The following is a 53385-nucleotide window of genomic DNA, read 5'->3' as shown; positions in this document are numbered from 1 at the left end:
TGGAAATCAGCAAGGGAACAACGGTAGAGATCCTCAACAAGGAAATAATGGAAATCAGCAAGGGAACAACGGTAGAGATCCTCAACAAGGAAATAATGGAAATCAGCAAGGGAACAACGGTAGAGGATCTCAACAAGGGAATAATGGAAATCAGCAAGGGGACAATGGAAGAGGATCCCAAAAAGAAAATGTTGGAAATCAACAAGGGAACAATGGTAGGGGGTCTCAACAAGAAAATAGAGGTCACCAGCAAGGGAATGAAAAGAATAATCAATAGAATATTGAGAGATTCATTTCAAAGCTAAAAGGATTTATCTCGCTATTGCGGGCAGTAAAACTCCCATCTCAAAATTTGGCTGGGGCAAAGAAGTTAGGTGGGAGTTGGGCTGCTTAAAGTTGCACTTTATTATTCTATAGTTCTATTAAGAAGGAGTATGTGAAAAATATAATGGAGAAAAACATTCAACAAGGGAAAGATAAAGCAAAACCTGTTTTTTATGATCCGAAAGGAAGGAGAAACATAGCTTTTATTTGGTTTCTATGTATCTCAATAGTTAGCGTAAGTATTGTATTTTATTTTTTCTTTCAAAGTATTTTTTCAACACCAGAAATTCCAAATATGAATACCGCTGTACAACAAGATAATAAACTTGTACCAATTAATCAAAAACTTAGTGATCAGCAGTTAAAGAAGGAAGAATTTAAACCAAATACCGAAATGAAGAATAACAAAAATTTGGTGAATTCGAAGAACGATAGTAAACAACCTAAAGAAGTGTATGGTTTTTATGTAAACTGGGATGAAAATAGTACCGCTTCTTTAAAAGAAAATATCGATTCATTAACCACGCTAGTACCAGAGTGGTATCATTTAAAAGCAGATTTAACGATTAGAAGTGAGATAAAACCTGAGATAGTAAAGTTAGCAGAAAAAAATCAAGTGGAAATTATGCCGTTACTTACTAACTATACAGAGGAAGCTTCTGGTCCTGATAGTGGGCTGATTCATAAGTTACTGAATTCCCCAAATGATGTAAAGACAAAGTTTATAAATGATTTAGTAAAGCAAGTTGAAAAGAATCGATTTGCGGGTATTAATATTGACTTTGAGGCGATACCTGAAAGTGATAGAGAAAACTTAACAAATTTTATGAAAGAACTTACTACGGTCTTTCATAAACATGATTTGCTCGTTACACAAGATGTTCCAGCTAACGATAAAGCTTTTGATTATAGTGCGTTAGCGAAGGTAATAGATCGAATGATTGTAATGATGTACGATGAGCACTATGGAGCGGGGGAACCAGGACCAATTGCTTCGAATAAATGGTTCCAACATACATTGAAAGAACTGAATATTCCGTCTAATAAGCTTATAGTTGCTTTTGGTAACTATGGATATGATTGGAAAGTGAACAGTAAAGAACCTGCGAAGTCTTTAACTTTTTCAGAAGTTATGGCAATGGCTCATAATTCAAATATGAAAATTCAATGGGATAAGAGTAGTGGAAATCCTTATTTTAGATATAAAACAGGAGAGAAAGAACATACTGCCTGGTTCTTAGACGGTGTTACCCTCTATAATCAAGTGAAAATCGCAATGGACAACAATGCAAAGGGGTTTGCGTTATGGAGATTAGGAGCAGAAGATCCTACAATATGGAAAGTTTTAAAAAATCCTATTGAGGCACAAGAAAATCCTGATGTATTACATAAAATCACTAGTTTAGATGAAGTGAATTATTCTGGACAAGGTGAAATTTTACAGATTGAGAATGAAAAGCAAAATGGATTGAGAGATTTTAAAGTAGGCAAAGATGGTTATCTTACAGATGAAGTATATCAATCCTTACCATCTGCATACGAATTGCAACGATATGGAAAACCAAAGGGGAAACAAGTAGTATTAACATTTGATGATGGACCAGACCCGAAATATACGCCAGAAATTTTAGATATATTAAAAGAGAATAAAATAAAAGCTGCTTTTTTTGTACTTGGTGAAAACGCGCAACTAAATCCTAGTATTGTAAAAAGAATATACGATGAGGGGCATGAAATTGGTAATCATACTTTCAAGCATCCTAACATAGCTGATACGTCTTTACTACGAACAAAAGTAGAACTTAATACGACGCAACGTTTAATTCAGGAAGTAACTGGACATTCTACGGTTTTATTTAGACCACCATATGAAGCCGATGCTAATCCAGATTCGTCAAATGAAATATTGCCTATTTTACGTGCGCAAAATATGAACTATACAATGGTAGCGGAAAAAGTTGATCCTGAAGACTGGGCAACACCATCAACAAATGAATTAGTAAAGCGTACTCTTAATCCCGTTTATAAGGGAGAGGGAAATATTATTCTTCTCCATGATGCGGGAGGGAATCGTACCCATACAGTAGAGGCGCTGCCAATCATTATCAAAGACCTTAAAAAGCATGGATATAGTTTTGTAACAATTTCAGATTTAATGAATAAAGAACGAGATGAAATTATGCCTCCTGTTTCTTCTGAGGGTGAGCAATATTTACTTTACAATAAAGCTGTCTTTTCAGGGGCGGGATATTTTAAACATATATTAACAACTATTTTTTATGTTGCTATTGGATTAGGTATTTTTCGATTCTTATTCTTAATTTATTTTGCATGGAAGCAGAAAAGAAAAACGCTATCTCGCTATATTAATTCGTCCTATCAACCTTTTGTTAGTGTTGTCATAGCAGCATATAATGAAGAAAAGGTGATAGCTCAGACGATTCGCTCAATTTTGGATAGTAATTATAGAGAATTTGAAGTTATTGTTGTGGATGACGGATCGACAGATGGTACGTCAAAAGTAATACAAGAAACATTTTATAAACACCCTAAAGTTCGTTTCATTCAGAAAGAAAACGGCGGGAAATCATCGGCAATGAACCTAGGATTTCAACAATCGCGAGGAGAGATCATTGTCACTTTAGATGCGGATACTATTATTGCGCAAGACGCCATTTCTCTAATGGTTAGACACTTTGAAGATCAGAATGTAGCAGCAGTTTCAGGTAATGTCAAAGTGGGGAATAGACGAAACTTGTTAACTACTTGGCAACATGTTGAGTATATTACAGGGTTTAATTTAGAACGTAGAGCTTTTGATGAGTTAAATTGTATTACAGTAGTTCCAGGAGCTATTGGGGCGTGGCGTAAGAAGAATGTAGTTGAATCTGGATATTTAAGCGAAGATACGTTAGCAGAAGATACGGATCTTACTATTACATTTTTACGTCAGGGACATAGAATTGTATATGAAGAAAAGGCTTATGCTTTTACGGAGTCACCTGAAGATGTGAAAAGTCTCATTAAACAGCGATATCGTTGGTCATATGGTACACTACAATGTCTTTGGAAACATCGAAAAGCGTTATGTAATTCAAAGCATAAAACATTAGGATTTATTGCATTGCCAAATATGTGGTTATTCCAATATGTTCTGCAATTCATTGCTCCTTTTGCAGATATATTAATGATTGTGGGACTATTTAGTAGTGATCCGCTAAAAGTTTTAGGATTTTATTTTGTATTCTTTTTAATGGACCTTCTCGCATCTCTGTTTGCATTTAAATTAGAGGAAGAGAATCCGAAACCATTAGTATGGTTAATTTTACAACGCTTTATTTATCGTCAATTTATGACTTATGTTGTCGTTAAGTCTATATTCTCATCGATTCGAGGAGTAGCGGTAGGATGGAATAAGCTAAAGAGAATGGGAAGTGTTAAACATTCCACGGAACATAAGGAGGCATCTTAAGAGAGCAGGTTATCTGCTCTCTTTTTTATTGATTTTAGTGTAGAGTAGATACGTCTGTATCTATAGGGGTACTGATAGTGAGCCATTATGTTAAGTTACTCCTTTAGTTTCGGGAAAAAGTTTTTTATATTTTTTTTAAATGACGGACATAAAATCGTATATACCTTCGAATTATATATATGGATAACATAAATGTGTATATAAAAGGGGAGAAATAAGATGAAAGAACAAAAAGAAATGTTTGAAGAAATCGCTGAAGTACTAAAGGTATTGGCGCATCCTGTTCGTTTATCCTTAGTGAAAATAATGCTTTCAAAAGGTCCTACTAATGTAACAACAATGTATGGGGAATTGGAAATGCCTCAAAGTACAATTAGTCAACATTTATCTAAACTAAAAGCTGCTAAAATGGTTACAGGTACTCGGAAAGGATTAGAAATTTATTATGAGGTAACTGACAATCGCACAAAATCAATATTAGCATGTTTAGTTTAAATGCTGACTGTCTAGACATTAAGAAGAGAATGCTAAAGCAATTCTGTGACTACAATTTTTAAGATGTTATACAAAAGTAATTTGTGTAAGTGTATGTGATTTTCTTACTAACATAAGTTGTATTTAGCCTGATTATTAATTTGTTATACTTCTTAATTAGATTATTTTATTTAATAATATTGTATGATCTTCACCTTTTTAAATTTAATATTATTTTATTAAAAATTAGTAAGATGAAGGTTCATTTATGTACACATGAAATATTTTATAAAGAGTACGACTTTACTCCAAAGTTACATTTTTAGTTTTTTCATCTATAGATCTAATACTAAAGGGAAAATAACTGAAATATAAATGTAATTGAAAGGAGTGGAATAATAATGGAAGTAAGCCTTTTTTTAGGTTTTTTTTGGGGATGGGTAACGGTTATCATCACAGGAATACTTTTTGTGCGACCATCTGTACTACGTGAACTGAAAAAATTAGTGGTAGAAGACAGGGGATTTGGAATTATGTATGGCTTTCTATCAATTTTCCTAGGATTAGGTACTGTTATCCTGCATAATGTTTGGACACTTAATTGGCAGGGACTCATTACACTTATTGCATGGCTCGCACTACTAAAAGGGATTTATGTAATTGCATATCCTGAACCATCCAAGAAAACCAATTTTGAAGTAAGGGTACTATCTACTCGAATAGTGCTTGCTATACTTGGTGTTTTATCTTTTTGGATGCTTATATTACTTTATATGAAATAGAGACAAATATTGTTGAACATGGGAGTATATAGGTGGGATTTTTTTGTAGTCCTTCGGAACGAAATTTTATAGTTAACTGTAAATTTAGTGTTTCTTACCTTGTAGACATGTTTTTATAAATAGTGAGATGGGCAAAACGAAAAGAATCTTAAATAAATAGGATTCTTTTCGTTTTATAAAAATGAATTTATTTTGTATCACTAATAAATACAATGGATAATTATTTTTCCGGACTATTCGCAGTTATCTATCTTGGTATATTCAATGGTGGCTATGTGACCATCCGGTCGAATCAAAACGGTATCTATATTTTGCAACTTGGAATCTTGTATTTCTCCTACTATCACCTTTATGTGCGAATCAATATTCATTTTATTTATCTTATCTATATAAGAAGGGTGTATTAATAAAATAAATTTACCATCCTGCATTAATTCAAAGAGTTTATAACTTTTCTTATTTTGAGAAGAAATAGTGAGATTTGTACATCTTTTTCCTATCAATGGATGCCTTTCTATATCGTGCATCGCCGAATACCTAACCCCTAAACCACTTACTCTTTCAGATAAATCGTTATTTATCTCGGGGTATGTAAGTAAGTGCGAAAATAACTCTCTTAATTCCATTCCTGCGTTTGAAAAGTTTATCATTAATTGTTCTTGCGCTTGTACTTCTTTGAAAAATTGTTTTCCCACAGCATGTCGTTCAATATGATAACTTTTTAATAGACTTTCATATTTTTTGTGTTTTATTGCGAGTCCTAATTTCCATCCTATATTAAAAGCATCTTGTAGACCTACATTCAAGCCTTGTCCTCCAGCAGGGAAATGAATATGTGCTGCATCGCCTGCTAAAAATACACGCTTATGTTGATAAGTATTTGCTAGTTTGGTTGCATTGCCAAAACGAGAAAGCCATAATGTGCTCTTAATTTGAATATGTTCACCTGTAATACTATAAATACTATCTATAAACTCCTTTTCTGTAACAGCAACATGAACGGGTATTGCCTGATTCTTAGGATCAACAATTGCAAAACGAAATATATTAGGTGTAATAGGTACCATCATTAATATCCCATTTATATTAGAAGTAGATAAAAATGGAGTATCTGGTATATCTTCTAAAATAACATCACCTAATATAGCAGTAGTTGTTGTGTTTGTTCCATTAAACGGAATATTTGATAATTCACGAACTACACTTCTTGCTCCGTCAGCTCCTATTACATATGGAACTTCTATTTTATATATTGTTTCTCTTTGTTCTATTTCTAGTTGTACGGATGTTTCATATTGTTTTAAGTCTTTCAGAGTATGCCCACGTTTAATGACTACACCTAATTCTAATGCACGTTCTTCTAATATTTCTTCTGTAATAGATTGGGGAATAAAAAGTGTATACGGAAAATCAGTATTTAAATTTTTAAAGTTTAATCTTGTATCTAAGGCAGCAAAATGACTTGTATCTAATTTCTTTCCTCTAGATAAAAATCGATTTTCAATGCCTCGCATGGCCATCAATTCCAGTGAGCGGGGGTGTAGTGTTAGTGCTCTAGAATTTCGTATGCGATCCACTCTTCTCTCCAAAACGACAACGTTTATACCTTGAATAGCTAATTCACATGCTGTCATAAGTCCAACTGGACCACCACCAACTACCGCTACATCATAATAATTTTCCATATCATGCCCTCCATTTATTTAAGTGATTAAGAGCTAATGCAAAAAAATGTAAATATATTTATAAATGCTATCTATTGTACGTATATAATTATACTCCATTTTAGTTTCCTTGGAAACTAAAATGGAGTTCCTTAGAAGAGTTTACATAGTAAGTGTGTAGTTAATGCGATATAGCGTGTCTGCAGCAGTTCCTTGTGGGAGTTGTAAAGGCCTTTCCACTATTCGTAGTTTTAATGACGTAGTAGGGGTTTTAACTCGATTTCAAATAATTCGCTTTCAATTTCATTAAGTGCATACATTGATACAGGGGAGGGAGAGGTATTAGATAAGACTTTTGATGAAAGAAGTTCTCCTGATGATGAGTAAAATGTAACAAACACTTGTGAAAATGGAGGGACCATAATGATTACACGGTCAGTTTTTTGCAACGTATTAACCAACTCCAAAATAATATAGTTTTATAAAAAATCGAAAAACATTAGATAAGTATAAAGATATTATTATGGGTGCTTTTCCAATAGTGAATTAATAAATTCTTTATTTCATTGTAAACAGTCTAAGAGCACACATATATGCGTGCTCTTAGATTAGAAAGGTAGTTTTCTATGAGTAGGGATTCCCTATATAATAAAATATGCTTGTCCAATTTAAATGTGAGAAGTTTTTTAATAAAAACGCCATTTGGTAAAAATATGTAAAAAAACGCCTTGTACAGGCACTCTTTGCAAAGTGTTCTGTCTACTGTAGTAATTTTAAAAAAGCGATGGAAGTTGTTATCCGACTTATAAAACTAGGCAGTAAGCCCCAAAAAAAAGAAACTCCATCGCCCAGTTACTAGGGTCACAGTAAGACAAAGAGTAGTATTAAAATAATCATTATTAAAGATGTTACTTTATATGAAGTGAATCCCGAAAACAGGACACATATCAACAAACCTAAACCATCTATTCCCTAAATTCTTTAGGGGATAGATGGTTTAGGTTTTCTTGAATTCGCACACGAGTGGAGTCCCTTTATCGCTTATGATTACGGCTAATTATATGGAGCATGTAGAACTAGGATTGAAGAAAGTCCCGATATTTGTGCACATTCCCCTTCAGATTATTATACCGGTAATTTTTATTTGTTGTTTCTATAATTCGCAAAAGGATACATCCATAGGGGGATATTTAAAAAGATTAGCGATGATCAATAAAAGTGTCTGAATTAAATATCAGGTGAAAAGTATAGGATACTTTTGTTATAAAGAGTATCTATAGATGAATGTTATTGATTTTTACTTCTGAAAGATTTGGGATTCTAAATTACGAGCTGTTGGAGTATCTCTATTTTAAAATTTCAGTAGAAATATTAAAATACTAATATGAATGTAGAAGATTTAATAAAGACGATAATATTTTGTTAGTCATGTAATCTTTTGATTTGATGACCTTTTCCCCATTCAAATAGTTCATCCATAATTTTCATTAAAGATTTTCCGTGCTCACTTAGTGTGTACTCAACCTTTGGTGGTACTTCTTGATATACGGTACGATGGATAATCCCATCAGCTTCAAGTTGCCGAAGTTGTTGTGTAAGAACTTTTTGTGTAAGGTTTGGAATTTCTCGTTTAATTTCATTTGTTCGCATTTTTCCATCCATCAAAACACATAAAATATAAACTTTCCATTTTCCGCCGATTACATCGAGTGTCGTTGCAATTGGGCAGTCATCATTTTGATTCATATAACACCTCCAAAGGTACCTCAAGGTTCCTATAGTACCTGAAAGTACGTACTTTTCAATTATATGTAACTCATTCATACTAATACGTAAGGATTGATTAATTTATAAAGGGGATGGAAAATGATGAGAACACTTGTAATTGTAGCACACCCTGATATTGAAAAATCACAAATTAATAAAAGATGGATAGAAGAACTTGAGAAACATTCGGATGAAATTACGGTGCATGAATTATATAAAGTGGCACCGAATTGGGAGTTTAATATTGAAGAAGAGCAAAAGTTATTAGTAGAACATGACAGATATATATTCCAATTTCCGCTTTACTGGTACAGTTCCCCACCATTATTAAAAAAATGGTTTGACGATGTATTAACATATGGATTTGCGTACGGATCAAAAGGGGATAAAGTGAAAGGGAAAGAATTTGGTGTGGCTATCTCTATAGGTGGATTAGAAAAAGATTATGAAAATAGCGGAATTACGATGGATGAGTTGACGAAACCATTCCAAGCTACATGCCTATATACAGGTATGGAATTTATACCTTCATTTTATTTATATGGTGCGGAATATAAACTAAGTGATGAAGAGATTGATAAAAGTGCGCCTGAGTATGTGCAATATGTGATGAACAAGAAGTATTCTAATATATAAGGAGAAACAGCCATTTACTTGTTAAGTAGATGGCTGTTTTTTTTGTTTGTTTTATATTCACTAAGTGTAATCTTTAGTAAATTAATAGTTAATCTGGTAAAATAAAAAACCTAACATATATAAAGGGGAGTTTTACTTGAGAACGATGCGACAATTATTACAAAAAAGAGCAATGCAATCACCAAATTTAGAAGCGCTTGTAGGGGGAGAGAAAAGGTATTCGTTTCAGCAGTATAATGAACGAGTAAATCAGCTTGCACAGTATTTGTTACAAAACGGTGTGCAAAGAGGCGATCGTATAGGAATACTTTGCAAAAATAATCACCCATTTCCAAGTATTATGATGGCAAGCTTAAAAATTGGAGCGGTATTTATTCCGCTAAATCATCAGCTTACTGTTTATGAACTAGAAACAATTGTAAAAGAAGCGAAATTAAAAGTATTAGTTATTGATGAAGAATTTAGTGAAGTTTTATTAAAAATTGATGCCGTTAAAGAAATTCCTTATGTAATTAAAACGACAAAAGAAGGCTTTGGTTCATTTGAATTAGAATTGCAAGAACAGCCAATTACAGAACCGAACGTAGAAGTGGATGAAGAGGATGATGCAATTTACTTATTTACTTCCGGAACAACTGGACAGGCAAAAGCATGCGTAATCGGACATAAAAACTTACATCATTATTTTGCTGAGATTGCGGGGCAAAGGGAAATTCCAGCAGGTGAACGCTTTTTATCCGTGCATCCATTGTTTCATATGAGTGGCGTGCTTTCTATTTTAAATTGTATTTATCATGGTGTTACGATGATTTTCTTAGCTGATTCGAATCCTACTCTTATTTGGGATAAGATTGAAGAAGAGAAAATTACTACGATGCTTGCATTCCCGGCTGTTTATAGCTACATGCTTGATGAACTAAATAAAAAAGAACGTAACATTTCAACCTTTACAGTAGCACAAAGCGGTGGAACAAAAGTGCCAGAAACGCTTATCCAAAAATATATGGAAAAAGGAATCTATATGGTGCAAGGCTATGGTAGTACAGAAGGTTGGGTTGTAACTTCATGGCATCCAATGATGGGAAAAGAAAAGATGTCTTCTGTAGGGAAAACCTTGAAAAATGTAGAGGTGAAAATTGTTCATCCAGAAACAGGACATGAACTAACAACTAATGAAGTTGGGGAGATTCACGTAAGAAGTCCATACATGTTTAAAGGATATTGGAATAATGAAAAGGCGACAAAGAAGGTAGTAAAAGATAATTGGTTTAACATGGGCGATGCTGGCATGTTAGATGACGATGGATTCTTGCATATTATGGGAAGATATAAAGACGTTATTATACGCGGTGGTGACAACGTATATCCAGATCAAGTAGAAGATGTTATTCATGAAATACATGGTGTTTTAGAAGTTGCAGTAGTTGGAGTTCCAGATGACTTTTGGGGAGAGGTTCCAAGAGCTTACATTGTGAAGGATAGCGAAAGAACATTAACAGAAGAAACTATTATTCAGTATTGTAAGGAGAAATTAGCAAGTTATAAAATACCAGAAGTGGTATTCGTAGAAGAGTTACCGAAAAACGCTTTAGGGAAAGTGCTGAAGAGAGAATTAAGGGATGTAGTTCTTGTGAAATAAAAATGTTATTAAACGATGAAGAACCCAGTTATGTATAAAGCATGGCTGGGTTTTTGTCTATCAAAAACATAATGATTTACTAGATTTTGTATTTTGTGTAAGATGATAAAGAATATTCAATTAATAATCGAGGGATGAGATGTAAATGAAGCTACCGTTATTAGAAGTAGAGACAGAGAGACTCATGATCCGTCCGTTCCAAAAAAATGATTATGAAAGTTGGTTAGATGGATTTAATAAAAGACTGCCATCGCAGTATAAATATGACGATGGCTATCAAGTTATGGCATCATCAACAAAAGAATGGTTCACGGAATGGATTAGAGGATTTGATGAAGCAGCACATCGGGATGAAATGTATGTATTAGGCATTTTCCGTAAAGAAGACGGAGCTAATATTGGAAAGATAGAGCTTATAAAAATTTTACGTATGGACTATCAATGGGCGATGATGGGGTATTCCATACATAATCAATACTGGAAAAATGGATATGGCATTGAAAGTGTAAAAGCTGCGTTACCGTTATTTTTTAATAGTCTTCATTTTCATAGAATAGAATTACATATACGTGTTGATAATGAGCCATCCGTTCGTCTTGCTGAAAGAGCAGGATTTTCTTTTGAATGCAAGAGAGAGGCGTTTTCTTTAGAGAATGATAGGTGGATGGATTTTCTTATTTATTTTAAAAATAAGGAGATGGACAGATGAGGGTGGTTATTACAGGTGGAAATCGCGGATTAGGGTTACAGCTAGTAAAAGTATTTCATGAAAAGGGGCATATTGTTTATCCGTTAGTTAGAACTGAGTTTGCGGTAACGCAATTGAAGCAAATGTTTAGTTGTAGATGTTTTCCTATATTGGCAGACTTATCGGCTGATGAGAGTACGGAGCAAATTAAGAAACAGCTTGAGGAATATACAGAGTATATTGATCTAGTTATAAATAACGCTGGAATTACTGGAAAGGAGACTGAGATTTTACATACGAATTCAGAAGAGTTAACGAACTTATTTAATATTCATTGCATAGGTGTAATTCGAGCTATAAAAGGTACATATGTGGCTTTAGCTAAATCGGATCATCCGAGAATCATAAATGTGTCCTCGCGATTGGGCTCATTGCATAAAATGGCGAACAAAGAGTTTCCGAAAGGGCAGTTTTCGTATTCTTATCGAATTGCTAAAGCTGCACAAAATATGTTAACACTCTGCTTACAACAAGAGTTTGAGGATAAAGGAATTCGTGTAACTGCCATTCACCCTGGAAAATTAAAGACTGACATTGGTGCTTTTGATGCGAATATGACTCCGGCTGAAGGAGCAAAAAATATATATGATTGGGTAATAGATTCAAATGAGGATGTTTCAGGGAAGTTTATTGAGCCAGGTGTGGGTGAATTAAAGTGGTGATATACGATCTTACAATCATTCAGAATCTATTTGGTCCCTCTAAAAAGGTATTAAATGACTTACCAAATGCAGTGGCAATTGAAGAAATAGAAGAAGATGTTCTTTATGATGTACAAACTTATAAAGAAAAGATAAGTAGATTTGAAGAAGTTTGCTTTAACTGGGAGTTAAAAAGAGCGAGTATTGTATTAAACAAGAGGTTTAGTAGTTATAACACAAGTGCAAAAGTGTTACTTGATGCGGGTTTTTCTTTGCATGCCGCAAAGATTGAAGTATGTAGAGAATTGAACAATACTGAAGAGCTTGAAAGACAATATACATATCGATCAATAGCAGAAGGAACGTTATCGGAAAAAGAATTTAAATATATTTGGGAACAATGTATGTTGGATTCAGGGAATCAAACTTCAACTTTAACTATCGATGAGCATTTTTATTCAGTGCAAACAGAGTTAGGTAAGGGCTGGGAAAAGTCATGTATTGTTTTTTATGATGAAGATGAGTCGATTGGTATGTCCATACCGCATATAGAAATTGGAACAGAAAGTGAAGGACGGTTATTTTATTTTGGGGTAATACCTTATTGTCGCGGGAAAGGAATTGCTTCCCAACTTCACCTTCAATCTTTACATATGTTAAAGGAAATGAATGCTACTTATTATATTGGGAGCACACATACGTCGAATGAAAAGATGCAGGGGATATTTTGGAGAAATAATTGTTCGTTGAAAACGGAGTTAGAGCTTTATTATAAAATTTTTAAAAAAGGTTAGGAGAAAAAATGAAGACTATAAACATATTTCATTATGACGCATTTACGAATAAACCGAATATGGGTAATCCAGCAGGTATTGTATTAGATGCAGATGGATTAACGGAAGAGGAAATGCAACGTATTGCTGAAAAAGTTGGATTTAACGAAACGTCTTTCGTTCTTTCTTCAGAAGTAGCAGATATAAGAATGCGCTATTTTACACCTGGTTATGAAATGGATTTATGTGGACACGGAACAGTTGGGACTATGTATGCCTTGCGTGAAAGAGGTTTATTAGAAGAGAAAACAAATCTTACGATTGAAACGAAGGCCGGGATTTTACCGATACAAATAGTTGTAAATGAAAATGAAGAAACCTTTATTAAAATGGGGCAGGCAGCACCTCAGTTTAAAGATTTTGCAGGTTCAACAGAAGCATTAGCTCATAGTATTGGTTTAGAAGAAAATGATTTAGATGTCAGTTTACCAATTGTATATGGAAGTACGGGGAACTGGACTGTAATTGTACCGATTAAAAATCTAGATGCATGTGAGAGAATGAGACCTCATAATGATGCATTCCCATCCGTATTAAAAGAAATACCTAATGCTTCTATTCATCCAGTTTGTTTAGAAACTTATGATGAACAGGTGCAAATGCATGGGCGTCATTTCTCATCAGCTTATGCTGGAACGATTGAAGATCCAGTGACAGGAACAGCTTCAGGTGTAATGGGAGCGTATTATGCGACGTATTTGGAGAAAGATTTTAATCATGAAATGGAGTTAATCGTTGAACAAGGACAGGAAATGAATAAAGATGGTCGTGTAACGGTATATGTAACGAAAGATGTAGAAAATGAGAATTTACGAATTGATATTGCGGGAACAGCGGTGTATGTGAAAGAGTTTGAAGTTTCAATATAAAAAGAAAGCCCGGAATACGTCCGGACTTTCATTATCTGTTCAATACTTCAATATACGAAGCATCTCCAGTTGTTCTTAAAGCAGAGCGGAAATTGTTGTTTTCTAATGTTTCAGCGACTTGTTTTAACTGCTGTGCATCATCATGATGGATAAGTAAGCTGTCGGCACCACTTTCCTCTATATGAATGTGTTCGACATTTCCGATGGCATCATGTACAGCTTTTAAAAATTCAGGTTTCATAGTGTCCTCCTATATGTATGTAACGTTGTTGTTAGTATTTCCTTATTTTTGAAATGTAAAAGTGAATGAATTTTTGTTATATTATGATTTTGGAAGGGGTTTCCTATTCGTTTGTCAAATAATAGTAAAGTTGTCTTTTGAATTGAAGGAATCTTCGGAATTAAAGGGTGAGGGAATGGACATTTCAGTAATCGCTACACAACTAGTTAAGGAGGAAGTTATTTCACGTTATCCAAATAGCATAAAAGTGTTGAACGGAGGAACGACAAGTACTGTATATTTGTTGGATGGAAAATACGTTGTAAAGCTGAATAAAGCGGAAGTAATACGTGAAGAAGCTAATTTTCTTTCTTTTTATGAGGGAAACGCTATATTTTCAAATCTTTTGTATAAGGAACCTTTACATACATATATTGTGTATTCTTTCCTTAAAGGTAGTACTTCGTGCAAACAGGGACATAAACGAATTACGCTTAGTACTCTTGTAAATGAAGTTATTAATCAGTATGAAATAGTTTCAGATATAGATGGTTGGGGATGGAAAGAAAGTCCGGTTCAATCTTGGAATGAATTTTTAACGAAAAATGTGATGGAAGCTTATGAAAATGTAAGACGTTACATAAGTAAAGAAGAGTATAGAATTGTTCTTAAATTAGCAAAGAGGGACGCTGAAATAAATCAGCCATTTTTATTGCATGGTGATCTTGGATTCCATAATTGTATATTTCAAGGAAATAAGCTGCACGGTGTAATTGATCCTTTACCAGTGTTAGGAGATCCTATATACGATTTAATTTATGCGTTCTGTTCAACTCCGGAAGATTTAACGAAAGAAGCAATTAATTATGTGATGAAACAATGTGTATTTCATAAAAAAGACAGTGAGTTATATGAAGAAATAGTTATTTGCTTATATTTGCGTATAGATACGTGTTTAAGGCACCACCCGAAAGATTTAGAAGATTATTTAGTAGCTTGGCGGTATTGGATGGGCGAGGTTGAGGTGACTTTATAATACAAATATTTTGGGGGAGATAGTGAAATGAATGTTTCAGAAGCGAAAAAGGATTTAGCGATAAAAACGAAGAGAGGATTACCAATTATATTAGCTGGCGTTTTATTTTGGGTCGTTATGAGTATAACGGGCTTTGTTCTTTCTGAAAAACAAGTGGTATGGGTATATTTAATCGGTATGGGATGTGTGTTTCCTTTCGGCTTAATGATAGCTGCTATATTGAAAATTGATATGTTTGCGAAAGGAAATCCGTTAGGGGTTTTGGCAGGATTAATTGGTGGGATAAATGTATTGAATATTCCGCTTGTATTACTTGCCTATTTTCAATTTCCAGAATGGTTACCTTTTGTAGTAGCAATGTTAATAGGTGTTCATTTTATCCCGTACGTATGGATTTATGAAAGTAAAAGTTATGGTTTATTGTCAGTAGGGAGTGTATTCGTAACGTCAGTTTGCGGGATTCTTTTTGCAGAAAAAGGATTTACTGTAATTCCATTATCGGTTACAGTTGTCTATTTCCTTACTTTTATAAGTTTGTTAATTGAAAATAAAAAAGCAGATCATTACCAACAAAAATCAGCTTAATAAAAATATAGGGATAGGGGGAATTATGATGAAAAATTTCGTTTGTACAACGTGTGGTGTGCAGTATGCAGCAAGTGTAGAGGAACCGGTGAGTTGTCATATTTGTGATGAAGAGAGGCAATATGTTAATCCGAAAGGGCAGTCTTGGACGACTTTAGAAAACTTGCAAACAGATGATACATACAAAAATGAAATAATTGAAGAAGAAAATGGGCTTTATAGTATTACGACAAAACCAGGATTTGCGATCGGGCAAACGGCATTTGTAGTGAAAACAGAGTCATATCGTTTACTATGGGACTGCATTACTTATTTAGATGAAACGACAATTGAGAAGATAAAAGAGCTTGGCGGATTAGATGCGATTGCATTGTCTCATCCTCATTATTATTCAACACAAGTAGAATGGGCGGAGACGTTCGATGTACCAATTTATATACACGAAGATGATAAAGAATGGGTAATGCGCCCGAGTAGTCGTATTATTTATTGGTCTGGTGAGTCTTTGAAATTAGCTGATGGATTGGTCATCCATCGTTTAGGAGGCCATTTCAAAGGAGGATCTGTCTTGCATTTGGAAGAAGGTAATGCTGGAAAAGGAATTTTGTTAACAGGGGATATTATTCAAGTTGTAGCAGATGAGCGATGGGTAAGCTTCATGTACAGCTATCCAAACTTAATTCCATTACCAGCGAGAAAAGTGGAAGAAATGGTGAATCGAGTGAAGCCGTTACAGTTTAATCGCTTATACAACGCTTTTCATCGAGTAGTAAAAGAAAATGCAAATGAGGCAGTTGAACGTTCTGCTGAAAGATATATTAAGGCGGTAGAAGGAAAGTTGTTTCATACGTAAAAAGTAATTTGATAAGCGGCAAAGCACTGGATGCTTTGCTGTTTTTATAGTGCTGAAACGTCGTTATTTGTCGGTAAGTCGATATCCTTTGTCGAAACGTCGATATATTGAAAAAATCGTTGATATATTTCAAGTTGTGATCGATATAATTGAAAAATCGTCGATATAATTTCATATACCTAAAAACAACGAAAAGCAAAGCGATATCGCTCTGCTTTTCGTTGTTTCTAGTAGATCAATCTAAAAATGCTTGTTGCAATGCCTTCAGTCCATCGCTGTAGATGCTATGAAACAGATTAATTGCCTCTTCATCACTAACCTCTACAGGAGTGAAAGTACCAGACCATTCTACTAACGATGTGTTACTTTCGGTACCTTCTTTAACTTTGATTGTAGATAGATAATTAGTGACTGGGAATGGTGCATTCATGATTGAATACGTGTAGTAGCGTTCCTTATCATTGAATACTTCTAAGCGTTCTATAATTGTATCGCCATCTGGATTAGCTAGATGACGTACACGACCGCCTTCAGTTAATTTACTGCTAGGTATATAAGGTAACCAGTCTGGAAGGGAATTGAAACCTCCGATTAATTGCCATACTTGTTCAGGTGAACCGAAAATTTCCATAGATGTAGTAGTATGTGCCATGTTCATTACGCTCCTTTTTATCTCGATATTTGCGAGCAAATAATCAGTGGGGAATGATCCCACTGATTAAGGTTTCAAATTATTTTACGTTGATTGGTAGTGGTGCATTAGGTGCTACTAGTTTTTGTTCGCGCATTTCTTCCCAGAATGCTGCTGGAATTACTGTGTTTAATGCAGTTTGGTCTTCTGCAATTCGTTCCGGTTTACTTGCACCAGGAACAACGGCAGCAACTGCTGGATTTGCTAATGAAAATTGTAATGCAGCAGCCTTGATGCTGATTTCGTGACGATCTGCAAGAGCTTTGATTTTCTCAACTTTTGCAATAATTTCTGGTGATGCTTTTTGGTATTCAAAGTGAGCACCTCCAGCAAGAATACCTGAGCTATATGGGCCACCAACGACAATATCCATATTATGCTTTACAGCTGCCGGCATTACTCGTTGCAATGCACGCTCGTGGTCTAGTAATGAATAACGACCAGCTAGTAAGGAGATATTTGGCTTCGCTTCTTCTAAATCAAGCATAAGTTCAATCGATTCTACTTTGTTTACTCCAAGTCCCCAGCCTTTAATGACGCCTTCTTCACGTAAGCGTGTTAGCGCACGGAATGCTCCTGTTCGAGCAATTTCAAATTGTGAAATCCACTCATCACCATAAAAGTCTTGTGCTAAATCATGAATGAAAACAAAGTCTAGTCGATCTGTTTTTAAACGTTTCAAACTTTGCTCGATAGAGCGAAGTGTTGCATCTGCGCTGTAGTCATTGATCATTTTATTTTTACGACCAAATTCGAACAGTCCGCCTTTTTCACCTAAATCACGTGCATATGGATCTTCTAGTTCATCTGAAATCGTTCGACCTACTTTTGTACTTAAAAAGTAATCATCACGATTTCTTTTTGATAGTGCTTCGCCAAGACGAATTTCTGCTAAGCCAGATCCATAAAGTGGAGCTGTATCAAAGTAACGAACGCCATTCTCCCAAGCAGCATCCACTGTAGCGATTGCTTCTTCTTCTGGGATATTACGGTACATATTTCCCAGTGGTGCTGTACCAAAACCAATTTTTTCTTTTAGTAATTTACTCATTATAGATATCCTCCTAAAAAGTATTTAAAAATTAATAAATCATTGTGAATGGATGTGAAAATGAAAACATGTCATTTCATCGTCTGACAAAATGCATGATAAAAGTATTGAAACAGCTAAAAAAGTACGCACTTTAAAGTACGGTACTAAAATGTAATTTCTAATACTGCATGACTCACTCAACTCTTACAAATGCTATTATGAAATGTATTTTACATAATGAAAAGTACGTACTTTAAAGTGATATAGATACTAAAAAGTAATACAGGTACTTTTTAGTGCCGTACTACTCAGTTACTGTTTACGTATGCTATTATGAAACATGTTTAACACAATAAAAAGTACGTACTTTAAGGTGCTATAGATACTTAAAAGTAATATTTAAATCTTTAGCTTACTTGCCTTATAACATTATTAAAGGAGATTTTTATATGAAAACATACAATATTCCTGTAGAGGCGACTTTAGAGGTTATCGGTGGGAAGTGGAAAGTAGTTATCCTTTGTCATTTGAAGAAAGACAAAAAGAGAACGTGCGAATTAAAACAATTAATGTCTGGTATTACACAAAAGATGTTAACACAACAATTACGTGAATTAGAAGAAGATGGTGTAATCGAGAGAAAAGTGTATAATCAAGTGCCGCCAAAAGTAGAGTATTCTTTAACTGATTACGGTCATTCTTTAGATGCTATACTCGATTCTCTTTGTCACTGGGGAGAAAATCATCTCGACAAGAATGGGAACACATCTATGCTCATAACAGCAGCTGAATAAACAAGGAAAAAACGAACGAAAATATGTTCGTTTTTTTCTTTTTGTTTTGTCATGTATATATAGGGAGATTTTTTAAGTAGCATAATTACTTTTTGGTAATATAGGTACTTTTTTGTGCTGTAGGAACTAAAATGTGCCGTATAGAAAATTATTTGTTTTTACGCAACAATAGAGAAGAAATTTAGAAAAAAGGAGAGGAGCACGCGTGAAACAATATAATATACCGATAGAAGCAACTTTAGAAATTATCGGAGGAAAGTGGAAGGTCGTTATTTTATGTCACTTAACGAAAGGGACAAAGAGAACGAGTGAGTTACAACGTTTGATTCCTGAAATTTCTGTTAGAATGTTGACTCAGCAATTACGTGAGTTAGAAGAAGATGGTGTGATTATACGTAAAATCTATACAGAAATTCCACCTCGAGTAGAATACTCCTTAACGGATTATGGTTGGTCTTTACAAAATGTATTAAACCAATTAACTGCATGGGGAGAAAGATGCATAGATAGAAAAAATAGTGAAGTTAAATGAAATCTATATATGTAATATTGAAAACACCACCCCATGACGAGGTGGTGTTTTTTCAGTATAAAACGTTAGAAAGTTACTATGGTGAAAAGTAAGGGGCTATACCATATCGGCAGCTGTTTTAGTAGGGTGAATGTTTAATTTATCATTCATCATAGGTACTTAAAAGTGCCTTCATCACTTTAAAGTACGTACTATGCTTCATAATATAACCGTTTTATAATGACACTCGTAGCAAGAAGCCATAACGGTTTTAAGCTATGTTCAAAAAGACTTATTAACTAGAATAGTTTTTTGTTCAATTTTTTTAGTAGGAGATGTTTATATGATTGAAGAACTTTTTTATAAAAAAATACTCAAAAATCTTTTTTCAGATCCAGTTCAAATTACACTTTGGAATGGAGAAACAATCCAATATGGAGAAGGGGAACCTCAATTTCATGTAACATTCCATAAGCCGCTTTCAAAAAAAGAGCTTGCAAAGGATCCTTCTATTGCATTCGGTGAAGCATATATGAATGGGGACCTTGAAATAAAGGGTAACCTTGAAAAAGCAATTCAATCTATTTATAAAAGGCAGGATAGCTTTTTAGGTGATAGTAAGTTGCAATATTTCAAAAGTAAATGGAATTTCTCAAAACAAAAAAATAAAGATGATATTGCTCATCATTATGATATTGGGAACGATTTCTATAAATTATGGCTTGATGAAACGATGACGTATTCTTGTGCATATTTCCAAAATGAGCAAGATTCTTTAACGACAGCTCAGCATAATAAAGTGAATCATATTTTGAAAAAGTTGAACCTTCAAAAAGGTGATACACTATTAGACATTGGTTGCGGATGGGGTGAGCTTATTACAGCTGCCGCTAAACAGTACGGTGTAAAAGCGATGGGAGTAACGTTAAGTGAGGAACAATATGCAAAAACTTCCGAGCGAATTAAACAAGAGGGACTTACAGATTTAGTTGAAGTATCCTTACTTGATTACCGCGATATTAAGAATCGTAAATTTGATAAAATTGTTAGTGTAGGTATGATTGAACATGTAGGAAAAGACAACATTATGCAATACTTTGAGACAGTGAATGAACTGCTAAACGATGGCGGAATTTCTCTTCTTCATTGTATTACTTCTCCGGCTAATGGTGGTGCTACGAATGGTTGGATTGAAAAGTATATATTCCCTGGCGGATATGTTCCTGCTGTTAATGAATTAATCACGAACATGACAAATGAACAATTTTTCATTGTTGATGTGGAAAGCTTACGTAGACATTACGGGAAAACATTACAACATTGGGCTCGAAATTTTGAAAACGTACTGGAGGAAGTTCGCAAAACGAAAGATGAGCGATTTATTCGTATGTGGCGTTTATATTTAAATGCATGTGCAGCTTCGTTCTTTACAGGTAATATTGATTTACATCAATTTGTATTTACAAAAGGTATTAACGATACAATTCCGATGACACGTTCTTATATGTATGAATAAGAGTGTGATCTAATAGCTCTTAAGCAATGTTTAAATTTATAGGTTCATAACTTAAAGTAAAAAAGTCGGGATGAAAATCGAAATGATTTGTATCCGACTTTTTTTATTTATTATATATATTTAAAATTAAAACTATATACTTTTAATAATAAAAATATATAATAAAAATAGAAACAAAATTTTATAAGCAAGGAAGTTGAAGAATATGACATTAACAATGGGCTTTATTGGATTTGGAAAATCAGCTAACCGCTATCATTTACCGTATGTAAATACACGTAAAAATATAAAAGTAAAAACGATTTTTGGCCGCCAAATTAGTGAAGAATTAGCGGCTCCATATAAGAGTAAAGGTGTTTATTTCACTACTGATTTGGACGAATTGTTGAATGACAAAGAAATCCAAGTAGTGACAATCTGTACGCCAGCACATACGCATTACGAATTAGCGAAAAAAGTTATACTTGCTGGGAAATCGGTTATCGTTGAAAAACCATTTTGCGATACAGTAGAATATGCGAAAGAATTATTAGCTTTAGGACGAGAGAAAGGTGTAGTAGTTATGCCTTATCAAAATCGTCGTTTTGATGGTGATTTCTTAGCTGTTAAGCAAGTTGTGGAACAAGGATTCCTTGGTGATATTATTGAGGTTGAATCGCACATTGATTACTTCCGTCCTGGCTCCATCTCTCATGAAGCTCCAAAAGAAGAAGGTTCATTCTACAGTTTAGGTATTCATACGATGGACCGTATGATTTCATTATTTGGCCGTCCAGATACTGTGACGTACGATATTCGTAATAATGAAGTGGAAGGTGCGGTTGATAATTATTTCGATGTTGGTCTACATTACGGAAATCAACTGAAAATTAAACTGAAAACAAACCATGTTGTAGCGAAAGATTATCCACGCTTTATCGTTCATGGAACAAATGGATCGTTTATTAAATACGGTGAAGATCAGCAGGAAAATGATCTGAAAGCGGGTATTATGCCTGAGAGTGCAGGATTTGGCGAAGATTCGCCGATGTACTATGGAGTGGCGAAATATCGCAATGCAAACGGTGATTGGATTGAAAAACAAATTAAAACGCCGCTTGGTGATTACGGTCGTTTCTATGATGCAGCGTATGAAACAATTGTAAATGGTGCTCCAAAACTTGTGAAAGACGAAGAAGCGGTAACGAATATTGAAATCTTGGAAAACGGATTTGTTGCTCCATCACCTTCAGTTTACAAACTTGAGGCTTTAAACTTGAATGAATAGAAGAGGGAATACAGCATAAAGGAGGTATGGAAATGGCAAGCGGATCAACACAAGTAAAATACCTCGGCATTTACCAAAAAATTAAACAGCAAATTTTAGACGGCGAATATAAAATTAATGAAAAAATTCCAAGTAGCCCCGTCCTTGCTGAAGAATTTGGTGTTTCAGCTCTTACTATTAAAAAAGCGCTGGATCTGTTAGTGAGAGACGGATACATCATCCGCCGCCGCGGAAGTGGAACAGTCGTTCAAGATTGGCGTCAGCAGGAAAAGGCACGAATGATTCAAACTTTAACAGGTACGAAAGCTGTTTACGGCAATGAGGTAGAAAGTAAAATTATCGAGTTTACGATTGTCGGTGCCGATGAAATCATTGCTGAAAAATTGGGCATTTCAGTGGGGGATTTTGTATATAAAATCATCCGCCTCCGCAGCATTCACAGTATTCCAACGATTATGGAGCATACATGGATGCCTATTTCGGTGATCCCAGGTGTTGAAGCTTCGGTTTTAGAGGAATCGATCTACTCGCACATTCAAAATAAACTAGGTCTTGAAGTAGGAACATCCGTTGTTAGGGTCAAAGGGGTTCGCCCAGATGATAGGGAAAAGCAGTTTATGAACTTAACAAATCAAGATTTCTTAATGAGAGTTGAACAAGTGGCCTATTTAACGGATGGACGAACTTTTGAGTACTCTTACGCCGATCATTTGCCGGAAACCTTTGAATTCGAAACAGTCATTACCGCAAAAAGTTATAGAGAGGCATAAAAAATAGGTTGGGGCAAGTATTGCCTCAACCTATTTTTTGTTTTCAATATAGTAGGAACAGTTACTATTCATCAGCTGTAATAAGCATGGACGTATTCCCGTTTTTTTCAAGATGAACTTCTCCCCAAGTGCAGAGGGAATCGAGTATGGCTCCTAAAGAAGAACCGTAATCCGTTAAAGAGTACTCTACTTTCGGTGGTACTTGGTCATACACTTTTCTTTGGATTACATCGTCTTCTTCTAGTTCACGTAATTGTTGTGTTAACATTTTTTGAGTAATACCAGACATTAAACGTTTTAATTCGCTCGTTCTTTTTGTTCCTTTTTTTAAATGGCAAAGGATAACAACTTTCCACTTTCCGCCAATAACTTCTAAAGTCGCTTCTACAGGAATATTATATGTTTTCATAAAAAAACTCCTTTGATGAATTTAGATTACAGTTTTGGACCTAAATACGTTGTAATACTAAAATTATTTCTTTTTAGTGCCTATAACACTTTAAAGTGCGTACTATTTATTGTGCTAAATATCGTTCATAATAACCGATGTAAGAGAGAAGTAAGCAGAACTACACTAGAAAGTTTATACGTTACTTTTTAGTACCTATAACACTTTAAAGTGCGTACTTTTTATTATGCTAAATATCGTCCATAATAAAACATGTAAGTAAGAAATGAATAAAATGCACTTTGAAGTGCATTGGAAATTGGTTAGCATAATACTATGGGAACCATCCACACAAAAAAATGATTAATTAATCCAAGACTTAACATTTGATTAATAGAACTGTAAGGTTTAAAATTACAGTATAGATTTAAGAAGTGAGTTGTCATCATCTGTAAATGTAGTTTCAATCATTTTATAAAAGAAGCATGAAAAGAAACGAATAGTAGAAATAAACGAAACATTGCCGAATAAATAATATTACGTGTATTTGATTCTAAACTGTAATTTTTTTTAATACATTTCAATAACCGATATTTAAAATGTACGTTTCATAAAGAACATTAAAGGAGTGAGTGAAATATGGTGGTTTTATATACAACAGCAAGCTGTGGTTCATGCCGAAAAGCGAAAGCATGGCTGGAAGAGAATCAAATTGATTATACTGAAAAAAATATCGTATCCAATTCTATGACAGTGGATGAACTTAAATCCATTCTTCGTTTAACTGAAGAGGGTGCTACTGAAATTATTTCAACTAGATCCAAAACTTTTCAAGACTTAAATATAAATATAGATGAGCTTTCGCTGAATGAATTTTATAAATTAATAATTGAGCATCCGCTAATGTTGCGTCGCCCAATTATGCTGGACGAGAAAAGATTACAGATTGGTTTTAATGACGAAGAAATTCGTAAATTTTTACCACGTAGCGTTCGAACGTTCTTAAATATTGAACTGCAAAAGTTGGCTAATTAATAAGTAATATTTTTCAAGAAAAGTTTTTTGAAAGGAGGAAACCGGAGATGATAGAAGTATGTGTTACAGTCAATTATAACGATAGAAATTATCAAACAAATGTTATTGTGAATAAAGATACGATATGGACAAAAATCAAACAGTTGGCAGAAGAACAAGTCAAAAAACAGTGGGGTTTTTAATTTGGATTATTTAAAAATTGAAGTTATAGGTTAGAGATTATAACTAAACCTAATATTTGTCAGCGATTAAATATAAAAAAATTTTTTGAAAGGAGGAAGCAAAAAATGATAGAAGTATGCGTTACAGTTAATTATAACGATAGAAATTATCAAACAAATGTTATTGTGAATAAAGATACGATATGGACAAAAATCAAACAGTTGGCAGAAGAGCAAGTGAAGAAACAATGGAGTCTTTAAATGTATTTTTAATTTAAAAAGCGAAATGGAGTTATGGGATATAGGTGAGTTCGGATAGAATATAAAAGAATTTATTTCTTCATGATTAGAATGAATTTTATATATTTTAATGTTCGACTAACGTATCTGTAATATTTATGGCTACAGTAAGTTAACATGCCAGAAACATTATTCTTTATCGTAGGAGGAAAACCATGAGCAGCGACTTTACCTTGGCCATTCACAGTTTAACTTATTTAGCTCTACAGCCAGACCGAATGTCAACAAGTAATGCTATTTCAGAAAGTGCAGGTGTTCACCCAGTACGCATTCGTAAAGTGCTAAGTTTGTTAAAAAAACATAAGTTTATTCAATCAAAAGAGGGGACTGGTGGAGGTTTTATTTTTGCTCGGGATTTAAGTGAAGTTAACCTCTGGCATATTTATCAAATAACCTCTGAAGGTGCGTTGCAACCTAAGTGTCCGGAATCAAATGATCAGTGTATTGTAGGTTTGAATATGCAAAAAGTTCTCTTCACTATTTTTTTAGGTGCGGAAGAACATCTAGGTGAATACTTAAAGAACTATACAATGCAAGAAATTGTTGATCTTATCAATCAAGAACGTTAAACGGCTTAAATGTTATATAGTCGTAAGTTTTTAAAAATTAAATGTAATAGAAAATATTACAGTTTAATTTTGTTTTTTATTTCTTGTTTATCGTCATTAAAAATAATTTGTAAGAAGGTGAAAAAGTATGATGTCAAATAATAATCATGTTTTAAAAGTAGGAGATTGGGTTCGAGGAGTATCAAATGAGGGTGAATTCATAGTTGGTTACATTGTATCACTTGATGAAGCGGAAGATGTAGTTACAGTTAGTATAGTGAAACGTGACGACAAGTACACAATAAACGAAGCGATTTTACTCTTTAGTAAACATGTTAACAAGCTCCCTGAATCAAAGGTAATAAATAAGGAGCAAATCCTTTATCTTATAGACCTTGCATTATTAACAGGAGACGAAGAATGGTTTATCGAGCTTTCTTCAAAATTAAACTCGATCAAAGAGTTAGTTAATGAGGGGTTTTAATTTGTTAGGTTGTGCAATAATCAATAAAATCCTCTCTTTTGTTGCATCTTATTAAAAGAGAGGATTGATGTTATGGAAATAAGACTAACAATGGTTAGCATTATGTGTTTTCTTAGTTTTATATTACCCTGTATTTCTGTTCAGGCAATTGTAAAAAAGGAAAATAATATAAACGTAAACTTTGACATAGAGATATTCCTGAAGAAGAGTTAAAAAAACTAGAATTAAGATGACATTGTATTGAGGTGTTTGCACACTCCTGATAATGATTATTATGTAAATAAGCTGCCTGATATGGGTAGCTTATTTTATTTTTTTTCGTTTAGCGTAGTTTTTTTAAGTGTTAGTGGTCTCTTATTGCCATAAAGTAAAAAACGTATCTTCCTAAAAATGTATATCAATGCAATAGAGATAATATATATCCTAAAAAATGGTTTATACATTCAAAACGATATTTATTTTTAATTACATTAATTGTTTATTAGAATATCTTTTCTAGTTTGAAATAAAATTTTTTGACAAATAAGGATATAAATATCTGTATGATGAGTAACTTGAATAAGTAATATATTATTGTATTTTATGCTAATTAATTCAATTTTAAGTGATAGGAACAAGGGTTGCGTACTAACTGTAAATTATTATCCATATAAAATTATACCTATTAAATATTTCTGAAAATATAAAAATATTAATTTTATAAATATACACGTTATAATGAGGGCGTCGAGAGAAATTTTATTATCTCTGGAGAAAATATAAAAAATGCGATTATTAGTAAGAAAGGTGTGTGATTAGAGGCGAAATGTATGTAAAGTGCTTCAGTGGCTTGTGTAATCAATACCATAAATGCTGCCGAAGTTATTAAAGTGATGTATAGAATTGAGAAAGAAATGCCTCGCAAATTAAGAGAGGCCGGTTTAGCTAAATTTACTGTTAAAAGTAAAAAAGAGAAACCATTAAAGTAATACACTGTTATTAGAAATGTTGCAACGTATTTATGAAGTCTATTCTATATTGTTCTCTTAAGGGTCTTTATATAAAGAGCGGATATTACGAGTAAACTTTTTTGTGAACGCTAACAATTATATTAGGACGCTAACTAGCGAATGTTTCAATTTGGATTTATTATGATGAAGGACATGCAATGTGGGGCAACTTGTAAGGAATTCATTTTCCAAAAAAGGAAAATATTCGTTAGCTAAAAAGGGAGATGCAAGAATAGATACAAGGGGGAGTTATTATATGAACGGGAATACTGCAAAGAAAATAGAAGTTCAAGCTGAAAATACCGCACTAAAAAATGAGCAATATGCAGATCCGAAAAAGTGGCATAAGCAGGATACTACATGGGCATTGAGTCTATTTGGAACTGCAATTGGAGCAGGGGTGCTCTTTTTACCGATTAATGCAGGTTCAGGTGGTTTATTATCTTTACTACTAATTACATTACTTGCATATCCAGTTATGTACTACTCACATAGGGCACTTGCTAAAATGATATACGCTTCTAATTCTGCTGATGAGGGGATCACAGGTACAATTAGAGAGTATTTCGGAAATAAAGCGAGTATCATTTTTAACATCGTATATTTCGGTTCAATTTATACAATCGTACTAATGTATTCGGTTGCGCTTACAAATACTGCAAGTAGTTTTATCGTGCATCAATTGCACATGCCAGAACCTCCAAGGGCTATTTTATCACTTGTATTAGTTCTTGGTCTTATCGCTATACTGAATTTTGGTCAAGATATTACTGTAAAGGTAATGAGTATGCTAGTGTATCCTTTCATAGCTTCTCTACTTTTTATCGCAATATCTTTAATTCCACAGTGGAATACGTCAATGCTTAGTTTTTCAGCTGTTTCTACTGCTTCAACGGGAACAGGATATTTTGGAACGATATTAATGATTCTACCAATCATCGTATTCTCATTTAATCATTCACCTATGATTTCATCATTTGTTGTGAAACAGAGAGCTACGTATGGTATCGAAGCCACTGATGCTAAATGTGCGCAAATACAAAAGGTTTGTTATATCATGACATTTGCGGTTGTTATGTTCTTCGTCTGGAGCAGTACATTGAGTTTGACTCCAGATGATATTAAAATGGCAAAAGAGCAGAACTTATCAATCCTTTCATATCTTGCTAATGAGCTTAATTCGCCTGTAATCACTATTGCAGCTCCTATCATTGCTTTTGTGGCTATTACAAAGTCTTTCCTTGGTCACTATATCGGAGCATATGAGGTAATGCGTGACGTGATTATGAAGTTTGGTAAAACACGTGGAAAAGATATAGAAGAAAAAACAATTAAGACAATAATCCTTACTTTTGTCGTATTAACATGCTGGTATGTTGCTTATGCAAATCCAAGTATTCTTGGAATTATTGATTCACTTAGCGGTCCATTAGTTGCTGCTATCTTATGTCTATTACCGATGTATGCAATCAATAAAGTAGCGGTACTAGCTAAATACAAAGGGAAAATGAGCAACGTATTTGTTATTATTGTAGGTGTCCTTACTGTTTTAGCAAGTATTAAGTCATTATTCTAATTCACGATTGTTAGTTTTAGTGTAAAAATAGTGGATACGAAAAACTTTTTGGACAAACTTCTCACGTTGGAGAGTTTGTCCTTTTTTATTCAATCTATTAACAAACAGCCACCTTTCAGATAAGGTGGCTGCTTCGGTATTAATTTATTTTCACTATTCACGTCTAAATGGACCTTTTGGAGCAATTAGCTCTAAATTAGTACCATCTGGATCACGGAAGTAGGCAACTCCTGTACCAAATCCAGATTTCAAGCCGTCTTCTTCTTGAAAGACAATTGGATCTCCATCTGGTTCTACTCCAATTGCTTTTAGACGTTCTACAGCGGCATCAATATCTTCTACTTCAAAACAAAGATGCATCGCACTAATTTGATCATTTGAGTAAGAGGCTTTATCTGATTTAGGAACAATATATTCTAGAATGTCGATATTTAAATTGTCTAAGTGAAGGTTGGCATATTTAATACGAGTATCTTCAAGTCCTTGAGTTTGCGCCATTCTTTTTCCGCCAATTTCATCGATGTTTGATACTTTCTTACCTGTTAATGCTTCGTAAAAAACGATAGATTTTTCTAAATCACTTACTGTAATTCCAACATGATTTACTTGTGAAAAGCCTGCTGTTTTTTCACTCATTTTTGTTGCCTCCTATTTTTAGGTGGTGTAATGTATTCGTTTCACCAATCTTTTACTGTAATTAAAATGAGCCTTTAGTAGAAGTTCTATTCTAAGTATTTTGTAACGAGACACGAGAAATATAAGAGTGTTTTTTGATTAAAAAAGAATCTAGTATCGGCTAGGTTCTTTTTATTTTTCGTTTGTCTTAATAAAAAAATGATGAATTTGAATTACAACCATTGAGCAAAAAAGTTTGTTATTAAAAATATTATTCATTAGTACATACATTTTTAATAAGTTAAATATATTTCATAATAGTCTCTGTAAGAGGAGGATGAGTAGAAAAGTACTTTAAAGTACCTATAGCACTTTAAAGTGCGTACTTTTTATCACCCTGAATATCATTCATAATAGCACCTGTAAGAAGAAAATGAGCTTTACGGTACTAGCTACTTGATTTTACAGCAGTTTATTTAGATTTAGATTGATTGAATTGATACTTTAGAATTCAATAATTTCTCGAAATGCTAGAGTGGCATAAAACGATTATGGAGGTTAAAGATATGAGTACTTCAAATTTGAATGAAATTAGTAAACAAATTGTAAAAGAGGAGGAAACACTTCAATTTTCCTCTTTTACAAATGAAGATGCCTTGCAATTAGGTTTATTTATTGTTGAAACAGCAAAGCGAGAGGGAAAATTAATTGCTGTTGATATAACAAAAAACGGTGTGCAATTATTTCATTTCAAGATGACAGGGACAAATGAGGAAAATACGAAATGGATTGAGCGTAAAAAACGAGTTGTTTCCCTGCATGATCATAGCTCGTATTATATGCAGATACAAAGTGAAATAACTGGAATCTCATATAATGAAAAATATCTTTTAGATACTTCGGAATATGCTGCGTTTGGTGGATGCTTTCCTATCAGAATAAAAAACGTAGGGGTTATTGGAATGATAACAGTTTCAGGATTGCCGCCAGAAGAAGATCACGAATTGGTAATAAGAGCAGTTAAAAATCATTTGAATCAATAGCTGTAGCTAGTGAATAGATAATTAATTTTAGGGGGCAATACTATGCCATTAATTGAGCTAAATACTTGGCCAACGATGTCAACAGAAGAAAAAAAGGAATTTATTTATGAAGTAACTGAACTTACAATAAAACGATTAAAAATTGTCCCTGACAAAATTCAAGTGTTGATCACGGAACTTGAGAAAGAAAATTGGGGGAAGGCTGGAGCTGTAGCAAGTGATGCTACCTTTGCTGAGAAAAGTAGGGTGTCCAATTGGGAAACAAAAGAGTCTTATGATACACCGGATCGTAACGTTGATGGAATGGCTATCATTAAGATCGATATATGGAATACATTTGATCAAGAGACAAAGGATAAGTGGGTAAATGAACTTACACAATTAACCTCTAAATATACACATGCACCTTTGGATAAAGTGCTAATTCTTATTCGTGAAATGATTCCAGGAAACTGGGGACAAAGCGGTGTAACAGGAGCCGATAAAGACTTTCTTTCCAAAAGTCGTACATTTTAATGATTAAATAAAAAAGGCAAAAATGAACATATTTCTGTTCGTTTTTGCCTTTTTTGTTATTTGTCTGCGGTAATGAATATGATTCTTTACTTTTCAAGTAATACCCTCTAAAGTCGCCTCTCTAGGAAGAGTGTGTTTCTTTATATGCTACCTTTCTTCGTTGAATGTAGATGTCAATTTTTGAGCAAAATAAGCTAGGTTATGTAAATATTACTTTTTAGTACCTATAGTACTTTAAAGTACGTACTTTTTATTAGGGTGATTATCATTCATAATAGCACATGTAAGAGAGAAACAAGCTTTACGGTACTAGTAATTAACTATGTTACTTTTTAGTACCTACAGCACTTTAAAGTACGTACTATTCATTATGTTAATTGTATTTCATAATAGTACATGTGAGAGAAGAGCGAGAAGTACGGTACTAAGAAGTACCTATAGTACTTTAAAGTGCGTTCTATAAAAAGAGAATGAAACCATTCATAATAGTGTTTGTAGAGATTAAATGTATTTTTTAAAAGATAAAAGGGCCTTTTTATCGCACTATTATGATAGGAATTATAGGGAAGAGGGGAAACTTAATTGAATTCATATACAGCATCGTCTTCAGAAGTTCAGACGAATCGAAGAAGTATATTTGCGTTATTAGCGCTAGCAATTAGTGCGTTTGGGATTGGGACAACTGAATTTGTTAGTGTCGGTTTATTACCATCTATTTCGGAAGATTTACATGTATCGGTGACAACAGCTGGTTTAACAGTTTCTTTATATGCGTTAGGCGTAGCATTTGGTGCTCCAGTATTAACGTCATTAACAGCTAATATGTCACGAAAAACGTTATTAATATGGATTATGGTTATTTTCATTATTGGTAACGGGATCGCGGCTGTTTCAACAAGCTTCACTGTATTACTTATTGCGAGAATTGTGTCTGCACTTTCACATGGTGTGTTTATGTCAATTGGTTCAACGATTGCTGCGGCACTTGTACCAGAAAATAAACGTGCTAGCGCGATTGCAATTATGTTTACTGGTGTAACAGTTGCGACTATTACAGGGGCACCAATTGGAACATTTATTGGTCAACAATTTGGCTGGAGAACATCATTTTTAGCAATTGTAGTAATTGGAATTATTGCCTTAATTGCAAATAGTATTCTCATTCCATCTAATATGAAAAAGGGTACGTCTGTATCATTCCGCGATCAATTTAAACTGATCACGAACGGAAGACTGTTACTTGTTTTCATCATTACTGCACTTGGATACGGTGGTACATTCGTAACATTTACGTATTTATCTCCGTTATTACAAGAAGTAACAGGATTTAAAGCTAATACAGTTACTATCATTTTATTAGTGTATGGAATCGCAATCGCGATAGGGAATGTGATTGGCGGTAAATTATCGAACCATAATCCAATTCGAGCGCTATTTTACATGTTCTTTATTCAAGCGATTATATTATTTGTTTTAACATTTACAGCGCCATTTAAAGTAGCTGGGCTAATTACAATTATTTTCATGGGACTATTCGCATTTATGAATGTTCCAGGGTTACAAGTATATGTCGTAATGTTAGCTGAACGATTTGTACCGAGTGCTGTCGATGTTGCATCGGCAATTAATATTGCGGCGTTTAATGCTGGGATTGCTCTTGGTGCTTATTTAGGCGGTATTGTAACGAACTCGTTAGGGTTAATTCATACAGCTTGGGTAGGCGGCATTATGGTAGTAGGTGCTGTTATTTTAACGGCGTGGAGTATGTCATTAGAAAAACGAGATCAAGTAAAATAAAAGGAGAGAAAATAAAATGAAAAACTTACAAAGTACAACAACATTGCATAACGGTGTAGAAATGCCTTGGTTCGGTTTAGGTGTATTTAAAGTAGAAGAAGGACCAGAACTTGTAGAAGCAATTAAATCAGCAATTAAAGCAGGATATCGTAGTATCGATACAGCGGCGATTTATGGAAATGAAGCAGCAGTAGGTGAAGGGATCCGTGCAGGTATTGAAGCAACAGGAATTTCAAGAGAAGAATTATTTATCACTTCAAAAGTATGGAATGCAGACCAAGGATATGAAGAAACAATTGCGGCATATGAAGAGAGTTTAAAAAAATTAAAACTAGATTATTTAGATTTATATCTTGTTCACTGGCCTGTAGAAGGGAAATATAAAGATACGTGGAGAGCGTTAGAAACACTTTATAAAGAAAAGCGTGTACGTGCAATTGGCGTAAGTAATTTCCAAATCCATCATCTGCAAGATGTAATAAAAGACGCAGAAATTAAGCCGATGATCAACCAAGTAGAATACCATCCTCGTTTAACACAAAAAGAATTACAAGCTTTCTGTAAAGAACAGGGTATTCAAATGGAAGCATGGTCACCACTAATGCAAGGTCAATTATTAGATAATGAAACATTACAAGAAATTGCTGAGAAACACGCTAAAACAACAGCGCAAGTTATTTTACGTTGGGATCTTCAAAATGGAGTAATTACAATTCCAAAATCAACGAAAGAACACCGCATCATTGCAAATGCTGATGTATTTAACTTTGAGTTAACGAAAGAAGATATGGAGAAAATCGATGCGTTAAATCAAGATCACCGCGTTGGTCCAGATCCTGATAACTTTGATTTCTAAGAAAAATGAGTAAAAAGAGTGCAAAAGTTGCACTCTTTTTTTATTTTCTATTCAATAAAATGTTTCTGTTTATATTATGACTTTTAAATTACTTTAGGCGATCTAAAGAACTGATTAACAGTATTAATGTTTGACATAAAATAATGCATTCTATATTATATATGCTATAGCATGTAAATGGCGATTTATTTGGAGGTGGCATATGGACTTATATGAGTTAACAGGACATCTTGTTCATCATACTGATGTGAAGTTAACAAATTATATAATGTAAGTTTTTAGTCACATATTGCTTATAAAATTTATTGTTTATATGCTATAGCATATAAGTGTCATCTCATAACTTGTAACGGCAAAAATTTAAATGATACAGTAGATATATTATGAAACGAGGAGATTTTAGTTATGGAAAAATTCATATTAGCGTTTGATAGAGAACTTGTAATTGCAGAAAGAAAAGATTCAGTATGGAGCGTGCACTCACAGTTTGTAGGTGCTAATCCGATTGCTTTAGCTTCTGACCCATACGACCAAGAAAGAATGTATTGTGGTACTTTTGATAGGGGATTATGGAGAAGTAAAGATGGAGGAAGTTCTTGGGAAGCGATTGGTACGTTACCTTCCTTTGGTGAAGTGTTCCCAGCCGATGCTATTCATATGAGAGCTATTACAGCAGTTTCTGTATCTCGAGCGAAGGGTGATGACGGTAACGGGATCGTATATGTAGGAACTGAACCGAGCGCAATGTTTGTATCTAAAAATGGGGGGGACAGTTTTGAGCTGCTAACTGATTATCGACAAATGCCATCGTATTCATCATGGTTCTTTCCTCAACGAACATATACACACCATGTAAAACACATTGAAATTGATGCTAATAATCCAGAAACCATTTATACGACTATTGAGGTAGGTGGATTAATTAAAAGCGTAGATGGCGGTATAACATGGACTGAGGAAAAAGAGGGAAACTATCCTCAAGATATTCACGTTCTTAAATCACATCGCAATGTGCCAAATCGTTTATACGGGGTTTTAGGTGATTCATTCTTGAAAGAACCAGGTCATGAGTATGCGGAGAGCTGTGATGGAGGTAAGACTTGGAACTATATTTGTAGTGGGCTAAAGCATCATTACGCATATCAAATGGCAGTTAATCCAACTGATCCAGAAAATATTATTATTGCGACATCGTCAAATCCACACGTAGCACATGATTACAATAATGGAAATTGTGAATCATATATTTATAAGAAAGAAAAAGATCAGTCTTGGACAGAAATGAATGCAGGTTTACCAACTCCTAAAGGAACAATCATACCAGTATTAAAGGCAACAAGTGATGGAACGTTCTATTTATTTAGTAATAAAGGTGTTTATCAGTCGGTAGATGGCGGTTCAAATTGGAAGTCATTAGAGATTCCTTGGGAGAACAGATTTATGGAACAACATCCTTATGAGATGTTAATCGTTAAATAAGTGACGGGTATAGTATTAGCTACTATTCATTAAGAATGTTTAGTGGAATTTAAAATGTATTAAGCCAGGTAATGCGTTAGAAACGCTTCCTGGCTTTTTTGACCATCAATTTAACGTCTACAGTTCATATTTCTGTAAATATGAAACACGCAGGATACATGAATAGAGAATGGGTAAAATAGTACTGAATGATGACTAGATTTTATCAATGATGTTATAAGACGTTTTTTAGGTCAACTGAAGGAAGCAGTGTGTTTAGATTAAGAATGACTGGCAATTGGTGCTATGGAGTTCAATGATTTAAAAATGTACTCATTTAAACGCGTATTATCTTCGAGATGTATCATTTTGAAGAATATTAAAACTTAGGAGGAAATGAATTATGACAAAAGATTTCTATACTGCACTGAAAGAAAGACGTACTTACTATGGGATTAATAAAGAGGTACAAGTATCAGATGAAAAAATTAAAGAAATTGTGGAATTTGCTGTGAAATATACGCCTTCAGCTTTCAATTCGCAAACTGCGCGAGTAGTTGTATTATTAGGTGAAGCTCATAATAAATTATGGGATATTACAACTGAAACATTAAGAAAAGTAGTTGGAGATGGAGATTTTTCAGGAACGCAACAAAAAATGGATTCCTTTAAAGCTGGTTATGGAACAGTACTATTCTTTGAAGATGAGGCAATAGTGAAATCGCTTCAAGAAAAATTTGCTGCATATGCTGAAAACTTCCCAATTTGGTCACACCAAGCATCAGGTATGCACCAATTAGTCGTGTGGACAGGATTAGAAGCAGAGGGATTAGGGGCGTCTTTACAACATTATAATCCATTAATTGATGATGAAGTGAAAACAGAATGGAATGTTCCTGCTAATTGGAAACTAATTGCACAAATGCCATTTGGTAATCCAACAGCTGCACCAGGTGAAAAAGAATTCCAACCACTTGAAGAGCGTGTGAAATTTCATAAGTAATATTCAAATGTAATAAAGTGAAGCTTTAATTAGTAGTGGTCTTACTGTTCGCAAATAGCGGAGGAAGCTAACTGTATTGTGAAAAAAACTGTTTCGTCAAAAAAGTTTATTCGTTCTTTTTATTAATCGAGTATGTATGAATAAAAGCGTTAAAAACACTATTTTAACCTTTAAAGGAACAAGGTGATCGTTTTGATCACCTTGTTTTATTTCTTACATTTTATTTATTAAAAAACGCTAAGTTTTCATAAATGCTTGAAAAACTAGCGTTTTAATCATAGGTATCTGTAATTTGATTACTTAAAACTATATACGAAAAAGCTTTTATACTATTCCTCAAGTTCTATCCATTCCTGTGACCATTCTTCTATTCCACGAATAATAGCTTCTAAAGCAAATCCTTTTTGAGTTAAAGAATATTCTATACGAACTGGTGTCTCAGGAAAGACTTTACGTTCGACAATTCCTTCTAGTTCTAATTCTTTCAATCTTTCTGAAAGTAATCTTCCGCTCACAGGAAGAGAAGATTCAAGCGTACAAAAGCGCTGAGGTCCAGAGAAAAGTTGGTAAATAATTAGTGCTGTCCATCGTTGACTAAAAAATTTCATTCCTTTTTCAAAGCGAGGGCATAATGTAGAATCATTCATTTTCCTTCACCTCCTAAAATAAATTATATAACATCTTACTATTAGTAACAAATGTTTTTATAATTAATTACTTGACGTAAATTAATTACGATTGTATACTAACTTACATAAAGTAACTAAGTTGTTTTATGTAAGTGAATTTCTTTTCTTTAAATGGCCAAAGTTGTAATAATACATATTGCATATAAGCTGAGAGAAAAAAGAATATCATCTGTAAAAACACTTACGTTGTGTAAGTTAAACAATAAAAAATATAACGATGGAAGGGAATTTTTTAGAGATTCTCTATACTAGGAGGTACCTAATGGTTACAACAGATACAATTCATATGTTAGAAGATAAAATTAAATTTATACATCAAGATGGAAAGGGTATTTATTTAGTAGGTCCTATCAAATTGCCAATTAATTTATATGGGGAGACTAAAGTTTTCCAATGGTATTCTTGGTTGCAATGTAGTGAGGTTACAAATAGTGTAGAAGGAATTATTGAAAAACTTTCATCTATCAATTTAGCTGATATGCAACAATCTAGTGTGCTTGTATATGGTGATTTTGAGAATTCTGAAGATGCCCTAATTCGTATGCATAGTATTTGTCACACGGGTGATATCTTTGGTAGTAAACGTTGTGATTGTGGATTCCAATTAAAGCAGTCTTTACAAATGATTACAGAACATGGTTCAGGTGCTTTATTTTACTTAGCGAATCATGAAGGAAGAGGGATTGGCTTGTTTAGTAAAGCGATGACGTACCTCTTGCAAGAAAATGGATTAGATACAGTAGAAGCTAATCTAAACCTAGGTTTTGAAGATGATGTTCGAAACTATGAGGATACAATTGAAGTGTTAAAAGCGCTACGCTCAAAACCTGTAAAACTTATTACAAATAATCCGAAAAAATTAGAAGCGTTACAAAAAGCTGGATTAAATGTTACGAGTCGTGAACCGTTATGGGGGGATATCTCAGAGTTTAATGAGAAATATTTGCAAACGAAGATTCAACGTTCTGGACATTTTGAAGGAGGGCACTTACATGCTTGAGCATGAATTATATATGAAGCTAGCACTAGAAAATGCTAAGGCTATGAAGGGACAAACCACTCCAAACCCATTGGTTGGATCTGTAATTGTAAATGATAATCGAATTGTAGGGATTGGAGCACATATGAAGGCCGGAGAAGCACATGCCGAAATACATGCGATACGTATGGCGGGAGAACAAGCCCGTGGCGGTACAATCTATGTAACTCTTGAACCTTGTTCTCATCATGGTAGAACAGGCCCTTGTGCAGGAGCAATTGTACAAGCAGGAATTAAGAAGGTAGTAGTTGCTACACTTGATCCAAATCCACTTGTTTCTGGACGTGGAATTAAAATTTTGCAAGATGCTGGTATTGAAGTACTTGTAGGAGTGTGTGAAAAAGAATCTAAAAAGATGAATGAAGTCTTTAATAAATATATTTTGACAAAGCGCCCATTTGTAACGATTAAATCGGGTGTTACATTAGATGGGAAAATTGCTACTTCTTTATCGGATAGTAAGTGGATCACATCTACAGAAGCAAGACAGGAAGTACACCAAATACGAAACGAAAATGCAGCCATTTTAGTAGGAGCGAATACTGTCCAAAAGGATAATCCATCATTGACAACGCGTATTCCAAATGGAAGAAATCCAATTCGAGTAATTTTGGACTCAACATTACGCATACCAATGGAAGCTCACGTTGTTACAGATGGAGAAGCTCCTACCTGGATATTTACAACAAGTAATCATGCAACAGAAAAAAGGAGGGCATTAGAAAATGCAGGAGTCAAAGTATTTGTTACTAGCGGAGAAAAACATATAAACTTATATGAAATGCTTGATGTTTTAGGGCAAAAAGGAGTTTCCTCCCTGCTTATTGAAGGTGGTGGAGAGGTAAATGCTTCGTTTATTGAAAATGAATTGATGGATAAACTTATTTTATATTTCGCACCTAAAATTATTGGGGGCAGATTGGCGCCTAGCTTTGTAGAGGGGACTGGTATTACTAAAATGCAAGATGCAATTGAATTTAAGGATATATCATTTACCCAGGTTGGAAAAGATTATAGATTTATTGGTTATCCAGAATATCGGAAAGATGAGAAATAAGGAGAAAAAAAGATACTTATATTTTCCGATAAATGGATTGCAGAAAGGAGCGATGAAGAGTGAAGTTTGGATTTGATATCGATGATACATTAATTGATTTGAGGCAGCATGCTTTTCATTTATATAATAAAAAATTAAACAAAAAAGTAGGATTGGATGTATTTCATTCTTTAAAAACAATTGAAATTCATGAAGCATTTGGCATGACTTCGGAGGAAGGCGGTCATATGTGGAATAGTTTGCTGGATGAGATTTATTATACTTCTTGTTCACCGTTTCCGTATGCAGTAGAGACATTGCAAGAATTAGAAAGACAGGGACATGAAATATACTATATAACAGCGCGGCCTAAAGAGCATGGTGAGCAAACAAAAAAATGGTTAATAGAAAAAGGTTTTCCGGTACATGAAGATCGCTTTTTCTATGGAATGAAGGATGAAGAAAAAATTCACTTTATACAAGAAATAAAATTAAACTATTTCTTTGATGATAAGCCGGCTGTCTTAGAAACGTTAATAGGAAAACCGATAAATGTGTATGCAAAAACTACTTCTTACAATCAACATCTCAATATCCCACGTATTACAAGTTGGACAGAGTTAGGAAATATTATAAAGAAAGATATGTAAAGATTTTACTAGAAAATCAAATAGAGGCAAGACATAGAATTAATAAATTGTAAAAGTTTAGGTATGGATATTATCGAGAAGAAAATTGACTTTTTCATGAGTAAAAAGATTCTAGTTATGAATTCAATGACAAGTGTAACAATATGTATATTTCAAAAAACACGAAGACTTTAAAGTCTTCGTGTTTTTTGATTTATGTCTGAAAGAGAAGAAATAAAAGTGTGAAATTGTATGATATTTAAACAATGAACACTAAATATTTGTATATGCAAAATTACATACATTTAATGATTGATAATCACGATTTAATGTAACTATAATAATTACACTGATAAGTAACTTACTGACCACAGTTATAAGTGAAGAAGGAGGAGGATTTTATTATATTTTGTATATAAAAAATAGAAAAGGAGATGTACAAATGAAAAGGTTACTTGTTATAAGCATAATGTATACAATGTTTTTCCTCATAGGAAATATACACTTACATGCTGATGAACGAACAAATGTAAAAGAAATTACTAGTTTAGAAGAGCCTACGTGGATATTTCAGGCAGGCATAAGTAAGGGGAAATATCATGATCGACAAGATTTAGGATTAATCTTGCAGAGAAATACACCATTAAAGGTAAGACAAACGAATCCTAATTTTAAAGACAAATTAACATTACACTTATTATCTAATGACTCAAAAAATGAAAAATCCATACAAGTAGGAAATGAATGGGTTACCATTCAAGGTGATACGCCTTTAGTTCCTTTCATAGATACTCCGTATGGTGGTGAAGAGCGCGCCATACTTGAGTACCAAGTAGAGAATAAAAGTGCTACTAAACCTCTTCCAATTTATAAACAACAGGGAAATGTATCTCAATTTTTTAATACATGGGATCAATTTGATGGAGAGTATGCATTAATTCAAGGGGAGAGTTTCCAATTATTTGTACCTAAAAAAGATAAAGAGTTAGTAAGGTCTTTAAAAGATTTTCAATCGTTGGATGAGTTAATTGTTTATTATGAAGATATTTTTACAATGTATGATTCAATTATTGGGTTAGATGGCTCAACGGTTGAAAATAAAAAAAGTCAAAATCGTTATTTCTTAAAAGCAGATATATCCGGTGCTGGCGGTGCCTATTATGGCGCAAATTGGACAGCGAATAGTACAGATAGCACAAAGATGTGGTTAGATAAACTAAGTTGGGGAACTTTACATGAAATCGCTCATGGATACCAAGCTGGTTTTGATAATCAGGGAATATTTACAGGAGAAGTTTCTAATAATCTATTTGGTGTTCAATATCAATATAGTAAATACGGCAAAAAAGCAGATCAAGTTGGTTGGTTGTTTAATTTTGGGAAGAAGGGACAGGTAGAACGGAATTTATACAATGCTTTAATGAAAGAAAATAAAAATTATGATGACTTAGATTTACGACAAAAACTCATTCTTTTAACGATGGCGAAACAAAAAGCTGGTGATGAAGCTTTTGCAAAAATGTATCAAGGTTATCGAAAACTAGCTAGCAATGCTGCTTTTAAAAAAGGTGACCATTCTTTACCTGATTTAATGAATCAGCATTATAGTGAGAATGGACAAGTTGATTTTACACCTGTCTTTGAAAGCTGGGGCTTTAAGCTTAATCATAAACAAATAGAGATGAATAGAGTGAAAGGTTATCCGGCTGTTACTTCTTTAGCTTATATAGTGCCTGAATCACAATTAGTTAAAGCAAGAGCTGCAGTTGATCCTGATATTCCGATAAACTCTAACTTTGAAATAGTTACGAATCAGCAAATTGCTTCACTTGGACTAAAAGGGAATTTGCATATCCACTTAAATACAAATGAAATAGATACATTGAAAGGAGGAAAAGTTAAATTAAAAGAAGGGAATACAGTTATTCAAGAAAAAACAATTGAAACAACAGATATCAATTTACAAGACGTACCAAATGGAGTTTATACAGTTGAGATTTCAGGTGAAAAAACGGATAGTATGTACCATTTTAGTTCGTATTATGTCTATGTAAAAGAAAAAGATAATAGTCTAACTATTGATGTTAACGAAATGAAAGTGAGCAAGTTGGTAAATGAAACGATTCAATTCCTAGGATTAGGAGATGATCAGTTTGCTGAATTAAATACAGACTTAGAGCAAAAGCGAGCTGTTTTTACAGTTACTACAAAAACGCCTCATAGCTATTATGCAGGTGAAAAATATGCATCAATAGAGGTGTTTAATGAGAAAGGTCAAAAAATTTATACGAAGGAAATGGAAGGAACAAATGTAACAATTGTAAAAGATATCATTCCACTAAAAGAAGGATATAGAATTAAAATCTATCATGATGAAATAAAAAAACGATTAACTAGTAAAGCTACTATTATCAATCCTATGAATAAAACAAATGAATTTATAATGACAAAATGGGGATTGAAAAATACTTATTTGCAAAATAATCCAGAAGAAAATCTTATGCAAAGAATTGATAGAGAAATGGAGGCAATTATAAGGAATCCTGTTTTAAAAGAGATACCAATGCAAAAATTAGAAATGAAAAAGAATGTGTGGATGGCAATAAATATGTTATCAGAACCACAAAAAATAACGTATATGAATAAATATAAAGATAGCTTATATAATGAGTGATTTTTGAGAAATGAATTGAATCTAAAAAAGTAGCAAACTATGTATGTAGAGGTATGTAAAAACGATTGACTATAGTTAAAATTTTTATCTATGCTTAAAATTCCAAAATAAATTTATTTAATTATATAATACGATTATAAGGGAGTAAGGATATGAATAATTTCGTAAAGGTAGGTTTAACTACAGGAATGGTGTTATCGGCGATTATGCCCTATGGAGGAGTACATGCAGCAACAGAAGATTTAAAAGTGGAAACAAAGGAAGATACGTTCCGAACAGGTAATTTAACAGCACCTTCTCAAAAATCGGCAGAAAATGTAGCGAAGGATGCGCTAAAAGGAAAAACAGAACAAGCATTATCATCAAAGCAAGTTAATACTGAATCAAAAGTTAATTATAATGTTACGCAAAGTCGTAAATCTTATGATGGTACTACATTAGTACGTCTTCAACAAACATATGAAGGACGTGATGTATACGGATATCAACTAACAGCACATATTAATGATGATGGTGTACTTACGAGTGTTTCGGGGGATAGTGCCCAAGATCTACAACAACAGGAAGATTTGAAACAACCTATTACTCTATCAGAAGAGGATGCAAAGAAACAGCTTTTTAACATTTATGGGGATGATCTCACATTTATTGAAGAACCAGAAATTAAACAAGTGGTATATGTAGATGAAAATACAAATAAAGCTACAAACGCATACCAAATTACTTTTAGTGCATCTACACCTGAATATGTATCTGGTACAGTGTTAATTGATGCTTTTGGTGGTAATCTATTAAAAGAACTCGTTCAAAAATTGGGTATACAAGTAGATAGTAGTATTGTCCAATCTGCGACAGCAAATAAATCACAAGATCCTTTAAAATTAACAGGAACAGGAAAAGATGACTTAGGTATGAATCGTACATTTGGAATTACACAACGAAGTGATGGAACGTACATTCTTGCAGATTATTCTCGTGGTAAGGGAATTGAAACGTATACTGCGAATTATAAAGATTATAATAATTATAGAAGAAATGTATGGGGTTATTTAGATGATTTAGTAACAAGTAATTCTACAAATTTTACAGATCCTAAAGCAGTTAGTGCACATTATTTAGCAACGAAAGTATATGATTTTTATCAAGAAAAATATAGCCGAAACAGCTTTGATAATAATGGACAAAAAGTAATTTCTGTCGTTCATGGCTGGAATACAAATGGTAAGAATATAGGAAATCCTAAGCAGTGGTTTAATGCATTTAGTAATGGGGCTATGCTAGTATACGGAGATCCAATTGTTAGAGCATTTGATGTGGCAGGACATGAGTTTACACACGCGGTTACAAGAAATGAGTCTGGACTTGAGTACGCAGGAGAAGCTGGTGCCATTAATGAGGCTCTATCTGATATTTTAGGAGTCGCAGTTGAAAAGTATGCTAATAACGGAAAGTTCAATTGGACAATGGGGGAACAATCAGGTCGTATATTTAGAGATATGAAAAACCCATCATCTATCTCTTCTAGATATCCAGAAGATTATAGACATTATAACAATTTACCTATTGATGCTGACCATGATTATGGTGGTGTACACACGAACTCTAGCATTATTAATAAAGTAGCTTATTTAATTGCTAGTGGTGGAAATCATAATGGAGTAAATGTACAAGGCATTGGAGAAGATAAAATGTTTGATATTTTCTATTATGCAAATACGGATGAATTAAATATGACTTCTGATTTTAAAGAATTAAAAGAAGCTTGTATTCGTGTAGCAACGAACTTATATGGTAAAGACTCATTAGAAGTACAAGCTGTCCAACAAGCCTTTAAAGCAGCTTATATTTAATACTATTGTGATGAATTGTAAACCCTTTTATTTTAATGTAATGATTAATTTGTATGCATAGACAAAAACCTTGTAGAATTTTTCTGCAAGGTTTTTTAGAATGTTATGTTACAGGTGTGTTATATAGTTTTGAGTTAATTAGGATAAAAATAATCCTATAATTGTATTTAAGAATATGTAATTTTACACTCTTTTCTATGATAGAAAAGGATACTACGCTAATAAATATAAAAAGTTAGAAATTATGATATACAGGGCACTTTTTTGTTCCTATGGAACTTTAAAGTGCGTAATTTTCTTTCTAGTTAATATGGACCATAATGGTATTTACTAGTTGGTTTTAGCTTTACTCTGCTGTTGATGTAATTTTTTACATTAGAATAATGCAAAATGATTTGAATCAGAATTATCGAGTAGATCAAAATGCTGATAAATTCGATTTTTAATTCAGTACAGAGTGAAATAGCTACATAACTTTCGTTTATACTCTTTTGAAAAAAGGGTGGATCTGCTTATTTTCTGTTAAAAATAAGAGAAGTGAACCACAATATAAACGTAATTATTTATTCCAACATAGTCAATAATCTAGCACATGAATCTGGGAGGGATCTATATGCATATGCAATTAAAAGGAAAAACAGCACTGGTTACTGGATCTACGGCAGGGATTGGAAAAGCAATTGCCACTTCATTAGTAGCGGAAGGAGCTACTGTCTTTATTAATGGACGCCGTGAAGAAAATGTTAATCAAACGATAAAAGAAATTCAAGCGCAGTATCCTGATGCTATCCTTCAACCCGTAGTAGCTGATTTAGGAACAGAACAAGGGTGCCAAAATGTGATTGAAAAGTACCCTGAAGTAGACATTCTTATTAACAACTTAGGAATTTTTGAACCTGTAGAATATTTTGATATCCCTGATGAAGATTGGTTTAAATTTTTTGAAGTCAATATTATGAGTGGTGTTCGACTCACTCGCTCGTATTTAAAAAAAATGATTGAAAGAAAAGAAGGAAGAGTTATCTTTATTGCTAGCGAAGCAGCCATTATGCCATCTCAAGAAATGGCTCATTATAGTGCGACTAAAACGATGCAACTCTCACTTTCTCGCAGTTTAGCTGAGCTGACGACAGGAACGAATGTGACTGTTAATACTATAATGCCTGGTTCGACTTTAACGGAAGGAGTGGAGACTATGTTAAATAGTCTGTATCCTAATGAGCAATTGACAATAGAAGAAGCTGAGAAGCGATTTATGAAAGAGAATCGACCAACCTCTATCATTCAAAGACTTATTCGACCAGAAGAAATTGCTCATCTTGTCACTTTCTTAAGTAGTCCACTTTCTTCAGCAATTAATGGTTCCGCGTTGCGAATAGACGGGGGATTAGTACGTAGTGTATTTTAATAAATTAAAAACAACATAATATTCTGTTGAAGGTAAAGATGGTAAGACGAGTGAATTGTATTTTATCTATAAACGGAAATATACAAAAAGCGAATTGCGATATGAAAACAGCCGGATTTTCTATTATAAGAAAATCCGGCTGTTATTTTTGGACTTGTTGTAAAGGATGAAAAGCTTTTAGCGCTGTGGCATCTCTCATGTTAAATTGGTAATCAAGAAAAAGGTATGCTCTATTTGAAGCATACCTTTTTAGTTTGCAATTTTATTTATTTGTATCTAGCTCGTCTTGATTATCAAATTTCTCTAAAACCTTTAATAAAATAGTTAAGATAATTGTGGATACTATCGCTATAATTAAAATGCCATGAGGTGATAGTTGAACCGAAGTTAATTCAACTTTAGCTATGCCAAAATATCCTACATAAGTAGCTAAGAATGATGTAACCACTGAAATCGTAAATCCTAAAAATCCTAATTCATCTAGTTTCTTTTCAGGTAATCCACATACACTTAAAATCTTAGTAAAAATAGCAGCTACTATGAATAACTCGATGGACAGAATAAATAATGACATGACTCCAGAATATACAATTTCATCTGGCATCCATTTCCCTAATGCTAGCATTAGAAGAGCAGGAAGGAAGAGTGGTAAAAATAGTCCTAAAATCATGACTACGATTTCCATTTTATTTGGTGCTTCATTATTATTTTGATTGCTCATAAATCCTCCTAAATAGTAATATGAATGATAGTCTCATGAAGAGTTCAACATATACTATCACATTAAATTAATGAATTTAATATTATTTTTTATTCAGAAAATGGGTTGCAATTGAGGTCCTCAAAATATGGGTTATTTTCGTATTTTAACTGTAAGAAATTATATAGTTGGATTCAGCTGGGGTTTTCAAGGATTAGATAGTTCAACAGTAAATTTTAGATATATAGGTTCTTATGGAAGAGGGACAGCAATTTGAAGTTTTCGTAATTCAGATATATCAATAACTTTTCCGTTGGACATGTATGTAACATACATGTAGAGGGGATTAAAAAAATAAATAAAGTTACATAAATTGACCTTTATGTAACTTTACTATTCTTCCTATGATCGCTAGCAGCATGAAGTTTGATAAATGATGTTAGCAATAAAGGAGTTTTATTTACTCTGTTACTTTCTAGCAACGAGCAATCGTTATTTTTATCGGATTTTAGTTACCAAACGTTTTTCAACACTATTTTCCCAATTGCTTCTTTCGACTCCAAATACTCATGTGCTTGTGCAACTTCATCAAATGTAAAAGATTTAGAATCTAGCAATGGACGAAGTTTGCCTTCTTCTACAATTTGCGTTATTTTCGTTAAGATTTCTCCGCAATCATTACGTTTATCTGTATGTAATATTTTTAACGCCATAAAAGTAACGTGCAGAGAGAGTCCTTTTGCGTGTAAAGAAGAGAGGTCATGTGTTGAACGAGCAGCAATTGTTACGACAGTTCCATTGACTGCAGCAGCTTCGAAGGAGTTATCGAGATTCTTGCCACCTACTGTATCAAATATAACTTCAAATCCGTTGCCATGCGTATGTTTTTGAACATATTCTTGAACAGATTCTTCTTTATAATTAATAGCTATGTCTGCTCCTAGACGATGGGCTATTTCAATTTTGTTCTGCTGAGAAGCAGTTGTAAAAACTTTAGCACCTGCCCATTTAGCTAGTTGAATGGCTACGTGTCCTACGCCACCAGTAGCCCCATGAATGAGCACATTTTGACCTGATTTAATATTTGCACGATCAAATAAAGATTCCCAAGCTGTAATTGCGACTAATGGTAGAGCAGCTGCTTCTTCCATTGTGAAATTGTTAGGTTTGTGAGCAATCAATCGTGCATCAGCAAGCATAAACTCTGCAAGTGCACCACCAGTTTCTTTAAAACCTCCGGCACATCCATATACTTCATCACCAGTTTTGAATTTTGAAACGCCTTCTCCTACTTCTATAACAATACCTGCTACATCACCATGCAAAATAGCTGGAAATTCAGGAGCAACTGATGAAACAGCGCCACTACGCATTTTTGTATCGATTGGATTTACACTAGTTGCTTTTACATGGATTAGAACATGACCTGGTAAAAGTTTCGGTTTTGCAACTTCTTCTAATTGAAATACAGATGAATCTCCAAAAGAATGGATAATTTGTGCTTTCATTGGTCCTTACCTCCTGTTCGTGGTTATAGCATAGCAAAGTACAAAAAATAAGTATAATATTATGAATCTGGTTCGTGAGAATTCCATATATTTTTGTATTGTATGTAATGGTATTTGTGTTCTTTTTAGATGATTAATGAAAAGTATTCGATCGATATCTAATTGAACGTATTGCCTATTATTATTCCCATTTCTATTAGCTGGGGGAAGAAGGTTAATTTTTTCGTAGTATCTAATTGTATCTGTACTTAATCCTGTTTTCTTTGCAATATCTGATATTCTGAATATATAATTCATTTGTAATTAAGCTCCTTTCACTCCAAGTCAATCATTTTGTTTGAGGAATTTTTATAAAGAAAAGGGGATTGCGTGAAATAGTGTAGCGCATATGCAAAAGTCACTTTGGAAGTTGCTGAAGGAAGGGGAACTGTTATTTTATGCAGCATGACTTAATGCTGAAAGTGATAAGCAAGCATGTAGTATAGGTACTTAAAAGTGCCTACATCACTTTAAAGTACGTACTGTTATTCATGTTATGACCGATTTATAATAACACTCGTAGCACAAAGAAGTTATAACGATGACAATCGGCAACAATGTGGTGTTACAGTATTGCCTATGAATTTTGAGAAGAAATATGAAAAGTATAGATTTATATGAATGAAGGAAAGTGAGTGAAACACATGGAAAAGTTTGCGAATCATTTTGGATATAATCGTATGTTTGCGAAAAATCAACTTACGTTAGGAGTTCACATTCCGATTGAAAATTATCAGTTTCATGTTCCAACGATGGAAAAACAAGTAGAGTTGGTACAAAAAGCGGAACAATATGGTTTTACAGGCGTATGGCTTCGCGATGTTTTACTGCAAGACCCTGACTTTGGTGATCCTGCAACAGGTCAAATTTACGATATGATGATTTATTTAACGTATTTAGCAAGTAAAACAGAGAAAATCGCATTCGGAACATCGGCAACTGTATTGTCACTTCGCCATCCATTGCGTGTAGCGAAAGAAATTGCGACATTGGATCAACTGTTTCCAGAAAGAATTATGCTTGGTGTTTCATCAGGTGACCGACGTGCCGATTTCAAGGCGTTAGGTGTTAGTCATGAAACACGAGGTGAAAAGTTTAGAGAAGCGTTTGCTTATTTGGAAGAGATTTTGTATAAAAACTTCCCGTCTATCCAGTCGACACTAGGAGAAGTGAATGGAGCGAATTTAGTTCCAAAACCGTCTAAACGTGTTCCAACCTTTATTACAGGTTTTAGTCAGCAAAATATGGACTGGTTCGCTGAACATGGTGATGGATGGATGTACTACCCGCGTAGTCCGGTGCATCAGGCGGCAGCAATTGGACAATGGAGAGAACTAGTAGAGGATTATCATCCAGATGTATTCAAACCATTTATACAACCGATGCATTTAGACTTATCTGAAGATCCAAATGAACGTCCTACACCGATACGTTTAGGTTACCGTACAGGACGTAAGGCACTAATTGAATTACTTGATATATATAAAAGTATTGGTGTGAATCATTTGTTCCTTGCTCTATTTGATGGTCAACGCCCGGCTAATGAAGTGTTGGATGAGCTAGGGGAAGAAGTACTTCCTCATTTCCCTGCATTGTAAAGGAGTGGAAAGAATGAAAGCGATAGGACTTATGCAATATGGAGATAAAAGTGTACTACAAGAGATTGAAATGAAAACACCCCTATGGGGAGAAAACGATGTACTGATTGAAGTATATGCAGCTGGTGTAAACCCCGTGGATTGGAAAATACGTGAAGGTTTACTTCAAGATGTAATTTCTTATGACTTCCCGCTCGTTTTAGGATGGGATGTTGCAGGTGTAGTTGCTAGTATAGGGAAAAATGTAACAGCATTTAAAGTGGGGGATGAAGTATATAGTCGTCCAGATATTGAACGAAACGGTACTTATGCAGAGTACGTGGCTGTAGATGAGAAATATGTCGCGAAAAAACCGAGAAATCTATCTTTTGAAGAAGCAGCATCAATCCCTCTTGTAGGTTTGACAAGTTGGCAAAGTTTAGTGAAGTTCGCTAATGTTCAAAAAGGTAATAAGGTTTTAATTCATGCTGGATCTGGCGGGATTGGTACGTTTGCTATTCAGCTAGCGAAAAGCTTCGGTGCACATGTTGCAACAACGACTAGTACGAAAAACATGCAGTTTGTAAAGGATCTAGGCGCTGATACTGTCATCGATTACAAAACGGAAGACTTTTCTCTACTTCTGTATAATTACAATATTGTATTTGATGTGTTAGGCGGAGATGTACTAAAGGATAGTTATAAAGTGCTTGCACCAAATGGAAAGTTAGCGTCTATTTATGGTCCAAAAGGTATGGAAATTCCGCAAACCGAGATATCAAGAGAGAAAAATATTGAGAGTGACCATATATTTACTGAACCTAACGGATATGAACTTTCTCTTATTACAGAATTAATTGAGAGTGGGAAAATTAAACCTGTTGTAACGCATGTGTTGCCTTTACATGTAGAAGGTGTAAAAAAAGCGCACCACATAAGTGAGTCAGAACGTGCTCTTGGCAAAATTGTATTGAAAAAACATTGGTAAAGTATGAGGTTTTAGAGACAGTATTGTGCTAAGTAGCGAATGAGCTGATATATTCTATTCTAGCAATTGTTTTAAAAGGGAGAGAACAAATGGATTCAATGACATTTCTTTTATTCGGAGCGACAGGGGATTTAGCGAAACGCAAAATTTACCCTGCTTTATACAAACTATTTAGTAATCAAAATATACCGCAATCTATTTCGATTATCGGTATTGGCAGAAGGGTAATGTCAGATGTGGAATTTCAAACAAAGGTAGAACAATCCCTTGCTACATTTTCTAGAATATCTACTGATGACGAATCAGGAGTAGAAGAATTTATTAGCACATTTCGTTATTGTCAATTAGATACAGCGAATATAGAGGACTATCAAGATTTGTTGAGTCTTGTAAAGATGCGTGAAGCAGAATTAAACATTCCGAAAAACCGCATGTTTTACCTATCTGTTATACCAGAAGTATTTGATGTCATTACTTTAAATATTAAGGAAAGTGGATTGTGGGCTACAAGAGGATTGAACCGTCTTATTATAGAGAAGCCTTTTGGTCATAATGTAACGTCTGCCCATGAGTTTAACAAAAAATTAATTGAAGATTTTGATGAAACTGATATTTATTATATTGATCATTATCTTTGAAAATGAATGGTAACTAGGAATAAACTTAGAAAAGTATTACGAAATAAATAGTATTTAATCCAAGACATTTTTATTGACGATAATAATTTATGTGGTTAATATACTAAACATAAGATTATTTAATTACTAAAAGTAATCAGATATAAAATATTTCGTTAAATTCTATAAATAAGTAAGTTGTGGTAGAAATGCTTTGAATTGCCACTATTAATATTGGGGACAATTAGAAAGCGAGAGGTATAAAAAGAATTGGAAGTTGATAACTCTTTGTTTTTTATAAAGACATGAGCTTCTGTACAATTCATTTTTAATATATTGACCAGTATTATACAACAAGAGGGGGACTAAAATTGGAATCAATGACCTTTGTTTTATTTGGAGCGACAGGGGACTTAGCGAAACGCAAAATTTACCCCGCACTATATAACTTATATAGAGATCAAAAGCTTCCAAAGCAAATATCCGTTATCGGGCTTGGGAGACGTCAAGTATCTCATGAAGATTTTCAAAAAAGAATAAAAGAATCAATAGAGACGTTTTCTCGTCATAGAGAAGAAGGTACTCCAGAACTCGAAAGTTTTTTAGATAATTTTCGTTATTGCCCATTAGATGTGGGTAAGCCGGAAGACTATGAGAGATTATTACAAGTTGTTCGTGAAAGGGAAGAAGAACTACATATACAAGGTAATAGAATGTTCTATCTTTCAGTTGCACCTGAATTTTTCGAGACAATTGCTTTAAATATTAAGGAAAGCGGACTCGATAAAACGGATGGATGGAAACGTCTGATGATCGAGAAACCGTTTGGGCACGATCTTACATCTGCGCGTGAGCTTAACGATAAGCTTAGTCGAACGTTTGAAGAAGACGAGATATACCGTATTGATCATTATTTAGGTAAGCCGATGATTCAAAACCTTGAAGCACTTGAATTTGCAAATCCTGTTCTTCAATCGATTTGGAATAAAGAACATATAGCGAATGTACAAATCACAGCGAGTGAAACAGTTGGGGTTGAAGAAAGAGCAGGATATTATGATCAGGCAGGAGCCATTCGTGATATGGTTCAAAATCATATGTTACAAATATTAATGATGACTGCTATGAATCTGCCGGAAAAAATTAACGCATGTGAAATTCGAGAGGAAAAGCGAAAGGTAATGGAAACGCTTCGTAAAGTGAAAAAAGAAGACGTTCACAACCATATCATTCGCGGACAGTACTCTTCAGGAGAGATAAAAGGCGGGCAAGTTGTAGCATATAAAGAGGAGCCAGGAGTAAATCCTTCTTCTAACATAGACACATTTGTTGCTGCTCGCTTGTGGATCGATAATCCATTTTGGACAGGCGTTCCTTTCTATATCCGAACAGGAAAACGAATGAAAGAAAAGTCTACTCGTATTGTAATCGAATTTAAAAATACGTTAAAACAACAATATCAAGATAATAATCCAAATGCAGCACCTAACTTATTAATAATTGAAATTAGCCCAGGTGAGAATGTTTCATTACAGTTAAATAGTAAAAATCCATTGAAAAATGGAGAAATTGAACCGATCCGTATTAACTTTACTTGTGAGCAAGCGGATGTGGGAGTACCTGAAGCGTATGAAAGACTCATTCATGATGCTGTGAGTGGAGACGCTACATTCTTTGCACATTGGAGAGAAGTTGAATTGTCATGGGAATGGATACAACCAATTCTTGAAGCATTTGAGGAAAACTTATTGCCACTTCATGAATATGAGTCGGGTTCATATGGTCCAGATGCGTCTAATGAACTATTGCAAGAAAGTGAATTTAAATGGTGGTTAGATCAAAAAATGGAAAAATAAGTACTTTCTTTAATGAAAGCATTTAGGGGGACGATTACTATGACACAAAATATAAATCAATTAGCAGTGAATACACTTCGTACGTTATCAATTGATGCTATTAATGCGGCAAATTCAGGTCATCCGGGTCTTCCGATGGGAGCAGCACCAATGGCTTATGCACTATGGGCGAATCATTTAAATCACAATCCTAATCATCCAAAATGGTTTAACCGTGATCGATTCGTTTTATCGGCGGGACATGGATCGAGCCTACTATATAGCCTACTTCATTTAGCTGGATATGACGTTTCGATTGATGACTTGAAAAGCTTCAGAAAGTTAAATAGTAAAACACCAGGACATCCTGAGTTTGGTCATACTTCCGGAGTTGAAGCGACTACAGGCCCGTTAGGACAAGGAATTGCCAATGCTGTCGGAATGGCAATGGCAGAAGCGCATTTAGCAGCGAAGTTTAATAAGGATGGTCACTCTATTATAGATCATAATACGTACGCTTTAGTTGGAGACGGTGATTTAATGGAGGGTGTCGCTTATGAAGCGATGTCAATGGCGGGGCATATGAAACTTGGCAAGTTAATTGTGCTGTATGATTCAAATGAAATTTCACTTGACGGTGAATTAAACATTGCTTTCTCTGAAGATATTCAGAAAAGGGTAGAATCTGCCCATTGGCAATATGTAAGAGTTGAGGATGGAAACGATGTTGATGCTATTACAAAAGCTATTCAATTAGCAAAAGACAATACGGACCAACCTACTCTTATAGAAATTAGAACCATTATAGGTTACGGAAGTCCAAAAGTTGCTGGAACGAACAAAGCACATGGTAACCCGCTTGGAGTAGAAGAAGCGACAGCGACAAAACAAGTGTATGGTTG

General features: G+C 34.0%; 51 protein-coding genes and 2 pseudogenes (1 of these 53 only partly in view). 42 read left to right on the top strand and 11 right to left on the bottom strand.

Features of this window, described 5'->3' with window-relative positions:
• The 4 genes and pseudogenes from V7S50_RS18155 to V7S50_RS18140 form a co-directional block, all read left to right on the top strand.
• Positions 1-277: pseudogene (locus V7S50_RS18155) on the top strand (hypothetical protein); the annotation flags it as partial.
• 171 nt (positions 278-448) lie between these two features.
• Positions 449-3796: a glycosyltransferase gene (locus V7S50_RS18150; protein WP_242256318.1), complete on the top strand. Its 3348-nt coding sequence runs from the start codon at positions 449-451 to the stop codon at positions 3794-3796.
• Positions 3797-4015: 219 nt separating this feature from the next.
• A complete protein-coding gene (locus V7S50_RS18145; RefSeq protein ID WP_242256255.1) occupies positions 4016-4291 on the top strand; it encodes an ArsR/SmtB family transcription factor in 276 nt (91 codons plus the stop codon).
• 380 nt (positions 4292-4671) lie between these two features.
• Entirely contained in the window at positions 4672-5052 is a 381-nt protein-coding gene (locus tag V7S50_RS18140) for a hypothetical protein (protein WP_060487795.1), read from the top strand.
• Positions 5053-5285: 233 nt separating this feature from the next.
• On the opposite strand, the gene V7S50_RS18135 is transcribed toward V7S50_RS18140, so the two are convergent.
• Positions 5286-6737, bottom strand: a complete 1452-nt coding sequence (locus tag V7S50_RS18135) for an FAD-dependent oxidoreductase (protein WP_242256253.1) — start codon at positions 6735-6737, stop codon at positions 5286-5288.
• Between the two features lie 1401 nt (positions 6738-8138).
• Complete coding sequence (locus V7S50_RS18130) at positions 8139-8462, bottom strand: winged helix-turn-helix transcriptional regulator (RefSeq protein WP_063221912.1); 324 nt, start codon at positions 8460-8462, stop codon at positions 8139-8141.
• Between the two features lie 123 nt (positions 8463-8585).
• Between V7S50_RS18130 and V7S50_RS18125 the strand changes: the two genes are divergently transcribed.
• From V7S50_RS18125 to V7S50_RS18100, 6 genes are all read left to right on the top strand, one after another.
• A complete protein-coding gene (locus V7S50_RS18125; protein ID WP_212956372.1) occupies positions 8586-9119 on the top strand; it encodes an NAD(P)H-dependent oxidoreductase in 534 nt (177 codons plus the stop codon).
• Positions 9120-9255: 136 nt separating this feature from the next.
• Positions 9256-10758, top strand: coding sequence for a class I adenylate-forming enzyme family protein (locus tag V7S50_RS18120; RefSeq protein WP_242256251.1), 1503 nt, complete (start codon positions 9256-9258; stop codon positions 10756-10758).
• Between the two features lie 145 nt (positions 10759-10903).
• On the top strand, positions 10904-11467 hold the full coding sequence (locus V7S50_RS18115; RefSeq protein ID WP_242256249.1) for a GNAT family N-acetyltransferase: 564 nt from the start codon (positions 10904-10906) through the stop codon (positions 11465-11467).
• Entirely contained in the window at positions 11464-12168 is a 705-nt protein-coding gene (locus V7S50_RS18110; protein ID WP_242256247.1) for an SDR family NAD(P)-dependent oxidoreductase, read from the top strand. Before V7S50_RS18115 ends, V7S50_RS18110 begins: the two co-directional genes overlap by 4 nt.
• Entirely contained in the window at positions 12165-12941 is a 777-nt protein-coding gene (locus V7S50_RS18105) for a GNAT family N-acetyltransferase (RefSeq protein WP_242256245.1), read from the top strand. Before V7S50_RS18110 ends, V7S50_RS18105 begins: the two co-directional genes overlap by 4 nt.
• An 8-nt stretch (positions 12942-12949) precedes the next feature.
• Positions 12950-13849, top strand: a complete 900-nt coding sequence (locus tag V7S50_RS18100; protein WP_242256243.1) for a PhzF family phenazine biosynthesis protein — start codon at positions 12950-12952, stop codon at positions 13847-13849.
• A gap of 31 nt (positions 13850-13880) precedes the next feature.
• On the opposite strand, the gene V7S50_RS18095 is transcribed toward V7S50_RS18100, so the two are convergent.
• The gene (locus tag V7S50_RS18095) at positions 13881-14090 is read right to left on the bottom strand and encodes a hypothetical protein (protein ID WP_000801648.1); all 210 of its coding nucleotides are present in this window, start codon (positions 14088-14090) and stop codon (positions 13881-13883) included.
• A gap of 175 nt (positions 14091-14265) precedes the next feature.
• On the opposite strand from V7S50_RS18095, the gene V7S50_RS18090 reads away from it, so the two are divergent.
• The 3 genes from V7S50_RS18090 to V7S50_RS18080 are packed head-to-tail and all read left to right on the top strand — an operon-like array spanning position 14266 to position 16543.
• Entirely contained in the window at positions 14266-15105 is an 840-nt protein-coding gene (locus V7S50_RS18090; RefSeq protein WP_242256241.1) for a phosphotransferase, read from the top strand.
• Positions 15106-15132: 27 nt separating this feature from the next.
• The gene (locus tag V7S50_RS18085; RefSeq protein WP_242256239.1) at positions 15133-15690 is read left to right on the top strand and encodes a DUF7010 family protein; all 558 of its coding nucleotides are present in this window, start codon (positions 15133-15135) and stop codon (positions 15688-15690) included.
• Between the two features lie 25 nt (positions 15691-15715).
• Complete coding sequence (locus V7S50_RS18080) at positions 15716-16543, top strand: hypothetical protein (protein ID WP_242256237.1); 828 nt, start codon at positions 15716-15718, stop codon at positions 16541-16543.
• A 235-nt stretch (positions 16544-16778) separates the two neighbouring features.
• Here V7S50_RS18080 and V7S50_RS18075 read toward each other — a convergent pair whose 3' ends face one another.
• Together V7S50_RS18075 and V7S50_RS18070 are read right to left on the bottom strand one after the other, a co-directional pair.
• On the bottom strand, positions 16779-17195 hold the full coding sequence (locus V7S50_RS18075; protein WP_063221905.1) for an SRPBCC family protein: 417 nt from the start codon (positions 17193-17195) through the stop codon (positions 16779-16781).
• Between the two features lie 79 nt (positions 17196-17274).
• Positions 17275-18285, bottom strand: coding sequence for an aldo/keto reductase (locus V7S50_RS18070; RefSeq protein WP_242256235.1), 1011 nt, complete (start codon positions 18283-18285; stop codon positions 17275-17277).
• 431 nt (positions 18286-18716) lie between these two features.
• Between V7S50_RS18070 and V7S50_RS18065 the strand changes: the two genes are divergently transcribed.
• The 5 genes from V7S50_RS18065 to V7S50_RS18045 all read left to right on the top strand — a co-directional run bounded on the left by V7S50_RS18065 (position 18717) and on the right by V7S50_RS18045 (position 23125).
• A complete protein-coding gene (locus tag V7S50_RS18065; RefSeq protein WP_242256233.1) occupies positions 18717-19061 on the top strand; it encodes a winged helix-turn-helix transcriptional regulator in 345 nt (114 codons plus the stop codon).
• A 205-nt stretch (positions 19062-19266) separates the two neighbouring features.
• Positions 19267-19593, top strand: coding sequence for a winged helix-turn-helix transcriptional regulator (locus tag V7S50_RS18060; RefSeq protein ID WP_242256230.1), 327 nt, complete (start codon positions 19267-19269; stop codon positions 19591-19593).
• 322 nt (positions 19594-19915) lie between these two features.
• Positions 19916-21088, top strand: a complete 1173-nt coding sequence (locus V7S50_RS18055) for a cyclopropane-fatty-acyl-phospholipid synthase (RefSeq protein WP_242256228.1) — start codon at positions 19916-19918, stop codon at positions 21086-21088.
• 205 nt (positions 21089-21293) lie between these two features.
• Positions 21294-22355, top strand: a complete 1062-nt coding sequence (locus V7S50_RS18050; RefSeq protein WP_242256226.1) for an oxidoreductase — start codon at positions 21294-21296, stop codon at positions 22353-22355.
• A gap of 32 nt (positions 22356-22387) precedes the next feature.
• Positions 22388-23125, top strand: a complete 738-nt coding sequence (locus V7S50_RS18045) for a GntR family transcriptional regulator (protein ID WP_242256224.1) — start codon at positions 22388-22390, stop codon at positions 23123-23125.
• A 64-nt stretch (positions 23126-23189) separates the two neighbouring features.
• Here the strand turns inward: V7S50_RS18045 and V7S50_RS18040 are convergent, their stop codons facing one another.
• On the bottom strand, positions 23190-23534 hold the full coding sequence (locus tag V7S50_RS18040; RefSeq protein ID WP_147806915.1) for a winged helix-turn-helix transcriptional regulator: 345 nt from the start codon (positions 23532-23534) through the stop codon (positions 23190-23192).
• A gap of 618 nt (positions 23535-24152) precedes the next feature.
• On the opposite strand from V7S50_RS18040, the gene spxA reads away from it, so the two are divergent.
• From spxA to V7S50_RS18010, 7 genes and pseudogenes are all read left to right on the top strand, one after another.
• Positions 24153-24548, top strand: coding sequence for a transcriptional regulator SpxA (gene spxA, locus V7S50_RS18035; RefSeq protein WP_000261180.1), 396 nt, complete (start codon positions 24153-24155; stop codon positions 24546-24548).
• A 47-nt stretch (positions 24549-24595) separates the two neighbouring features.
• Entirely contained in the window at positions 24596-24730 is a 135-nt protein-coding gene (locus V7S50_RS18030) for a BA3454 family stress response protein (protein WP_063221899.1), read from the top strand.
• A gap of 105 nt (positions 24731-24835) precedes the next feature.
• A complete protein-coding gene (locus V7S50_RS18025; protein ID WP_000573529.1) occupies positions 24836-24970 on the top strand; it encodes a BA3454 family stress response protein in 135 nt (44 codons plus the stop codon).
• Positions 24971-25164: 194 nt separating this feature from the next.
• Positions 25165-25578, top strand: a complete 414-nt coding sequence (gene saiR, locus V7S50_RS18020; RefSeq protein ID WP_242254708.1) for an Rrf2-family transcriptional regulator SaiR — start codon at positions 25165-25167, stop codon at positions 25576-25578.
• A gap of 127 nt (positions 25579-25705) precedes the next feature.
• Positions 25706-26041: an IDEAL domain-containing protein gene (locus V7S50_RS18015; protein ID WP_199678148.1), complete on the top strand. Its 336-nt coding sequence runs from the start codon at positions 25706-25708 to the stop codon at positions 26039-26041.
• A gap of 72 nt (positions 26042-26113) precedes the next feature.
• A pseudogene (locus V7S50_RS34065) lies at positions 26114-26236 on the top strand (DUF3888 domain-containing protein); the annotation flags it as partial.
• A 1050-nt stretch (positions 26237-27286) separates the two neighbouring features.
• Positions 27287-28606, top strand: coding sequence for an aromatic amino acid transport family protein (locus tag V7S50_RS18010; RefSeq protein ID WP_001014166.1), 1320 nt, complete (start codon positions 27287-27289; stop codon positions 28604-28606).
• A gap of 153 nt (positions 28607-28759) precedes the next feature.
• Here V7S50_RS18010 and V7S50_RS18005 read toward each other — a convergent pair whose 3' ends face one another.
• Positions 28760-29242 carry a VOC family protein gene (locus V7S50_RS18005; RefSeq protein WP_242254706.1) on the bottom strand — a complete coding sequence of 161 codons (483 nt, stop codon included), beginning with the start codon at positions 29240-29242 and terminating at the stop codon, positions 28760-28762.
• A gap of 506 nt (positions 29243-29748) precedes the next feature.
• Here V7S50_RS18005 and V7S50_RS18000 point away from each other — a divergent pair.
• The 6 genes from V7S50_RS18000 to V7S50_RS17975 all read left to right on the top strand — a co-directional run bounded on the left by V7S50_RS18000 (position 29749) and on the right by V7S50_RS17975 (position 35894).
• On the top strand, positions 29749-30264 hold the full coding sequence (locus tag V7S50_RS18000; RefSeq protein ID WP_242254704.1) for a heme-degrading domain-containing protein: 516 nt from the start codon (positions 29749-29751) through the stop codon (positions 30262-30264).
• A gap of 42 nt (positions 30265-30306) precedes the next feature.
• Positions 30307-30780 carry a tautomerase family protein gene (locus V7S50_RS17995; RefSeq protein WP_242254702.1) on the top strand — a complete coding sequence of 158 codons (474 nt, stop codon included), beginning with the start codon at positions 30307-30309 and terminating at the stop codon, positions 30778-30780.
• Positions 30781-31362: 582 nt separating this feature from the next.
• Complete coding sequence (locus V7S50_RS17990; protein ID WP_242254700.1) at positions 31363-32577, top strand: MFS transporter; 1215 nt, start codon at positions 31363-31365, stop codon at positions 32575-32577.
• A gap of 16 nt (positions 32578-32593) precedes the next feature.
• Positions 32594-33433: an aldo/keto reductase gene (locus tag V7S50_RS17985; RefSeq protein WP_242254699.1), complete on the top strand. Its 840-nt coding sequence runs from the start codon at positions 32594-32596 to the stop codon at positions 33431-33433.
• Positions 33434-33838: 405 nt separating this feature from the next.
• Positions 33839-34912 (top strand): WD40/YVTN/BNR-like repeat-containing protein, encoded by a 1074-nt coding sequence (locus V7S50_RS17980; protein ID WP_242254697.1) that lies wholly within the window; start codon positions 33839-33841, stop codon positions 34910-34912.
• 382 nt (positions 34913-35294) lie between these two features.
• Entirely contained in the window at positions 35295-35894 is a 600-nt protein-coding gene (locus V7S50_RS17975) for a nitroreductase family protein (protein ID WP_242254696.1), read from the top strand.
• Positions 35895-36223: 329 nt separating this feature from the next.
• Here V7S50_RS17975 and V7S50_RS17970 read toward each other — a convergent pair whose 3' ends face one another.
• Positions 36224-36541 carry a winged helix-turn-helix transcriptional regulator gene (locus tag V7S50_RS17970; RefSeq protein WP_001000102.1) on the bottom strand — a complete coding sequence of 106 codons (318 nt, stop codon included), beginning with the start codon at positions 36539-36541 and terminating at the stop codon, positions 36224-36226.
• A 304-nt stretch (positions 36542-36845) separates the two neighbouring features.
• On the opposite strand from V7S50_RS17970, the gene V7S50_RS17965 reads away from it, so the two are divergent.
• From V7S50_RS17965 to V7S50_RS17940, 6 genes are all read left to right on the top strand, one after another.
• Entirely contained in the window at positions 36846-37583 is a 738-nt protein-coding gene (locus V7S50_RS17965; protein ID WP_242254694.1) for a GTP cyclohydrolase II, read from the top strand.
• A complete protein-coding gene (gene ribD, locus V7S50_RS17960) occupies positions 37576-38679 on the top strand; it encodes a bifunctional diaminohydroxyphosphoribosylaminopyrimidine deaminase/5-amino-6-(5-phosphoribosylamino)uracil reductase RibD (RefSeq protein WP_242254692.1) in 1104 nt (367 codons plus the stop codon). Before V7S50_RS17965 ends, ribD begins: the two co-directional genes overlap by 8 nt.
• 59 nt (positions 38680-38738) lie before the next feature.
• Positions 38739-39308, top strand: a complete 570-nt coding sequence (locus tag V7S50_RS17955; protein ID WP_048525126.1) for a 5' nucleotidase, NT5C type — start codon at positions 38739-38741, stop codon at positions 39306-39308.
• A gap of 421 nt (positions 39309-39729) precedes the next feature.
• Positions 39730-41961: a putative mucin/carbohydrate-binding domain-containing protein gene (locus V7S50_RS17950; RefSeq protein WP_242254690.1), complete on the top strand. Its 2232-nt coding sequence runs from the start codon at positions 39730-39732 to the stop codon at positions 41959-41961.
• Between the two features lie 152 nt (positions 41962-42113).
• Positions 42114-43811, top strand: a complete 1698-nt coding sequence (locus V7S50_RS17945; protein ID WP_242254689.1) for a M4 family metallopeptidase — start codon at positions 42114-42116, stop codon at positions 43809-43811.
• Between the two features lie 613 nt (positions 43812-44424).
• The gene (locus V7S50_RS17940) at positions 44425-45219 is read left to right on the top strand and encodes an SDR family NAD(P)-dependent oxidoreductase (RefSeq protein WP_242254687.1); all 795 of its coding nucleotides are present in this window, start codon (positions 44425-44427) and stop codon (positions 45217-45219) included.
• 262 nt (positions 45220-45481) lie between these two features.
• On the opposite strand, the gene V7S50_RS17935 is transcribed toward V7S50_RS17940, so the two are convergent.
• The 3 genes from V7S50_RS17935 to V7S50_RS17925 all read right to left on the bottom strand — a co-directional run bounded on the left by V7S50_RS17935 (position 45482) and on the right by V7S50_RS17925 (position 47724).
• Complete coding sequence (locus V7S50_RS17935) at positions 45482-45940, bottom strand: epimerase (protein WP_242254685.1); 459 nt, start codon at positions 45938-45940, stop codon at positions 45482-45484.
• A gap of 491 nt (positions 45941-46431) precedes the next feature.
• Positions 46432-47427: a zinc-dependent alcohol dehydrogenase family protein gene (locus tag V7S50_RS17930; protein WP_242254683.1), complete on the bottom strand. Its 996-nt coding sequence runs from the start codon at positions 47425-47427 to the stop codon at positions 46432-46434.
• A gap of 6 nt (positions 47428-47433) precedes the next feature.
• On the bottom strand, positions 47434-47724 hold the full coding sequence (locus V7S50_RS17925; protein ID WP_242254681.1) for a MerR family transcriptional regulator: 291 nt from the start codon (positions 47722-47724) through the stop codon (positions 47434-47436).
• 386 nt (positions 47725-48110) lie between these two features.
• Between V7S50_RS17925 and V7S50_RS17920 the strand changes: the two genes are divergently transcribed.
• The 5 genes from V7S50_RS17920 to tkt all read left to right on the top strand — a co-directional run.
• Positions 48111-49064 carry an LLM class oxidoreductase gene (locus V7S50_RS17920; RefSeq protein ID WP_242254679.1) on the top strand — a complete coding sequence of 318 codons (954 nt, stop codon included), beginning with the start codon at positions 48111-48113 and terminating at the stop codon, positions 49062-49064.
• A 13-nt stretch (positions 49065-49077) separates the two neighbouring features.
• On the top strand, positions 49078-50031 hold the full coding sequence (locus tag V7S50_RS17915) for an NADP-dependent oxidoreductase (protein WP_242254677.1): 954 nt from the start codon (positions 49078-49080) through the stop codon (positions 50029-50031).
• 89 nt (positions 50032-50120) lie between these two features.
• A complete protein-coding gene (locus tag V7S50_RS17910; RefSeq protein ID WP_242254675.1) occupies positions 50121-50669 on the top strand; it encodes a glucose-6-phosphate dehydrogenase in 549 nt (182 codons plus the stop codon).
• Positions 50670-51019: 350 nt separating this feature from the next.
• Positions 51020-52504 carry a glucose-6-phosphate dehydrogenase gene (zwf, locus tag V7S50_RS17905; RefSeq protein ID WP_242254672.1) on the top strand — a complete coding sequence of 495 codons (1485 nt, stop codon included), beginning with the start codon at positions 51020-51022 and terminating at the stop codon, positions 52502-52504.
• A 39-nt stretch (positions 52505-52543) separates the two neighbouring features.
• Positions 52544-53385 carry the start of a transketolase gene (gene tkt / locus V7S50_RS17900; protein ID WP_242254670.1) on the top strand. 1153 nt of this gene lie beyond the right edge of the window, so 842 of the gene's 1995 nt are visible here — the first part of the coding sequence; its start codon is at positions 52544-52546; the stop codon falls past the right edge of the window.

Source organism: Bacillus sp. CCNWLW194 (assembly GCF_037120585.1).
In the GTDB taxonomy this organism is placed as follows: Bacteria; Bacillota; Bacilli; order Bacillales; family Bacillaceae_G; genus Bacillus_A; species Bacillus_A basilensis.
Note: the sequence above shows the minus strand (reverse complement) of the source record. Positions and strands in the feature narration are given on the sequence as shown.

Excerpts from the sequence above, each read along its gene's own strand:
- V7S50_RS18095 (WP_000801648.1), bottom strand. The coding sequence starts at position 14,090 with ATGAAACCTGAATTTTTAAAAGCTGTACATGATGCCATCGGAAATGTC.
- V7S50_RS17950 (WP_242254690.1), top strand. The coding sequence starts at position 39,730 with ATGAAAAGGTTACTTGTTATAAGCATAATGTATACAATGTTTTTCCTC.
- V7S50_RS17940 (WP_242254687.1), top strand. The coding sequence starts at position 44,425 with ATGCATATGCAATTAAAAGGAAAAACAGCACTGGTTACTGGATCTACG.
- V7S50_RS17945 (WP_242254689.1), top strand. The coding sequence starts at position 42,114 with ATGAATAATTTCGTAAAGGTAGGTTTAACTACAGGAATGGTGTTATCG.
- V7S50_RS17925 (WP_242254681.1), bottom strand. The coding sequence starts at position 47,724 with ATGAATTATATATTCAGAATATCAGATATTGCAAAGAAAACAGGATTA.
- V7S50_RS17985 (WP_242254699.1), top strand. The coding sequence starts at position 32,594 with ATGAAAAACTTACAAAGTACAACAACATTGCATAACGGTGTAGAAATG.
- V7S50_RS17980 (WP_242254697.1), top strand. The coding sequence starts at position 33,839 with ATGGAAAAATTCATATTAGCGTTTGATAGAGAACTTGTAATTGCAGAA.
- V7S50_RS18055 (WP_242256228.1), top strand. The coding sequence starts at position 19,916 with ATGATTGAAGAACTTTTTTATAAAAAAATACTCAAAAATCTTTTTTCA.
- V7S50_RS18115 (WP_242256249.1), top strand. The coding sequence starts at position 10,904 with ATGAAGCTACCGTTATTAGAAGTAGAGACAGAGAGACTCATGATCCGT.
- V7S50_RS17915 (WP_242254677.1), top strand. The coding sequence starts at position 49,078 with ATGAAAGCGATAGGACTTATGCAATATGGAGATAAAAGTGTACTACAA.
- V7S50_RS18070 (WP_242256235.1), bottom strand. The coding sequence starts at position 18,285 with ATGAGTAAATTACTAAAAGAAAAAATTGGTTTTGGTACAGCACCACTG.
- V7S50_RS18005 (WP_242254706.1), bottom strand. The coding sequence starts at position 29,242 with ATGAGTGAAAAAACAGCAGGCTTTTCACAAGTAAATCATGTTGGAATT.
- V7S50_RS17995 (WP_242254702.1), top strand. The coding sequence starts at position 30,307 with ATGCCATTAATTGAGCTAAATACTTGGCCAACGATGTCAACAGAAGAA.
- saiR (WP_242254708.1), top strand. The coding sequence starts at position 25,165 with ATGAGCAGCGACTTTACCTTGGCCATTCACAGTTTAACTTATTTAGCT.
- V7S50_RS18090 (WP_242256241.1), top strand. The coding sequence starts at position 14,266 with ATGGACATTTCAGTAATCGCTACACAACTAGTTAAGGAGGAAGTTATT.
- V7S50_RS18015 (WP_199678148.1), top strand. The coding sequence starts at position 25,706 with ATGATGTCAAATAATAATCATGTTTTAAAAGTAGGAGATTGGGTTCGA.
- V7S50_RS18140 (WP_060487795.1), top strand. The coding sequence starts at position 4,672 with ATGGAAGTAAGCCTTTTTTTAGGTTTTTTTTGGGGATGGGTAACGGTT.
- V7S50_RS17935 (WP_242254685.1), bottom strand. The coding sequence starts at position 45,940 with ATGAGCAATCAAAATAATAATGAAGCACCAAATAAAATGGAAATCGTA.
- V7S50_RS18025 (WP_000573529.1), top strand. The coding sequence starts at position 24,836 with ATGATAGAAGTATGCGTTACAGTTAATTATAACGATAGAAATTATCAA.
- V7S50_RS18040 (WP_147806915.1), bottom strand. The coding sequence starts at position 23,534 with ATGAAAACATATAATATTCCTGTAGAAGCGACTTTAGAAGTTATTGGC.
- V7S50_RS17930 (WP_242254683.1), bottom strand. The coding sequence starts at position 47,427 with ATGAAAGCACAAATTATCCATTCTTTTGGAGATTCATCTGTATTTCAA.
- V7S50_RS17910 (WP_242254675.1), top strand. The coding sequence starts at position 50,121 with ATGGATTCAATGACATTTCTTTTATTCGGAGCGACAGGGGATTTAGCG.
- V7S50_RS17975 (WP_242254696.1), top strand. The coding sequence starts at position 35,295 with ATGACAAAAGATTTCTATACTGCACTGAAAGAAAGACGTACTTACTAT.
- V7S50_RS18010 (WP_001014166.1), top strand. The coding sequence starts at position 27,287 with ATGAACGGGAATACTGCAAAGAAAATAGAAGTTCAAGCTGAAAATACC.
- V7S50_RS18100 (WP_242256243.1), top strand. The coding sequence starts at position 12,950 with ATGAAGACTATAAACATATTTCATTATGACGCATTTACGAATAAACCG.
- V7S50_RS18125 (WP_212956372.1), top strand. The coding sequence starts at position 8,586 with ATGAGAACACTTGTAATTGTAGCACACCCTGATATTGAAAAATCACAA.
- V7S50_RS18075 (WP_063221905.1), bottom strand. The coding sequence starts at position 17,195 with ATGGCACATACTACTACATCTATGGAAATTTTCGGTTCACCTGAACAA.
- V7S50_RS18135 (WP_242256253.1), bottom strand. The coding sequence starts at position 6,737 with ATGGAAAATTATTATGATGTAGCGGTAGTTGGTGGTGGTCCAGTTGGA.
- V7S50_RS18145 (WP_242256255.1), top strand. The coding sequence starts at position 4,016 with ATGAAAGAACAAAAAGAAATGTTTGAAGAAATCGCTGAAGTACTAAAG.
- spxA (WP_000261180.1), top strand. The coding sequence starts at position 24,153 with ATGGTGGTTTTATATACAACAGCAAGCTGTGGTTCATGCCGAAAAGCG.
- V7S50_RS18110 (WP_242256247.1), top strand. The coding sequence starts at position 11,464 with ATGAGGGTGGTTATTACAGGTGGAAATCGCGGATTAGGGTTACAGCTA.
- V7S50_RS18050 (WP_242256226.1), top strand. The coding sequence starts at position 21,294 with ATGACATTAACAATGGGCTTTATTGGATTTGGAAAATCAGCTAACCGC.
- V7S50_RS18080 (WP_242256237.1), top strand. The coding sequence starts at position 15,716 with ATGATGAAAAATTTCGTTTGTACAACGTGTGGTGTGCAGTATGCAGCA.
- V7S50_RS17970 (WP_001000102.1), bottom strand. The coding sequence starts at position 36,541 with ATGAATGATTCTACATTATGCCCTCGCTTTGAAAAAGGAATGAAATTT.
- V7S50_RS18150 (WP_242256318.1), top strand. The coding sequence starts at position 449 with ATGGAGAAAAACATTCAACAAGGGAAAGATAAAGCAAAACCTGTTTTT.
- V7S50_RS17965 (WP_242254694.1), top strand. The coding sequence starts at position 36,846 with ATGGTTACAACAGATACAATTCATATGTTAGAAGATAAAATTAAATTT.
- V7S50_RS18085 (WP_242256239.1), top strand. The coding sequence starts at position 15,133 with ATGAATGTTTCAGAAGCGAAAAAGGATTTAGCGATAAAAACGAAGAGA.
- V7S50_RS18130 (WP_063221912.1), bottom strand. The coding sequence starts at position 8,462 with ATGAATCAAAATGATGACTGCCCAATTGCAACGACACTCGATGTAATC.
- V7S50_RS18045 (WP_242256224.1), top strand. The coding sequence starts at position 22,388 with ATGGCAAGCGGATCAACACAAGTAAAATACCTCGGCATTTACCAAAAA.
- V7S50_RS18030 (WP_063221899.1), top strand. The coding sequence starts at position 24,596 with ATGATAGAAGTATGTGTTACAGTCAATTATAACGATAGAAATTATCAA.
- V7S50_RS17920 (WP_242254679.1), top strand. The coding sequence starts at position 48,111 with ATGGAAAAGTTTGCGAATCATTTTGGATATAATCGTATGTTTGCGAAA.
- V7S50_RS18000 (WP_242254704.1), top strand. The coding sequence starts at position 29,749 with ATGCTAGAGTGGCATAAAACGATTATGGAGGTTAAAGATATGAGTACT.
- V7S50_RS18065 (WP_242256233.1), top strand. The coding sequence starts at position 18,717 with ATGAAAACATACAATATTCCTGTAGAGGCGACTTTAGAGGTTATCGGT.
- ribD (WP_242254692.1), top strand. The coding sequence starts at position 37,576 with ATGCTTGAGCATGAATTATATATGAAGCTAGCACTAGAAAATGCTAAG.